The sequence below is a fragment of the Kaistella faecalis genome (assembly GCF_019195395.1).
Lineage (GTDB): Bacteria > Bacteroidota > Bacteroidia > Flavobacteriales > Weeksellaceae > Kaistella > Kaistella faecalis.
Genome location: NZ_CP078067.1, coordinates 576,058 through 633,365, shown reverse-complemented (window position 1 = coordinate 633,365; position 57,308 = coordinate 576,058). Strand labels below are relative to the sequence as shown.

Below are 57,308 nucleotides of genomic sequence, written 5' to 3'. Positions count from 1 at the left end.
AGTATTTCGGTTTTTGTAAGCTGCAGTCCAGTTCAGAAGTTTGATTGTATCCTGACGGATCGCTGAGTTATTGGTGTAAATTATTTCCTGGGTTACAGAAATCTGTCTGTTGTTGGACCTAATTTCGGCGTCAATGTAAATGCTGTCCTGCTGCGCAGAAACCGCAACATAATTTAAGATCAGTAAAAAGCCCCATAAAATTCTATTCATCGTAATGTAACGCTCAAATATAATGATGTTTTTTCTAAACTCTTTTAATTATCAGTTATTTGAGAATAATAATTAATTTTGAGTAAATATCAGCCTTTGCTAAAATTATACCATATTGTATTTTTTGTTTCGATACTCTGTTTTCAGTCTGTTTTTTCACAGGTTACCGAAAGCACTGCGGAGTTGATAATTGATGCCAGGAAATCTAAAATCCTTACCCGTTTTACACCTCCGGAAGGATTTTTCTGGGTGAAGGAGACGCCCGGCAGCTTCGGTGAATATTTGGTAAATTTTCCATTGCATCCGCCAAATTTTCCCATACGTGATTACCGGAAAGTTCCTGTGGACAGCCAAAATAAGCACATTGCACTGCTTAAAATTGATGTTGGTGATAAGGATCTGCAGCAATGTGCAGATGCATGGATGCGCCTGTATTCAGAATATCTCTGGACTCAAAAACGCTTTGATGAAATCGGGTTCGAATTCACCAGCGGACAGTTTTTTGCCTGGAATGATTACAGAAAAGGAATCAGAACAAGAGAAGTAAACAAAAAAGTAAGTTTCTATGATTCGGGAATTACCGACGATTCGTATTCAGCATTTCGGGAGTATCTGAACATAATTTTCCGCTATGCCGGAACCATATCACTGGACCGTGAATCGGTTGCTGTTACGGAAAATTCTGACATCAGAACGGGTGATTTCATCATAAAACCCGGAAGTCCGGGACATTCAGTAATTATCGTTGGAGTGGCGACAAATGCGGTGGGAAAAAGGCTGTATCTGTTGGCAGAGAGCTTCATGCCTGCGCAGGATATTCATGTCCTCAAAAACACGGCGAATCCCGAAATTTCACCTTGGTATCAGCTTGATGTGGATGCGCCCAAAACGGTAACAGCCAAGTATGTTTTCAGACCCACATCCATTAAAAGGTTTCATGCCATCAAATAGAAAAAAGAAACGGAAATCTGGTTGCCCAAACTTCCGCTTCTACTACTAAAAAAACACAAACTAATATTATTATTCTGCAGTAAGTTCGAAATCGCCTTTAATTCTTACAAGGTCATTAATCATCGGTGCAGGGAAATTAGAACCTACATTGAAATCTGATCTTTTAAGTGTTCCCATTACCTGATAACCGTAAGTGGTTTTTTTGTTCATAGCATTTACAGTAGAACCTCTGTAAACCAAAGTTAAAGTCACTGGTTTTGTAACGCCGTGCATGGTAAGAGTACCTTTTAATGTGTAGTAATTCTTTTTGCCTTTAGTCAAGGAAGTACTGGTGAAATCCAAAGTTGGATATTTAGCGGCATCAAAGAAATCTGCACTTTTCAGGTGATTGTCTCTCGCTTCAATGTGCGTGTTGATGGAATTTACATCAGCAGAGAAGGTGATTTTTGAATTCACAAAATTTTTCTCGTCAGCATTGATGGTTAAATTTGCTTTGTCGAAGTTTCCGGTAATATCATTGATGCCAAGGTGCATCACGGTAAACTGGATTCTTGAGTGTGCTGGATCACTTTTCAGGTTCAACTGAGCGAAAGTGGAAACCGTAAACATCATTACGGTGAGGATTGATAATAATTTTTTCATAATACTTTTCTTTCTGTTTAATAATTATAGTGCAAAGATATAGAAGCAGGGAAACGCTGACATTGATCTAAGATAAGAAATCACTAATCGCAGTTTCCGTCGGTGTCACAACTTTCACCCTGACTGATGATCTGAAGGCCTTTGTCGCCGGCAGAGAATTCTTTCCATGAAGCATTCAACACCTCCAGAAAATGTTCCGGCTGCTGAGCGCCCGACACCCCGTATTTATCATTGAACACAAAAAACGGAACCGCGTTAATACCCAACTGTCTTGCCATCAAACCATCCTGAGCTACTGCATTTGCCAATTCATCTGAATTAAAGGCATTTGAAATATCTTCTGCAGCCAAGCCAACAGATTTTCCGATTTCTACAAGAGTGGTTTCATCATCAATATTTTTACCTGTAATAAACTGCGCTTCAAATAACGCCTCTTCCATTTCGTTGGCTAAGTTCTTCTTTTTTGCGAGCTGGATGAGAAGATGACCTTTGAAAGAATTAGCAACTTTGGATTCATCGAAGCTGAAATTAATTCCGGCTTCTTTTCCGGCATTTTTTGCATGTTCATGCATGGCTTTTGCCTGCTCCACAGGAATCCCCTTTGCTTTGGAGAAATAATCGTAAGGATTGGTATCGGGTTGTGTAACCAGGTTTGGATCCAACTGGAAACTGTGCCAGGTAATTTCAATTTTTTCGGCGTCAGGGAACTGTTCTAAAGCGTTTTCAAACTTCTTTTTTCCGACATAACAAAACGGACAGCGGATGTCGCTCCAGATATCTACTTTCATTTTTTTTGCTTTTTTTGAATTTAGAATACAAATATAGCTGCTATAAGATGGTGCGTGATTGATCTAAGGTAAGAAATGCATCGTAAACCGTAGAGTCTACAAATAGAGCCTCATAACTGCGTACCAGAATGCCAGCGTAACAAAGGATAACGGTATACCTATGCCCAGCATGAGGTTGCATAATTTAGGCTCCAGTTTATGGGTTGATGCAATGATGGCGGCGGTAATCATTGGCCCCATAGCTGCTTCCATGAAAGCAATTTCGATGGTTTCACCCCGCTGATTCAGAATAATGAAATAAAGAACGAAAATAAATGCCGGAAAAAGCATCAGTTTAAATAAGAGCCCCCAGAATAAAGGTTTTGAATGGATGCCCGGATTCTGCCAGCTCAACTGGCTTCCTACGGAAACTAAGGCCAAAGGAACGGTTGTTGCGCCCAGTTTTGCGAAAACTTCATCTAATGCTTCCGGCATGTTGATGCTGAAAATATTGAGAATTACTGCTAAAGAAAATGCAATAAAAGGCGGAAATCGGATGATTTTATTAATGATTTCGGAGATGGAACTTTTACCGCCTGAATAAAAATTAGCCACCGCAATTCCCACCGTGGAAAGAGCCACAAAAGAACCGGGCTGGTCGACAAGCATGACTGTTTTCAGGCCGTTTTCGCCAAAAAGCGACTGAATAACAGGAATTCCGACAAACGACGTGTTTCCGAAACCCGCGCACATAATCAGTGCACCGGTAATGGCAGCTGACCACCTGAAGTATTTCGCCAGCAATCCAAAGAATGCGATCGCAAGAAAGATATTAAGCCAAGCGATAGCCAGCGGAAAAATCACCTCAAAACTTAAAATGATTTTGGGGATATAATAGAGCGAAAGCGCCGAAAGCGAAATGTTTATCACAAATGAATTCAGCGCGAGATGCCCATTTTCAGGGAAAAGTTTAGTCTTCCTCAGAAAAAATCCAAGGAAGAGACAAAGAAAGAGAAGAATTAAATTGGACAATTTTTTTAGTTAAGAGTTAAGAACTCGAAGATAAGAGAACTATTTGACAACCAATTCTTAGCTCATTTCTGGTATGGGTTCAAGATTATTTATTTTTTAAAGTATTAACTGTAGCGATCAGCATCGAAATAATTTCATTACATAATCCAGCAGTTTCTTTAAAAGTTTCCCCGGATATGTATTCGGTGTCATAAAGAAGATTCAGCCAGTAGTCGGTCTCGTTTGCTTCTTTTAATGCGATACTAAATTTATGAATATAATCCGCATTACTTTGCGCAAATTTGGCTTCCCGAACCATCGCACCCACAGAAGTTCCGCTCCGTAAAATCTGTTTAGATAGAACATATTCTTTCTTAGTATTAAGTTTTTGGGAAAGAAAGACAATTTTGATGGCAAAATCATAACTCTTCTGAGCAAGCACTCCTTTACTGTGGTTTTCCATAAAGGTTGATAATGATTGTTAATTATTAAATATTTTATCCCTCTAAACAATACCATCAACTCCAAAATTAAACCTCTTATTTCTTATCTCATAGCTCTAAATCTTACTTTAGAGGCTTTCGAGATATGCATTCCAGCCGGTGATCTTATAATTAAGCGCTGCTTTTTCAGCATCTTCAGCTTTATAAATTCCGCGCCCCACAATCATAAAATCGGTCTGGAGATTTCTAAAAACATGTTCAGGAGTATGATATTGCTGACCTTTTCCGTCACCAGATTCACCCATATTTACGCCCGGCGTGAAAAGGAGTAGTTCTTCCGGAATTTGTTTCTGGGAGACACCACCAATCACATTCGGGTGACTCTGGGCAATTTTCAGGGCTTCATCCTGATAGTTTTTGTCGGTTAATGTTCCTTTAGAAGACATGCCGAGAATTGCGACTACGCCTACATTAAGAAAACAGTCGAGCGAATCGTATCCCCCGATGACGTGCGAAGTAACAAAATCTGCCCAGTTCGAAATCTTGTAAGTTCCGTAAGAAAACTGCAGCTCCTGAGTATTACCGATATCGGCAAACTTTCGGTCTTCCATCAGCAGGAAATTATATTTTGCCGCAAGATCTTTAAGTGGGAGAATGGTGGTATCTGGATCAAAATCGGTGATAATATCGATATGGGTTTTCAGGGCCACGATGTGAGGTCCTACTTTTTCAGCCAGTTCGAGAAGTTCCTGAGTGGAAATAACATCTGCGGAAACAATGAGATTTGATTTTTTTTCAAGAGAAATCTCCAGCAGTTTTTTTGCTACAGAATGGTCAGCATGCTTCAGTTTATGCTCATACGACGGGCGCTTTTTCTCTTCGAATTTCACCATATTTCCTTTCAGGAAATCATCGATTCTCAACACCTCGTCATCGCATAAATGACCTTCTTCTTTAAGCATCTTGCAAACTTCAGAAATGGTGAACAGGGTATGAACACGGTAACCTTTGCTTTCAAGCATTTCTTTTCCGCCTTGTTGTCTGTCAAGAACGACTACGATATCAGACACCGAAATCCCCTCATTTTCTATCTCTGGAATCGTTTCGAGCAGTGATTTTCCGCTGGTGATTACATCTTCTACCAAAAGGCAGTTCTGACCTTTGGTATAAATACCTTCGATCATTTTTTTGGTGCCGTAATCTTTCGCCTCTTTTCGTTTGATAATAAGCGGAAGATAGCTTTCCAAAGACATTGCAGTTGCCATCGGAAGCGCAGCGTAAGGAACACCGCAGATAAGATCGAAATTGTCCAGCGGAAGCATATCCAACAGGTAGTTCGCGAGACGTTTTAAAATTTTAGGATCGGAAGCAAGAGGCCGCAAATCCACATAAAACGGGCTTTCGATACCGCTTTTCAGCGTAAAACGACCGAATTTGATAATTCCTAACTGGTAACACTCGAGAAAAAACTGTTTTTTACTATCCATTTACTTTTTACTTTCTTACAAAGTTAGGGTTTTCGCAGAAACTGCAGGGAAAGTAAAAAGGTTAAAAAATCTTAAAAGACAGCTTCCTGGATCTGCATTTTCAAACGGAAGCCGAATGTATCTGGCTGATGATTTCAGAAATATGCTCTTCATCAGTTCCGCAGCAGCCGCCAAAAACATTGATATGGGTAAAAGATTCTTTCAGATTTTTGTATTCTTTGCCTAACTCACGGGGGATCCCGCGGTCCAGCGAGGTAGCTTCATCCAGTTCGGCATGGCTTTTACAGGAGGCGTTTGCTCTGATGGCTTTGATGCGTCCCGTGCAGGGGTCATTTTTATTTTTAAGTAATTCTTGGTGGAAATGCGTGGGATGCGCACAGTTGATCATATAATAAAGAGGAGGGACATTCGTGTTTTCGTCAACTGTTTTAATGACTTCTGCTAAACTCATTCCGTTCGGGAGTTTGCTGTCGGTTTCTACGGTAAACGAAATAACAGCAGGAAGTACAAAGTAATTTGCCGCAAGTGTAACGCCGATCGCTTCTTCTGCATCCTGCAGTGTAAGTGCCGTGACCAGATCAACTGAGGAATGTTTTAATGCTTCTATTTGGTGGGAATGATACTGTTGCGCTTCTTCGCTGCTCATGGTATTTTCCGGGAAATACCCATCTCCTCGCGGACCGACGCAACCACTGATGAGAATGGTTGGAAGGTCATTTTCAAATTCTGTTTTTAATTCTTTCATAAGTGCGACCGCTTTTTTATTTATTGCGGAGGTGGAAGATCTTGGATAGCCGGTTTTCTCCAGCCAATCCGGATTGGCACGCCAGGTGGGAGTTTCTAAAATGAAACTGGTATGGTGCTTTTTCGCAATTTCTAAATACTTCCGGTAGTAATTTCTGAGGGCATCACATCCTTTTTCAGTTTTCATCAGGTCAAATGCGGCAAAACAGGGAAGATCGAAACCTTCCAGAAAAATAAGTGTTGTTTCCAGTCCGCCGTCTGTTAAAAAAAGTTCATCGGATTCGCTGGGGAAATTTTTGGTGTTTTTTTTTCATGGTGTTTGTTTTTTGGTGATGGATGATATGAAGAGCTTTCGGCTCAGAAAACGGTACTGAAGCAACGGATCTGAAAACAATTAGTTTTTGTAACGGTCTGTTTATGAGTGTTTTGATTTGCTAATTTAAGAAAAAATAAACTGTTAGCGCCAAAATAAATAGGTGTTTGGTCGACTGTATTTATACACATTTCTATTATTCAGGTCAAGAATTATTACTTTGTAAATAGTTTTTTGGGTATAATAACTGATATAAATAAATCAGCGTAGTTTTTGGCCATGAATTTTTGCCGTCAAATTTTCTCAGGAAAATTCTATTTTCTGCTAAATAAATTAAATCTCCAAAATATAAACCTTCTAATTTTTGGTTAATAATATCAGAGTCACTTTTCAAACTGTAAATTTTTACAATGCTGTCAAATTCTGTTTCATTTTTGATTTATCAACCAAAACCCTGTTATGGATGCGCCTGCTAAAAAATTTATATCTTCGTGACAATTAAAAATTCCGATAATGAAACGTAACTTTTCCCTGTTTTTCATCCTTGTTTCTTTGATGGCATTCTCGCAGATTGAAGAAAAGAAACTCGATGAACTGATTCAAAATACCCTTAAAACATTTGATGTTCCCGGAATGTCGGTTGGCATTATAAAAGACGGCAAAATGGTTTATGTCAAAGGGTTTGGTGTAAGTTCCCTGACCACCAACCAGAAAATGGATGAAAATACCCTCGTGGGGATTGCCTCCAATTCCAAAGGATTTACCGGTACCGCGCTGGCAATGCTTGCGGATGAGGGAAAACTGAATTTTGATGATAAAGTCACCAAGTTTATTCCTGAGTTCCGGATGTACGATCCTTACGTGACTCAGGAGATCACCATCAAAGACCTTCTTACTCACCGTGCCGGACTCGGTCTGGGGCAGGGTGACCTGATGTTCTTTCCTGAGGGGGGAAATCTTACGGTGAACGATATCATTCACAACGTGCGCTACCTGAAACCCGAAAATTCCTTCCGCAACACTATGGATTATAACAACATCATGTTTATTGTAGCGGGTGAAGTCATCAAGAGAGTTTCCGGATTATCCTGGGCAGAATTCATCGAACAGCGGATTATGAAACCAGTCGGTATGAAATCAAGTTTCGGAAATTATAACCGTGCAAAGGCAGCAGGCGTTAAAAATATCATTGATGCACATGCTCCTGTGGACGGAAAAGCGATTCAGGTTCCCCATGACTGGAATGAGACCGCCGATGCAGCGGGCGGTATTATCAGCAATATCACCGATATGGCGACTTGGGCAGATTTCCTCATGAACGGATTCACTACTAAAGACGGTAAAAAACTCGTTTCCGATAAACAGATCCAGCAGCTATGGAACGTGCAGATCGCAACACCCGTGGCTTTGAAAAATACCTACGATTCCAATTTCGGCGGTTACGGTCTTGGCTGGTTCCTGACCGATGTTAAAGGCCACAAGCAGGTTTACCACACCGGCGGACTTATCGGAACTGTAACCCAGTTCACCCTGATCCCGGACATGAAACTCGGCATCATCGTATTGACCAACCAGCAGAGTGGTGCTGCTTTCAGCGCGGTAACCAACACCGTGAAAGATGCTTATCTGGGCATTGAAGACCGCAACTGGCTGAAAACCTATGGCGACCGCATGACCAAGGTGAACGCTGATTTCGAGAAAGGAAAAAAGGAGGTTTTTGCGAAATCGGCAGCCTTTAGTAAAGAAAAAAGCCTGCAGCCAAAAGCTGAACAGCTTGTGGGAACATACACGGATGCGTGGTTTGGCGATATTGTAATCACCACCCAAGGCAAAACTTACAGAATTCAGGCTAAAAATTCCCCTAGGTTAAAAGGTGAATTATTGCCGTACACCAACAATACCTTTATTGCGAAATGGGACGACAGAAGCTACGATGCCGATGCATTTGTAATCTTTACCTTCGATGAAAACGGAAAAGCCATCGCGGCCAAGATGAAACCTATCTCCGATATTACAGATTTCAGTTTTGATTTCGAAGACCTGGATTTGCAGCGCACCAAATAATCTGAAACATCAATAATTAATAAAAAGTCACAGGGAACCGCAGTTCTTTGTGACTTTTTTTTAGGAATCTACCACAAAATGCACAAAAGCTATCATCTGTTAATAGGTGCAAAGATTAAAAAGCTTTGTGATAAAATAGTTGCTGCTGATTTAGTAAAAACCTTGTCCTTGCTAAGTGAAACGTCTTTGCGCTCTTATTTATCGCTGAAGAAAAATACTCCTTGCGGCCTTGGCGTTTGAATATTCATCAGCAGGAATTGAAAGTGCAAAAGTCTTTTGCCGCTTTTGCGGTAAACGAAATTCTTTAAAACCAATTGTTCTAAAATACGAACATCAGATCTTCTTCGGATCATAAAAGAAGATCAGCTTCTTCTTCGCACTGTCAAAATCCGACCACGACTCACAATCTACCTGAAATCCGGCAACACCGCATGTCGGAAACGCAAAAATATCGCCGCTGATCATGTTCGCGAAGTTGGAAATCCCGTTGTTATGCGAAAACATTGCTACAGAATTCACGTTATCGTTCAGATCATAAATAACAGACTCGAAATTATTTTCATTTGCATTATACAGCTTTCTGTTCGTCTCTACCTCAATTTGATAAGACTTATTAAAAATATTGCAGGTGCTGAGTGCGCGCAGCGCGGGACTGGACACGAACTTTTCAATCTCCACATTATTTTGTTTCAAATAAGAAGACATTTTTTCGGCATCGTGCAGGCCACGGTCAGCAAGTGGTCTGTCGAAGTCATCCGTGTCTTCGGGCCAGTCGCTTTTAGCATGTCGAACGAGAATAAGGGTTTTCATACTTGGCTGTTTTTTTTTGGGAAATAAAATTAGTTAAAAAAAAGAGAAGTTGTTAACCTCTCTTTTACAATCACTTCTTTTCATTCTGTCATTCTGAAAATTCAGTTTACATGACGAATAAAATCAATGATTAAAGTTAGGCAGATTCCGCACTTCTTACCGGGAATTAAACTTGATAAATGTCACCTTTTTTTAAATTTTGTAAGCAAGCACAAATATTTGTAAATTTGCAGACTATGGGAAAAATTATGGCGGTGGATTACGGTAAAAAACGCTGTGGCATTGCTGTGACCGATGAGATGCAGATTATTGCCAGCGGTCTGGATACTGTAGAAACCCAGAATATTTTTCAGTTCTGTAACCGTTACTTTGCTGAAAACAGGGTTGAGGCTATCGTAGTAGGACTTCCCACAGACTTGAAGGGCAACCTTTCGGAAATCGAAACAGAGATTTCAGGCTTTATTGAGAAATTTAAAAATCAGTTTCCTGAAATTGAAGTGCATCGTTTTGATGAGCGGTTTACCTCGAAAATGGCCTCGTTTTATATTTCCCAAAGCGGGAAAACCAAGAAGAAAAGAGAAGAAAAAGGGTTAATTGATAAAGTAAGTGCAACCCTTATTTTGCAGAATTTTTTAGAACAGAAACAAAGATGATATTACCAATACGTGCATTTGGCGACGCAGTTTTACGCAAGCACTGTCACGAGATCGACAGAGATTATCCGCAACTTGATGAACTGATAAAAAACATGTTCGATACCATGGAATCTGCGAACGGGATTGGGCTTGCAGCACCGCAGATTGGTCTCGATATCCGCCTTTTCGTAGTAGATCTGTCACCACTGGCTGAGGACGAAGACTACGCAGATATTGCTCATGAACTCAAGGATTTCAGAAAAGTGCTTATTAATGCAACGATTCTTGAAGAGTCCGGTGAAGAATGGAAATTCAACGAAGGATGTCTTTCAATTCCTGATGTACGTGAAGATGTAAAACGTAAAGAAACCATCGTGATCGAATATTATGACGAAAATTTCGTTAAACATACCGACACCTTCTCAGACATGAGAGCGCGCGTTATTCAGCACGAATACGACCATATTGAAGGGATACTGTTTACGGATCATTTAAGTTCACTCAAGAAAAAACTGGTGAAGGGCAAACTGAACAAGATTTCTCAGGGCGATGTAGCGGTAAATTACAAAATGAGGTTCCCGAAATAAAAAACGAATTAAAAAACTATAAAAAATAAGAAAAATGCAGTTAGAAAAAATAATCTCCATCTCCGGTAAACCGGGACTTTTTAAGTTAATCTCCCAGTTGAAAAACGGATTTATCATTGAAGATGTACTATCCAAGAAAAAAGTGAGCATTGGCAACACTTCTCAGGTTAGTTTGCTCGATAATATCGCGATGTTTACTTTCGATAAAGAAGTTCCTTTATTTGAAGTATTCGAAAATGTTGCTAAAAACAACGATTATAAAGAAGCGATTTCTCACAAATCTACAGACGCAGAATTAAGAGCATTCATGACGGAATCTCTACCGGATTATGATACCGAAAGAGTTTATGTTTCAGATATCAAGAAATTGGCGCAGTGGTACAATATCCTGAACAAAGCTGGATATATCACTCCTGAAAGTTTCGTAAAAGCAGAAGTTCCTGCTGACGAAAAAACAGAGGAGCAACCTGCTGCTGAGGTTACAGAGAAAAAAACGGCTAAAAAAGCGGCACCGAAAACTGACAAGCCAGCTGCACCTAAAGTAAAAGCTTCAACTTCTTCTGCAAAAGGTGCCCCGAAAAGCACCCACAGAAAAATGGGCTAAGCAATAGCGATACGAATTAAAAACCTTGTCTTAACCGGCAAGGTTTTTTGTATTAATAATGGTAAATTTGTGATGCGGCACCAACACCCATCATCCATCATCCAACATCCAACATTCCTCACATGAACACCAAAGAACAGAAACTCGAAGCCTTTTCCCGACTTTTAGACATTATGGATGATCTCCGCGAAAAATGTCCGTGGGACAGAAAACAGGATTTGCAGAGTCTTCGCCATTTGACACTGGAAGAAGTCTACGAACTATCCGATGCTTTGCTGCAGGAAGATTTGCCTGAGATTAAGAAAGAGCTCGGCGATGTATTGCTGCATCTGGTTTTTTATGCAAAGATTGGCTCAGAAAAGGGGAGTTTTGATATCGCTGACGTTATTAATTCGCTGAATGAAAAACTGATTTTCCGCCATCCGCATATTTATGGCGATGTTGAGGTTCAGGATGAAGAAGAAGTAAAGCAGAACTGGGAAAAACTCAAACTGAAGGAAGGCAACAGATCAGTGCTTTCCGGCGTGACCAAGGGAACACCGAGCATGGTGAAAGCCTACCGCATTCAGGACAAAGTAAAAGGAATCGGTTTCGAATTTGCCAGTGCCGAAGATGCCTGGAAAAAAGTGGAGGAAGAACTCGCAGAATTTCATGCTGAGACTGATAGAGATAAAAAAGAACAGGAACTGGGCGATGTGTTTTTCTCGCTCATCAATTATGCCAGACTTTCAGGTATTAATCCCGACTCAGCCTTGGAAAGAACCAATATCAAGTTTATTTCCCGTTTTCAGAAAATGGAGAAGTTAGCTTTGGCTAAAGATTTAAAGTTGGAAGAATTGTCTCTCGAACAGATGGATGAACTTTGGGAAGAAGCGAAAATACTTCTGAAATAATTGGTCACAACACGTATTTTGAAAAAAAGACACTCCCTGAGAAGTGTCTTTTTTAATAAGCAATCAAAGATTCGGTCTGTAGCTGCTTCCTTTAATTAACCTTATTGTTTAATAATTCTTACAGATTTGGTATTCCCATCCTTATCAGTCAGTTTCAGTACATAAGAACCTATCTGAAGATGTGAAAGATCAACCGCCTTTCCAAAGATTTTATCTGAACCAACCATTTGTCCGGCCATATTGTAAACCGAATAAGAATTAAACTGATTTTCTGATTTAATAAAAAGCGTATCTTTCACCGGATTAGGATAAACATTTGTACCTGCACCGACTTTAACGGAATTCGCACCTAAAGGACCATCGGCGGTAATTTCAACCTGTGTAAAGTTTCCCTGTAAAACGTCACCTGTGGATTGCCAGAGCGCCGAATATAAAGTTCCGTAACCCGCTGCGCTTGTAGAAGCTGCCTGAACACTTCTTGAAGAGATCCCGGTTCCGCTGTGGCGAACTTCAATCAGAAGATTACCACCATTATATTGCCACGCACTTGTAAAAGTAATTTTAAAACTGAAGTCGTTTGGATTTGAACCAACTGTTAACGCGCCTGCAGGAATCTGTAAGCCTCCCGAGCGTACCTGAGTTTGGGTGCCCACCACATTGGCTGCAAAATTAAGCTGCCGCTCCGCAGGTTCTACACCCTCACTAAGATAAATATCAAAGGCAGACATCGTGAGACTGTTTGGCGGCCAACTCGCAGAGGTGCTTGCTGGAAGCCTGAATGAAATGGAAGTAAGGTTTTTTCCAACGAGCGAGCTTAGCAGGGTATCGTCGATAATCATCTGTAACTGTCTTGCAGCATTGCCATAGGGCCCAATGAATGCACTTCCCTCATTACTGTCGGGTACCACTAGCGCCGTTTGTGCTTTGGTGCCCGTGTAAGCGGCCATCATCATTAACCCTATGATCGCAGAAAAAATCCGTTTGCTCAAAAGTCGGTACGAAGGCACTTTTCGCACGTAATTTGGTTTTTTGTAAAAAGTAAATTTTGTTGCCATAATAAAATATTTAGAGGATTATAAAATAGTTAAAGATTGAAATTATTACAGTTATGCGATGAACAGACTTTCCAATGGAATAAGGCTCAAGAAATTGCCAAGTCAACTCTTTTCAGGTTAAATGCCTTGCCCCTTTTCCTTTTCCTGAATCATATACTCATGGTAGAGCAGCGTTTCTTCCAAATTATCGAGTTCCTGCTGACTGAAAAGTCGGTAATTGATTTTGAAGGTTTTGCTTTTCGCTGTTTCCAGGGAAAAACCGCCTGCACCGAATCCGTCCAGCACATCAAGTTCGAAATGGCTGTATTTCCAGTATTCAAAAAGATCATGATCGACCCAAAAATGAAAGCCTGACACTTTTCCAATGCTCACATCTTTCGTGCGCGGATAAAAATGACCTTTTCGGAAACACTGTGGCTGTGTACCTTCGCAGCATCCACCGGCCTGGTAAAACATCAACTCGCCAAATTCTTCGGAAAGTTGACTTACAAGCTCCAGTGCTTTGGGAGTAGCGGAAAATCTTGATATTTTTTTCATTTTGGAATCTGTTAATGATGGATATTAAATGAAAAGAAAGGCGGATTTATTATGCAAATCCGCCTTTTTCAATTAGAAGAATCCTAATTTTTCTTTGCTGTATGAAATAAGCATATTTTTGGTCTGACGGTAATGATCGAGCATCATTTTATGGTTTTCCCTTCCAATACCGGACTGCTTGTACCCTCCAAACGGAGCACCTGCAGGATAAGAATGATATTGGTTTACCCAAACTCGACCTGCCTGAATGGCTCTCGGAACCTGATACAGCTGATGTGCGTCGCGCGTCCATACACCTGCACCCAAACCATACATGGTATCGTTCGCAATTGCAATAGCTTCGGCTTCGTCTTTAAACGTAGTTACCGCCAGAACAGGTCCGAAAATCTCTTCCTGAAAGACCCTCATCTTGTTATGACCTTTCAGCAGGGTAGGCTGAACGTAATAACCGTTCTCCAAATTTCCCTCAAGTTTGTTGGCATCGCCTCCGGAAAGTACCTCGCAACCTTCTTCCTTACCGAGATTAATATAATTGAGGATTTTATCATACTGTATTTTTGAGGCCTGTGCACCAATCATCGTGGAAGTATCCAGCGGGTTGCCGGCTTTAATGGCTTTAACTCTTTCAACAACTCTTTCTATAAACTTATCGTAAATACTTTCCTGAATCAGTAACCTGGACGGACAGGTGCAGATTTCCCCCTGATTCAACGCAAACAGAACCGCTCCTTCGAGTGCCTTGTCGAAAAATGAATCATCTTCATCCATCACGGATTCGAAGAACACGTTTGGTGATTTCCCGCCCAGTTCCAGGGTTACCGGAATAATGTTTTCGGTTGCATACTGCATGACCATTCTTCCCGTTGCTGTAGAACCAGTAAACGCCGCCTTTGCCACTTTTTTATTGGTAACGAGTGCATGCCCCAGTTCGCCGCCAAAACCGTTTACGATGTTCAATACACCAGGCGGCAGCAGGTCGCCGATGATCTCCATAAGCACGAGGATTGAAATTGGTGTATTTTCTGCAGGTTTCAGAACGACACAGTTTCCGGCGGCTAAGGCCGGAGCGATTTTCCATACTGCCATCAGGATTGGGAAGTTCCACGGGATAATCTGTGCGATGACGCCCAAAGGCTCATTAACGATCAATGAAACGGTGTTATTGTCAAGCTCCATCAGCGAACCTTCCTCTGCACGGATTACACCTGCAAAATATCTGAAATGGTCGATAGCCAGGGGAATATCGGCGTTTAAGGTTTCCCGAACTGGTTTTCCATTGTCCATGGTTTCCACCACTGCAATCTTTTCCAGGTTTGCTTCCATGCGGTCGGCTATTTTATTCAGGATGATGCTTCTTTCAGTTACGGATGTTTTACCCCAGCTTGCAAAAGCTTTTTCAGCCGCGTTAACTGCCAGTTCCAAATCTTCTTCATTTGAATGGGCGGCCTGGCTCATTACGGTTCCGTCTAAAGGCGTAATCACGTCAAAATATTTCCCGCTCGCAGGGGGTGTCCATGTACCGTTAATGTAGTTGTCGTACTTTTCTTTCAGCTGTACTCTGTCATAAACTTTTGAACTCATTGTAAATATATTTAATAATTGTTTTTAAAATTACCAAATACTTTGAGTATTAAAAAGCCAAATTCTGTTAATTGTTACGATAATCACAATTCGACACTATCGATATTTTCAATTGGAAAACTTATGAAATGCAAAAACCTCCAGAAATTTCCGAAGGTTTGGTATTAGGTAGAGGTTTAGTTCTAGTTAAAATACTGGTGATAAGTCTCCATTGAATCTTCCAGGGCATCGCTAATATGGTCAGCTTCTTCCTTGTTGACAGCTTTACCAAGAAGATCAATATTTTTCATATGATCAGTAAGCCAAACGTGAAGTACGTCATGCGGTTTACCCGTCATTGTGCAGCTTTTAATGAGCTTTTCATTGGCTGAATTAAGGTCGGCCGCCAGTTTTTTGTAATCACCGGTATCGGAATCATATGCTTTAATCAGTTTTTCCTGCTCCTGAATGAAAGGAAGCATCTCGGGATTGGTTTTCCATTTTTTGCCGTTGTCAAGTTCCAGATTTGCAGAAACGTCGGCATGTTCATCGGCATTTGTAGAATTGGCTGCCTCGGCATGCTCAGCATGGTCATTTTGTGCAGTTGTTTCGGTGGTTTCTACGGTATTATGCTGTTTTTTTTCACAAGCGGTTAAAATTGCCAGACCGAAGATGGCTGATAAAAGAATTCTTTTCATTTTTTTATAAATTTTATGGTTGCTAAAAGAAGTAAAGTGGTAACGGCGATTCTGAAAGCCATTGCTCCCATCGTTTTGTTTTCATATAAGCCGCCCTGATTGATATGGATGAAGAGCCCGATGTAAGCGATAATCAAAATGACAAGTGCGCTGATCAATGGGATTTTTGACGAGGTTTTGCTTTTTAAAATGGCGTAGGCAGCAGTTAAATAAAGAAAACCACACAGCCAGTTGGCCCAGACAATAAAAGGCACAAAATTGCCCTCTTTGGCTCTGATTCCGAACCAGTCGAAAAGGACGGAACTGCTCATGAACAGCGTTAAAAGTCCGAAGAGGACTAAAAAAACAAGGATTAGCTTTCGTATCATGGTTGTTTTTTAAAGTTAATGATTTTATTTGGATTTGTTCCTACAGCGGAATACTAAAGTACTGGTTTGGATAATGTTGATATTTTTTTAATTCGTTTTCCGGTATCGCAAAATGGCCCACGTGATTACTACAGTTCCCAAAACCGTTACAAAGGTAAAGTGCGGCAATAGATCAGTGAAGCCGCTGTTCTTCAGGATAATCAACCGGATGCCGTCAACGCCGTAAGTTACCGGATTCAGGTAGGCGATATATTTTGCCCAGTCGGTCATGCTTTCTGTTGGCGTGAAAAGTCCGCTCATTAGCACAAAAATCATCATAAAGAAGAAGACCACAAACATCGCCTGCTGCTGCGTCTCACTGTATACCGAAACTAAAAGTCCCATTCCAAGAATCGTGATGAGGTAAACCGAGATGAAGGCATACAGCAGCAGCAGACTTCCCTGCATCTGAATGCCGTACACAAAAACCGTAACCAGAAGTCCAATGCTGAAGGCGGTCATCGCCAGAATCCAGAACGGAATGAGTTTCCCGAGAATAAAATCTGTTTTTCTGATCGGCGAAACGTTGATCTGTTCGATCGTACCGGTTTCTTTCTCAGATACAATGTTTAAGGCGGTTAAATATCCACCGATCAAAGTCACCAGAAATGCCAGAATTCCCGGCACCAGGGAAAGCCGGTAATTGTAGCCTTCGTTGAACCAAAACTTCGGAATAATTTCCAGACCGGAGCTGTTCTTCGTGCTTTCGAGTTCCGGACTCATTTTCAGCTGAACCTGTTCATTATAATCCTGCAGAATCTGGGCAAGATAACTGGCGGAAAGTCCGGCTTTGGTTCCGTTGATGGCGTTAATGGCGATCAGCACTTTCTGGCTGTTTTCTCTCACCAGATCTTTTTCAAAATTATTGGGGATTTCAAGGATAAGGTCTGCGCGGTCTTTCTCCACTTCTTCATAAGCTTTCCGATAATTTTCACTGTAGGACGTTATTTTAAAATATCCTGAAGCGGTAATTTTGCGAAGGAGTTCGCGCGAAAAAGTTGAGTTGTCATGATCCACTACTGCCATTTTAATGTCTTTAATTTCGTAATTGGCCGCGAGTGGAAGTACAACCAGCTGTACGACAGGCATCACAAAGATAATTGCCAGAATGGATCTGTTCCTGAAAATCTGCAGGAATTCTTTCTTGATTAATATGGATAAGGTTCTGAACATTTTGTTTTTAACGGTGGATTTTCATTTTTAGCAGAGTCTTTTATTAGAGGCCGAAACCTGCAGCCCGACTTGAGCGGAGCTCTTTTTAATTGGGGACTGAGCGGAGCCGAAGCCACCAATTAAAAAAGCGGGAGCGGAAGGCGGAAAAAGCTGCCCTGATCATTCTAAACGTATTTTAAATTTCTTCACGGCGATGATGAAAAGCACGCACATCATTCCCAGAAGTACCAATATGTGTTTCCAGATCACTTCCAGTCCGGTTCCTTTGATCATGATATTTTTTACAATTTCGTAATACCATTTCGCAGGAATCACGTTGCCGACCATTTGTAAGGGAACCGGCATATTTTCCACCGGGAACATGAAACCGCTTAGCATGAGTGTGGGCAGCATGGTTCCGATCAGCGAAATCAGCATGGCGGTTTGTTGGGTATCCGTCAGAATTGAAATTACGATTCCTATTAAAAGATTCGTGATGATGAAAATAATGCTGATCGCAAAAAGTAAAAACACATTTCCTCTGATCGGTAAATCGAGTACAGAAACACTTAATATCAGGATAGAAATTAGGATGATTACCGATAGAATGAAGTACGGAATTGCCTTGGCAAGGATAATGACGTAAGGTTTCATGGGCGAAACCAAAAGTACTTCCATGGTGCCGGTTTCTTTTTCCCGCACTATTGCGATCGCGGTCATCAGAACACAGATGATGAGCAGAATAAACGCCATCACCCCCGGAACAAAATTGGGAGCGCCTTTCAGTTGTGGATTGTAGAGCATGCGGATTTCCGGCTGAATGCCCAGACGTGGCTTTAGGGTTTGCTGTCCATAATAATCCGCAATAATGTTCGACATGAAATTATAGATCTGATTGGCTAAGTTGAGGTCGGCTCCGTCGGTAATAAGCTGGAGTTGTGCTTTTTTACCGGTGACGATGTTGTGGGAAAAATCCGCAGGAATAACGAGGATCATTTTTATTTTTCCGCTTTTGAAAGCCTCCTCCGCTTCGTGAATGGATTTCAGATTCCGCTCAAAATCAAAGTATTGGTTGGCGTCAATTTTAGAAATGAGGTCAGCCGAGGCTTGCGTCTTGTCCTGATTCAAAACCGCGATTTTGGTGTTTTTAACTTCAGTGCTTAAAGCAAAGCCAAAAAGCAGGATCTGCACCACAGGCATTCCGAAAAGAATGAGCAAAGTCCTTTTATCACGCAGCACGTGTAAGAATTCTTTTCGGACAAAAGTGATGAGCTGTTTCATTTTTCGTTGTTATTCAGAGCGTTTTGCGCCTCGGGCAAGTTCATAAAAAACTTCATCCATATTTTTTGAGCTGAAGTGTTTTTTCAGATTAGCGGGCGTATCCAAAGCCGCAATTTTTCCGTCCACCATAATAGAAACGCGGTCGCAGTATTCGGCTTCATCCATATAATGCGTCGTCACAAAAACCGTAATTCCGCGGTCCGAAGCTTCGTAAATCATGTTCCAGAACTGCCGCCGCGTTACAGGATCTACGCCGCCCGTAGGTTCATCTAAAAACACAATCTGCGGATCATGAAAGATGGCGACGGAGAAGGCGAGTTTCTGTTTCCACCCCAAAGGGAGTTCCGAAACCAGTTTGTTTTTTTCTAATTCCAAATCCAGTTTTCGCAGGAGTTCTGTGCTTTTTTCCTTGAGTGTTTTTCGTGGAATTCCGTAGATGCCGCCGAAGAATTCCAAATTTTCTTTCACGGTTAAGTTGCCGTACAGAGAAAATTTCTGGCTCATATAACCAATGCTTTTCTTGATTTTTTCCGTTTCCTTATACACATCAAAACCTGCGACCGTTGCTGTTCCTGAACTGGGAACCGAAAGTCCGCAGAACATCCGCATCGCTGTCGTTTTACCGGCACCGTTTGCGCCCAGGAAACCGAATATTTCGCCTTTCTTCACCTCAAAACTGACGTGGTCCACGGCAGTGAAATCTCCGAAAACCTTCGTGATGTTTTCAGCTTTAATTGCGGTATTTGGATTTTCAGAATTCATTTTAATGGGATAATAAGCGGATGAAACTGTCCTCAATGCTGGCTTTTACAGGATTGATTTCAATATTGCTGAAGCCAGCACTTTTTAAATATTCCTGAACTGCTGAGCTGCTGAAATTTTCATTTGGGTCAATGGTCAGATGCACAAATTCCCCATAGGCGTACACATTTTTTTTCTGACTGTAATTTTCCAGCGCACGCAGAACTGCAGAAGTTCTGCCGGCTTTCACCTCGAACAGCAGATCCGGAAAAGTACTGCTGATATTTTCAGGGCTGTCGATGGAAAGTATTTTGCCGTGCTGAATGAGCGCGATCTGGTCGCAAAGCGCCGCTTCATCCATATACGGCGTGGCAACGACCATTGTGATGCCCTTTTTTTTGAGCCGGCGGAGCATTTCCCAGAATTCTTTCCTTGAAACGGGATCGACTCCAGTGGTGGGTTCGTCCAGAAATAAAATCTTCGGCTGGTGAATTAAGGCGCAGCACAGTGCAAGCTTTTGCTTCATTCCGCCCGATAAGGCGCCGGCTTTACGGTCTTTGAAAGGTTCGATCTGAATATAAATATCTTTGATTAAATCATAATTTTCTTCAATAGTTGTGTTAAAAACACTCGCGAAAAAATTTAAGTTTTCTTCAACGGTCAAATCCTGATAGAGCGAGAATTTTCCGGGCATATAACCAAGGATCTGTCTGATTTTTTTATACTCTTTCACCATATCAAAATTTTCAACCGAAGCCGAACCGGAATCGGGCAGAAGTAGTGTAGTCAGCATTCTGAAAATAGAAGTTTTCCCCGCGCCGTCCGGACCAATCAGTCCGAAAATTTCACCATGACTGACCTCAAAGCTCACATCATCCACCGCCAGGATTTTTGCTTTTCCTTTTCCGTAGGTTTTACTGAGATTATTGACCTGGATGGATTTCATTTTTGTTAGTTGAGAGTTGACGGTTGACAGTTGAGGATTGACATTTGAATTGTTGGGATCAGAAATCTTATTTCGAACTTCACGTTCAACTTTCAACTGTCCATTTTCAACTTATTTAAACTTCACATCGCCATACATTCCGATTTTCAGGAAACCGTCATTTTTTACGTGAATTTTCGTCGCATAAACCAGATTCGCTCTTTCGTTTTTCGTCTGTATGGTTTTTGGAGTGAACTCGGCTTTGGAGCTGATCCAGTAAATGGTTCCCGGAAACTCTTTGGTTTTACTGTCTCCCTGATCGATATAAACTTTTACCGTTTGCCCAGTTTTCACCTGCGGTAACTGATCTCCGGTGATAAACGTTTTTAAAATCATCAGATCTAAGCCCGCCATTTTAAAGACAGGTTTTCCGGTTATGGCAAATTCGCCTTCATTCATGTATTTTGTCAAAACCATTCCGGCAATTGGGCTTTCAATGGTATTGTTTTTTAGCAGCTCGTCAATCTGTTCCACTTTTTTCAGCGTAGGTTTTCTTTCACTTAAAACAGCCCGGTTCTGTATCGATACATTGTCTTTTGCGGTTGAGATTTGCTGCTGAAGGATATTGAGCTGACTTTGAGCTGCTGAGATTTGTTTTTGAAGGACTTTAACCTGTCCGTTGGCATCATCGAGCTGTTTTCTGGTGGCGGCATCTTTGGCAACTAAATTTGCTGTTCTGTTTCGTTCTCTTACTGCATTATCAAGCTGTTCCTGTAACACGGAAATAGTCGCAGACTGTGCGGAAACCTGAGTCTGAAGGACCTGAATCTGCGGAACTGGCGAATTGGTCTTTTGGTCAAGGGCTTCAATGCTAGCGATAACCTGCTCTTTCTGAAGTTCTAAGTTTTTGGGATCAATTTCACCCACTTTTTCATGGATCGCCAGTTCTTGGCCTTCTTCGACATCGAGTCGAAGAATAGTTCCATTGGCTTTGGCGGTAACCATGATTTCATCAGCTTCGAAAGTTCCTGAAGCATCGTAATCCTGATCTGAATTTTTGCAGGAAAAAAGGGCAAGAACGGCTGCAAATAGAAAATATTTTTTCATCGGAGGAGATTTCGGTTTAAATAATTTTTATTGACTCAGTTGTGCTTTCAGATTGTACTGTGTTAAGAGATACTGCGTTTCGTGAAGGATCTTTTCTATCCTTGCCTGTTCCTCTGCATTTACTTCGCGCAGGTAATCGCTGGTGGTAATCACGCCGTTTTCAAGTTGGGCAAGACTGGCTTTTTTAATGCTTTGACGCAGCGCGATCAGTTCGTTGTCTTTATCTATCAGTTTCTGAAGTTTCTCTAAATCCCCGTTGTTCTGAATGTTGGAAAAATTCTGATTAAACAGGAAGTTTTCTCTTTGTATTTCAAGATCCTGTTGTTGGTTATCAAGCAACGAGAGTTCGTTTTTCTTTGTATAAAATCCGGTGATGGGAATCTGAAGCCGGATTCCGCCAATATAGAAGAGATCAAATTCATTTCTGAGCATATTGAAACCGGGTTTGCCATAGCCTCCCTGAAAAAACGCTCCCAGTTTGGGTAGGTTTTTAGACTCAATGATTTCTTTTTGTGTTTCCAGAATCTTTTGCTGCAGATCAAAAACACGGAGTTCAGCACGATTGTTTGCTTCAGTAAGTAAAAGCTTTTCCGGTTTTTGGAATACAGTCTGTTCATCAATATTTTTTTTGATGAAAACCGCAAGCATGTTGATGAAGTTTTTCCGCAACGACTGAAGTTCAATCTTTCGCTGTTCGAGGCTGATGATTTGTGCTTTCAAAACATCAACCTGACTTCTCAGAATGGTGCCGTACTGAAACTGGGCTTCCGCTTTTTTCAAACCATTTTCAAGGTCGTTTTTCGTTAAATCAGTTTGCTGCAGCTGTTCCTGACTTTGCAGAATTCCGAAGTAAATTTGATTTATTCTTTCTTCCAGTTTGTTGAGTTCCACTTCATTTTTCTGGACTTCTGTTTCTGACTGAATCTGAGCTATTTTCTTTTGGTTGGAAATCATACCGCCGTCGTAAACCGTCTGTTGAATATCTGCGTAGATTTTGTACTGGTCTTTGCTCAGCGGTTCCACCGACATATTTGGAATGTTGATCGGCAGTTGCGTAACTTCATTCTGATAGGTCGCCTGACCGGTCACATTGATGTGCGGGAGCCAGCCTTTGGATGCATTCTCCACCGTATAATCTCTGGTTTTTTCGATGAGGGGGCTTCTTTTGATGAGCGGATAGTTCGCTTTGGCGAGTTGCTGACATTCGTCCAAAGTAATTGTTTGCTGGGCATTCAGAGAAAGATTCAGCAGGAACGTTAGTGTTATCAGGGATTTTAAAATTTTCATTCTGTTGATTTTAAATGAAAAGTCAGGGATCATTAACTGTTCAGAATCATTTTGATCCAAACCGGTACTAAAGTTTTTCTTTCTTCCACGAACTGCTGAAATTCCTCATCATTCAGGATGTTGAAATTCTTCAAAATTGGTTTTGCGATAAAGGGAAATGCCGTCATACTAAGAAAATTAACAATGAAATGAAAAGCATTTAGTCCCGGTTTTTTCTCTTCGATCTGTCTTAGCAATACTGAAGTTTTAAGAACTTTGTCCACGGGAATAAGCGCGGTAATATTGGACGGTTTTTTCTGAATTTCGCTGAGAATAAAAAGAGGGAGATTGGGATTTTTAGACAGAATTTCGAAATATTTTTCGCTCGCCAGGTCAATTTTTTCTTCGAGGGTGGATTTTTCATTGGTGATAATGGGAATTATTTTTCCGAAGAGGAGAACTATTTTTACTTTCATCACCTGTTCGAAAAGTTTTTCCTTGCTTCGGAAATAGTAATTCAGCAGCGCCAGATTAATTCCTGCTTCTTCTGCGATATCCCGCGTCCGCGTTCCTGAAAAGCCTTTTTCGGTAAAAACTTTAGAGGCTGAAATAAGTATTTTTTCTTCGGTCGAAATATCTTTTTTCGGATACATTATAAAATTATTTGTACAAAGATAGAATTAAATTTTTGATTTAATCAAATGATTAAACTCATTTTTTAATCAAAAAAAAACGCAACCCCTTAGAATTGCGTTTGAATATTATTTTTTATAAATTGCTATAAACCAAATTGTCTCGCAAACAGATCGGGGAAGATTCCAAGCGCTAAAAGTGCAATAATAATAAATACTGCAACAATATTATAGGTCAGCGGAACCCGCTCAGAAGTATTAAAACTGCTTTCTTTCGGGAAGAACATGACCATAATTAATCTTAAATAATAAGCGATCGATATTGCTGAACCCAATACTGCAACCAAAACCAGGAACGGTGTTGTTTCAATCGCCTGCGCGAAGATGGAGAATTTCCCCATGAAACCTGCTGTCAACGGAATTCCCGCCATAGAAAGCATACCTACCGCTGCCGCTACTGCGATAATGGGTTCAGATTGTGCTAATCCTTTAAAAGCGTTGTACGATGTTTCGCGCTTCAGCTTTTCAACCCAGATCAGACACATCATCACTCCAACAGTTGCCAGTGAATACGCGAACAGGTAAAAAGCAAGATTGTATGCAGAAAGATTATTTAATCCGAAGAAAATTAGAGCAAGATAGCCTACGTGTGATACAGAAGAGTAGGCAAGCATTCTTTTCGCATTGCTTTGTGCAAGGCCCATTACGTTGGCTAAGAAAAGTGTGATGATGATCAGAACGCCAAGAATATTGATCCATTCTCCTGTGATTCCCTGGAATCCGATTGTCATGACTTTAAAGAAAGCGAAGAAAGCGGATATTTTCACTACCGACATCATAAATGCGGTGATGAGTGAAGGCGAACCTTGGTAAACATCCGGGCTCCACATGTGGAAAGGTGCCATAGATACTTTAAAAGCAAGCGCAACCAACATTAAAACCGCTCCTGCTGCAAACATGAAATCCTTAGAGTTTTCCATGGAGAACTCATGGATTTTGTAAAGATCGAAAGTTCCCGCGCTACCGTAAACCAATGCGATTCCGAAAAGTAAGAATCCTGTTGCAAAAGCACCCATCAGGAAATATTTGATGGAAGCCTCGTTAGATCGTAAATCGGTTTTATTACTTCCAGCCAATACATACAGCGGAATAGAAAGAATTTCAACTCCTAAAAATAAGGTTACCAAATTCTGGAATCCGAAGAGTACAACCCCGCCACAAAGCGAGAAAAGCATCAGCGCATATAACTCTGATTGGTGGCTGCGGTGATTGCTGAACGAAAAACCTCCCAGAAAGAAAAGCAGAATCGTGATGACAATCGCAATCTTGGTGAATAATGCCGCGTTCACGGTATATTCGAACATGTGTTTGTATTGGTTAAAGAATTCTGCTTCTGGTAAAAAACTCACATAAAATGCAACCAGAAGCCCAATAATACTGATGTATCTTGAAAATTTTCCTTTTTCAAAAACCCCTGCAAATAATGCTGCGATTGCGGTTAGGAATATGATGATTAAAACGCTCATTTAGTTTAGATTTGAGATTTGAAATTCGAGATCTGAGGTTCCTTTCTCTCTATTTAATTTTTTAAAATTCTTTTTTTAGTTCATCATCGATGAGAAGATAAACTTCAGCGAGCTGTTGACCATTTCAATAATCGGCTGCGGAAATACTCCCAAAACAATTACAAAAACTGCCAAACTTGTCAGCACAGAAAATTCAACTCCTGAAAGATCTTCAGCTGAAGCTAAAACGCGGTCATCACCTTCGCCGAACATTGCTTTTCCGTAGAATCTTAAAAGATAAACCGCAGAGAAAATCAACGTGAGCCCTGCGAATATTGCCGCGAGTTTGCTGTAATCGAAAATAGATTTTATCAGAATGAATTCACCGATAAATCCGTTGGTCAACGGAAGTCCTACCGATCCAAGAATAATGATAATGAATAGGACGGCAAACTTCGGAGCAGCTTTTGCTAATCCACCCATTTGCCGGATATCTCTTGTTTTGAATCTTTTATAAAGAATGTCTGCACAGTAAAACAGCCCCACAACATTAATTCCGTGAGCGAAAGCCTGTACCAGCGCTCCTTCGCCGCCTTCAATCATTAAAGTGCCATTTACGGTAAGAATTGCTGAAGCCATAATTCCCGCCACCATTAAACCTACGTGGGATAATGATGAATAAGCGATCAGGCGTTTTGAATCGTTCTGAATGATAGCAATTAAGGCTCCGTGCACAATTCCGATGATTGCGAGAACCAAAACAATCTGTCCCGAAATTCCAAGGATAGGATCTGGTGTGATTGGTAACAGATATCTTAAAAGTCCGTACACAGCCATTTTCAGCATGATTCCCGAAAGAAGCATAGATCCTTGTGTCGGAGAATAGGTATAAGTATCCGGCTGCCAGGAATGGAAAGGAAATATCGGTAACTTCACCGCAAAAGCAAAGAAGATGAACCAGAAAATGACGGTCTGCTCAGATGCGTTCAGGTTGGCATTGTAAAGGTCGGTAAGCGCAAAAGATGCGGAATGGGTGTAGACATAAATCAAACCGATCAGCATGAACAGTGATCCAACGAAAGTATAAACGAAGAACTTGGTCGTAAATGCGATTTTTTTGTTTTCCTGACCCCAGATTCCCGCGATCAACCAAATTGGGATTAAAGTTACTTCCCAGAAAATATAGAACAAAAGTCCGTCAAGCGAAGTGAAAACACCAATCAGACCGAACTGCATCAAAAGAATAAGTCCGTAGAAGGTGTTTCTGTAACCAGGTTTTTCATTGAAGGAAGACAGAATGATGATTGGCGTTAAAATATTGGTCAGCAGCAACAGCAGCATGCTCATCCCATCAATCCCAAAGTGCAGGTTACTCTTGATAAACTGTGACCATGGGTAATTGATCTCATACTGCAGCACTCCGTCCACCGTAACGGTGTGATCGAAATTTGCAAGCATATAAAATGAGAGAAACATCTGTGCAAATGCAAATCCCAATGCCAAAAACTTACTTGCGGGGTTTTTCCACGCGAACACCACTGCAGAACCTACGAGAGGTAATAGTAACAATGTTAATAATAGATACGACATTTACTATTGTAATATAAAGTTAACAATTAAAATAATTCCGATAGCCAGAGACATAATGAGCACGTAATTCTCCACGTTTCCGTTCTGGAGTTTTTTTGCTGCTCTTCCTGAATCTTCAGCGCCGCTTCCGATGAAATCTACAAAACGGTTCAGCACGCCTTTATCGAACATATTTCCACCAACACCTAAACCTTCAATAAACCTCACGAAGGTTGCATTATTCAGTTCATCCAGGAAGAGTTTTCTGTTAGAAAGTCTTTCCCAGCCGGTATATTTTTCATCTGGCAATGCCATTTTTTTCTTGTTGACGTAAATGTTTTTCACAACAAACCAAACGGTAAAGAACATCAGAACAGTTAATGCAAGAAGGATCATTTCTGTTGCGAAATTCACTTCCGGAAGCTCGAGATCGTAAACATAAATGGACTGAAGCCATTGGCCAAGTTTTGCATATTCGCCATGCCCGATGAAGTGCGGAAGATTGATGAAACCGCCAACTACCGTTAATACAGCCAGAACGATCAAAGGAATCGTCATGTTAGACGGACTTTCATGCACGTGATGTTTCTGTTCTTCAGTTCCTCTGAACTCGCCGTGGAAAGTCAGATAATACGCTCTGAACATATAAATCGCCGTCAATGTCGCAACTAAGAACAGAATTACCCAAAGTGCCGGACTTTTGCCATATACACTTACAAGGATTTCATCTTTTGAAATCATCCCTGAAAGGAACGGGAATCCTGAAATAGCCAGTGTCCCGATAAGGAAAGTAATGTGCGTAATTGGAATTTTTTTCTTTAAACCGCCCATGAATCTCATGTCCTGTTCGCCGCTCATCGCATGGATTACGGAACCTGAACCTAAGAACAGCAAAGCTTTAAAGAAAGCATGCGTCATTAAGTGGAACATTGCGGTAGTATAAGCGCCAACTCCAAGTGCAACGAACATAAATCCTAATTGCGAAACAGTGGAGTAGGCTAAAACTTTTTTAATATCATTTTGTCTGAGACCGATAAATGCTGCAACCAAAGCGGTAAGAAGCCCGATGAAAAGGATTCCGTCCATGGTTGTAGGTGCAAGCGAAAAAAGGAAATTGGATCTTACTACCAAATAAATACCTGCAGTTACCATGGTTGCGGCGTGGATTAACGCTGAAACCGGTGTAGGGCCCGCCATCGCATCCGGAAGCCAGGTAAATAAAGGAACCTGCGCTGATTTTCCCATAGCTCCGATGAATAAACTTGCCGTAATAAAGATGATTACAGGTGAATCTAATTCAAATTTTGAAGAATTCTGTGCTACAGAAAGGAAATCAACAGCGTTGGTCTGATAGGCGATCATTAAGATCCCGATAATCATTCCAAGGTCACCAATTCTGTTCATGATGAAAGCCTTTCTTGCCGCTGCACCATATTCCTTGTTAGTATACCAGAAACCAATGAGTAAATAAGAACATAAACCAACACCTTCCCAGCCGATGAAGAGGATAAGATAATTACTTCCCATAACCAAAAGCAACATCGAGAAGATGAATAAATTCAGGTAAGCGAAAAATTTATAGAAACCTTTGTCGTGGCTCATGTAACCAATCGAGTAGAGGTGAATCAGCGATCCGATTCCGGTAACGATCATAATCATCATTAATGATAACTGATCGATCTGGAAACTGAAATTCACCTGAATTCCGTTAACCCTAAACCATTCGAAAGCCCGGACAATAACCGGCTGCGACTCAGCATCAAAATTTAAAAATAAACTGACAGCAATACAGAAAGAGGCAAAAACCACCAGCGTTGCGATACTCCCTACCACCATTTTCGGCAGACTTTTCCCGAAAAGACCGTTGATCAGAAATCCGAATAAGGGTAAAAGTATAATTGCGTAAACTAAATTTTCCATCCTATATTATCCTCTTAATTTATTAAAAATACTGATGTCTACCGATTTCGTGTTACGATACATCATTGCGATAATCGCTAATCCGATGGCAACTTCTGCCGCGGCAACCACCATGATAAAAAATACCAGGATCTGTCCGTTACCGTCGCCTTTATAGCTTGAAAATGCAGCCAGCAGAAGATTTACAGAATTCAGCATCAATTCAACACATCCCAAAATAATGATGGCGTTCTTGCGGATTAAAACTCCCAAAACTCCCAGACAGAACAGCACCGAACTCAGAATAATAAAATACTCGAGGGGTACGGTCTGTATAAATGAATTTATTTCTCCCATAATACTATAAATCTTTTTTACCGATCAGTACAGCACCCACGATTCCCGCAAGAATAAGGATGGAAGCCAGTTCGAAAGGCAATACATATTCGTTAAACAATAATCTTCCGAGGTTTTTGGTCAACCCGATAGATGAGTCTGCGTCGCCACCGAAAGTGGTTGCGTTCAGTCCTTTGAAAGCGCCGAGAATACCTATCAAAAGTATTCCTGCTGCAAAAACACCGATAAACTTGGTGATATTCTGCTTTTTACTTTCGTCGCCTTTATTCAGGTTAAGCATCATTAAGATGTAAAGGAAAAGAACCATAATTGCTCCTGCGTATACGATGACCTGAACGATTCCAAGGAATTGTGCATTAAGCAGAACATACATCGCAGCGATTGAAAAGAAAGTAACAATCAGCGAAAGAATGGAGTAGAGCGGGTTTCGGGCAAACACAAAATAGGCTGCACTTATAATGGCAAGAAATGCCACAAAGAAAAAGATGATCTGTTCCATTTATTTTACCGATTTTTTTTGTAATTCGCTCTGTCTGGCAGTGATATCAATTCTCTCATTGATTTTTTCAACCAGTTTATCTTTTCCGTACACAAAACTTCCGCGGTTGGTTTCTACATCTACCAAACGGTCTGTAAGGTAAACTGCAGATTTCGGGCAGGCTTCTTCGCACATTCCGCAGAAAATACAACGCAGCATATTGATTTCGTACACCGCTGCATATTTTTCTTCACGGTAAAGATCCTTTTCTTCTTTGGTTCTTTCAGCGGCGGTCATGGTTATGGCTTCTGCAGGACAGGCAACGGCACAAAGTCCGCATGCAGTACATCTTTCGCGTCCTTCTTCGTCACGTTTCAGTACATGTAAACCACGCCAGACTTTTGCTCTTGGTTTTTCTACTTCGGGGTAAGAATAAACTTTGCCCTTCGGTCCAGCCAAAGCGTGCTTCAGAGTAATCGCCATTCCCTTCATAATTTCCGGGAGGTATATTCTTTCCATAAAGGTCATCTCTTTATTCGAGACTACTTTAGATCTGTTTGTCAGTTTCATATTGATTTTGTTTTCGCTTCGGCCTTAAGCTTCAGCATGACAACTTTTACGATTTATAGGCTAAAAAAAGTAATTACAGCAGCGGTGATCACAAGGTTAACCAAGGCTAACGGAATTAAAGTTTTCCAGCCCAAATGCATCAGCTGGTCGTATCTGAATCTTGGGATCGTCCAGCGGATCCACATAAAGATTAAAATTCCGATAATCACTTTAAACAGCATGGCTGCAATACTTAAAATTCCTGCGATATTCTCGCCCCAGTTTTCAGAAACCCAGTTAATTCCCGGGTAGTTGAAACCTCCGAAGAACAGGGTAGCGATCAATGCATTCGAAATAAACATATTCACATATTCCCCGAACATATACTGCCCGAAGTTCATCGATGAGTATTCAGTCATATACCCGTTTACGAGCTCAGATTCACATTCAGGCAAATCGAAAGGGTGACGGTTGGTCTCTGCCAGAGCAGCGACAAAGAAGATAATAAATGCAAATGGCTGATAGAAGATGTTCCAGTTCATTCCGTCAGCAGGGATAAAGCCCCAGATCTTTCCGGTTCCCTGTGAAGAGGTGATGTAATGAAGATCCAGACTTCCGGCCATTAAAATAATCGCAAGAAGAGAAAGACCCATCGCCAATTCATAAGAAATCATCTGAGATGAAGCACGGATGGCACCAATAAGTGAATATTTGTTGTTGGATGCCCAACCTCCGATCATCATTCCGTAAACTCCGATGGAAACCATACCGATAAGATAAAGAACACCAACATCGATATTGGCTACCTGAACATCAAAAGAAGTTCCGCCAATGTTCAGCGATTTTCCCCACGGGATTACCGCTCCCGTAATCAGGGATACGAACATGGTGATCCCAGGTCCTAAATAGAAAAGGAATTTATCGGCATTCTGGGGTACAAATCCTTCTTTGAAGAAGAGTTTACCACCATCAGCCAGCGGCTGCAATATTCCGAAAGGTCCAGCTCTGTTTGGCCCGATTCTGTCCTGTAATGCTGCCGCCACTTTTCGTTCGCCCCAGGTGGAGTAGGCTGCAACAGCCATGGAAACTGCAAAAAGCACCAGAACTAAAATGATTTTAAAGGTAATTAATTCCATAAGTTATATCATTTGAGATTTAAAGATCGATTCTGAATCAAAATTTAAATTCACTCATTATCAAATTAAATTATTTCGTCTTTTTCACTGATTTCTTTTGCATCCGGATTGTTCAAAAGATTAATCATGTTTTTAGGTTTTTCGTAGTGGTTCAGCGAGATCACCGAATGTCTGTCGATATGTCTCGGTCCTTCGATCGTCCAGTCGCTTAGATTTTTCTTTTCGAAACGGCACTCGTTGCAGATCCATTCCTGAACTTCGTCGTACTGGTCTTTTCTGGCTGTAACTCTGATGATTTCTTCGCCTTTCATCCACAGAACTGCTTTCCCGGAACATTTTGCGCATTTACAACTAGCATTCACCGGTTTTGTAAACCAAACTCTGCTGGCAAAACGTGCGGTTCTGTCGGTTAAAGCTCCTACCGGACAAACGTCAATTACGTTTCCGATAAAATCATTGTCCAGAGCTTTATTCAGATTCGTTGAAATTTCAGCATGTTCTCCTCTGAATAGTATTCCGTGTTCGCGTTTTTCGGTCAGCTGATTGGCTACCAAAACGCATCGTGCACACAAAATACATCTGTTCATATGAAGTTTGATGTAGGGACCGATATCTTCTGGTTCGAAAGTTCTTCTTTCAAATTCTGTTCTGGTCGCTTCCACACCGTGTTCATAGCCTAAATCCTGAAGGTGGCATTCGCCGGCCTGGTCACAAACCGGGCAATCCAACGGGTGATTTACCAAAAGAAATTCAGTAACAGCTTTGCGGGCTTCCTGGGTTTTTTCTGAGGTAAGGTTTTTCACTTCCATACCGTCCATCACGCCGGTTCTGCAGCTTGCTACCAATTTTGGCATCGGTCGGGAATCTGCATCAGAACCTTTCGATACTTCAACCAAACACGTTCTGCATCTTCCGCCGCTTGATTCCAGGGGTTTATAATAACACATTGCCGGGGGTACAGATTTACCGCCGATTTGTCTGGCTGCTTCAAGAATAGAAGTTCCGGGCAAGACCTCAGTGGTCTGTCCGTCGATCGTGATCTTAAATTTTTTAATTTCTTCGCTCATTATAGATGAATTCAAAAATGAATTAATTAAATTTTGTGGGTATCGAAGGTATATCCGATCCCGAAATTTACCTGTCCGAAAAAGAAATCCTGCGACGCCTTATCGGGTTTATTGTTTAAAGTAGTTTTTATATCGGGCATATTGATATATCCTACTTTTCCTTCTATTCTTGCCATCCAGTGTTTCCACAGGATTACGTTAATATTTGCTCTTGCATCGAGACCGAAACCTGCAACATGAAAACGGTCGCTTCTTTCGTTACCAAAAAGTTTTATATTACTTTTCGGGAAAAGAACTCCTGCTCCGGCGCCGTAGCTCCACATGATATCTATTTTCTCTCTGCTCAGTAACGGTTTGTATTTTTCTAAACCTGCATTTACATAGTTCAGCCCGTCGGTATGTTCAAAGGTCAGGAAATTTGAATCCCTAAGATCAACTTCACCGTTCTGAACCATCGCTGCATACACCGGATCGGAAATATTTCCTATGAATCGCACCGTCTGTTCCTGATCCATCACATATTTCATGTGATCTGTTCCCACTACGAGCGCCAAATTATCCTTGATGAAATATCCTAACCGGAAATTAAACTGCGGCGTCGACATCTGTCCTGGATCTACATAAGCCCAACTTACATCACTCGGTCTGTCGTGTGCCACTACATTCTCGAGCGTGAAATTGTAACCGTTTCCTTCAAAATGAATATCAGAATTGGTAAATCCTGCTCTGTTCCAGCCCCAGAAAATAAACACCTGCCCTTTCTTTGACATCGGTTTAATACTGAAGTCGAAGTCATCGGATATCGCCTGCGTTGAATCTGTCTGCTGTGCAACACTGAAATTCAGTCCTAAAAACAGGAATGCAAAAATTTTAAAGATCTTCTTCATCTTACTCTGCTTTCGCAGCTACAGGGATTGGGTCTGCATAATTTGCCAATCCGTAATTTCTTGTTAAAGCTTCCGGGTTATCAATATGCCACTCGAACTCGTCGCGGAAATGACGGATTGCTGCTGCAACCGGCCACGCAGCGGCATCGCCAAGCGGACAAATCGTATTTCCTTCGATTTTTCTCTGAACATCCCAAAGCAAATCGATATCAGCTAAAGTTCCGTTTCCGGAATCTATTTTTTTCAGAATTTTATACATCCACGGTGTACCTTCGCGGCAAGGAGTACACTGGCCGCAGCTTTCGTGAGCATAGAAATGTGCTAAACTCATGGTATGTTTCACTACGCACTGGTCTTCATCCAGAACGATAAATCCTCCTGAACCCATCATGGTTCCGGTTGCAAAACCACCATCAGCCAATGATTCGTAGTTCATGTATCTTGGCTCTCCGTTAATCGTTTTCAGCAATAAATTAGCAGGAACGATTGGTACGGAACTTCCGCCAGGAATACAGGCTTTCAGTTTTTTACCGTTCGGAATTCCGCCACAATATTCATCAGAATAAATGAATTCCTCAACGGTAATCGTCATGTCGATTTCGTAAACACCAGGTTTGTTAATGTTTCCGCAGGCAGAAATCAGTTTTGTTCCCGTAGAACGGCCTACGCCGATTTTAGCATATTCCGCTCCGGTAATATTGATGATCGGAACAACTGCTGCGATCGTTTCAACATTATTAACTACGGTTGGTGATTCCCAAAGTCCTTTTACAGCCGGGAAAGGCGGTTTCAGACGTGGATTTCCTCTTTTGCCTTCCAGAGATTCCAGAAGTGCAGTTTCTTCACCACAGATATAAGCTCCGGCGCCACGGTGAACGTAGATTTCGAGATCGTAACCGCTGCCCAAAATATTTTTACCTAAAAAGCCTGCTTTTTTTGCTTCTTCAATGGCTTCTTCCAAAATATCAGGAATCCATGAATATTCGCCACGGATGTAGATATAAGAAGTATTTGCGCCCAATGCGTAAGAAGAAATAATCATTCCTTCAATCAGAAGATGGGGAATGAATTCCATTAAATAACGGTCTTTGAACGTTCCCGGTTCGGATTCATCAGCATTCACGACCAAATATCTTGGGACTCCTTCTGGTTTTGCCAGAAAGCTCCATTTCATTCCTGTTGGGAAACCGGCACCGCCACGACCACGAAGACCTGAAGTTTTCACTTCTTCAATAATCTCGTCCGTCGACATTTTCAGGGCTTTTTCTACCGCTTCGTAACCGCCTTGTTTACGGTAAACATCGTAAAAACGGATTCCTTCAACATGCGCGTCTTTAAGTAAAAGTTTTTTACTCATTTTCTATTAAAATTAATCCAAAGCAATGGCTCCCTGTCTGCAAAGTTCCAGGATTTCATCTACTTTTTCTTTTGTTAAATGTTCATGATAAAATTTGCCAAGCTGCATCATCGGTGCGTAGCCGCAAGCGCCAAGACATTCCGCCGGTTTCAGCGTGAAAAGTCCGTCGGCAGTAGTTTCTCCGTTTTTAATGTTCAGCGTTTCGCGGATGTGACTTAAAATCCCGTCGCTTCCGTTCAGCATACACGGTCCGGTTTGGCAAACTTCCAGTACATATTTACCGACAGGTTTCATGTTGAACATGGTGTAGAAGGTGGCAACCTCATACACTTCAATCGGTTTAATGTTTAAGATCTGCGCAACGTAATCCATTACAGGAACATCAAGCCAGCCTCCAAATTCTTTCTGTGCAATATGCAGCACGGGAATAAGGGCAGATTTTTGCTTCCCTTCAGGATATCTTGCGATAATTTTATGAACCTGTTCTAAGGATTCTGGTTTAAAAGCAATAGTTTCGCTCATTTTATTTTGTTGTAAAATGTACATTGTACCACGTACAGTGTATTTATTATCTATTTATTTATCAAGTACGCTGCGTTAAACATCGTACCTTTTTACAGTTTTAAGCGTCGAGTTCCCCTGCGATTACGTTCATACTACACATGGTAACAATCGCGTCGGAAATCATTCCGCCTTTGATCATTTCCGGATAAGCCTGATAGTAAATAAAGCAAGGTCTTCTGAAGTGCAGTCGGTAAGGAGACCTGCCGCCATCGCTTACCAAATAGAAACCTAATTCACCGTTACCGCCTTCTACCGCGTGGTAAACTTCGCCTTTCGGAACTTCGGTTTCGCCCATCACAATTTTGAAGTGGTAGATGAGGGCTTCCATTTTATTGTAAACATCAGCTTTTTCAGGAAGGTAAAATTCCGGAACATCCGCATGGAATGGTCCTTCCGGAAGATTTTTATAGGCTTGTTCAATGATTTTCAAACTTTCCCAAACTTCCTGCTGGCGAACCATGAAACGGTCATACGTATCACCGGCGGTTCCTACAGGAATGATGAAATCGAAATCTTCATAAGACGAATATGGACTGGCAACACGAACGTCGTAATCAACACCCGCTGCACGAAGGTTAGGACCTGTAAATCCATAGCTCAGCGCACGTTCTGCAGAGATAGGGCCGGCCTTGATCGTTCTGTCCATAAAAATTCTGTTTCTCTCGTTCAAAGCACAGAATTCACCCCAGATTTTAGGGAATTTCTTTAACCATGTCTGAAGCATTTCATGGAATTTCGGACTGAAATCTCTTTCGAAACCTCCGATCCGTCCCATATTTGTGGTCATTCGGGCGCCACAAATCTGCTCATACATTTCATATATTTTTTCTCTTTCCTGGAAGAGATAAGTTAAGCCTGTAATAGCACCGGCATCCATCGCAATTACTCCGTTACATACCATGTGGTCAGCAATTCTCGCCATTTCCATCATGATAATCCTCATGTAATCTACACGTTTGGGAACTTCGCAGCCGATGAGTTTTTCAACGGTCATGTGCCAACCGATGTTATTAATCGGGGCAGAGCAGTAGTTCATCCTGTCGGTAAGGGTCGTGATCTGTGCAAAGTTTCTTCTTTCAGAAATCTTTTCGAAAGCACGGTGAATGTAACCAATCGTTTGTTCTGAATGCAGAATTCTTTCCCCATCCATGGTAAGCACATTCTGGAAAATACCGTGAGTCGCGGGGTGAGTAGGCCCAAGGTTAAGCGTATACAGCTGCCCGTCGATATTTTCTTTTGAATCGTTTTGGCTGAGTATATTTGATAGCGCGTTGTCTTTCATAATTTTTCCGTTGATATAAGATTATCTTCCGAACATTTTATCATCTTTATCTGTTCTGGTACCGTCTTCGAGTCGGTATTCCTTCAGCATCGGATGATAATCGATATCTTCCATATTCAGGATTACACGAAGATCCGGATGACCTTTAAATTTAACCCCGTAGAATTCGAAAGTTTCTCTTTCCATCCAGTTTGCACCGGCGTAGAGGTCTGTCATAGAATCTACTTCAGCATTTTCCTTCGGCATAAATACTTTTAGGCGGATTCTGAAGTTCGTCATCAAATTATGAAGATGGTAGATGACGCCGATTTCTTTTTCAGGATTTTCGGGATAGTGGATACCGCAGATATCGGTAAGGAATTGTATTTCAAGAGAAGAATCACGCAGGTAATGAATTACCTTTTTGATGTCTTCTTTTTTGATTTCTAGAGTAAGAAAATCGTACGGCTCGGAATGTGAGATTACTGAATCCGGAAATTCTCTTGTAATTGCTTCTAAAACAAATTCGTTTGTCATTTCCAATTAATTTATACCGTAGGATTCTAGTAAATTTTTATATTCAGGCAGATCTCTTCTTCTGATACTTTCGCCTTCGCAAAGAGCCTGAACCTGCATAACGCCTTCAATAATCTGTTCCGGTCTTGGCGGACAGCCGGGAACATATACATCTACAGGAATGATTTTATCAATTCCCTGAAGTACAGAGTAGGTATCGAAAATACCGCCGCTTGATGCACAGGCGCCTACGGCAATAACCCATTTTGGCTCTGCCATTTGGGTATAAACCTGCTTAAGGACAGGACCTAATTTTTTAGAGATGGTTCCGCAAACCATGAGCATATCTGCCTGTCTTGGAGAGAAAGAGTTTCTTTCCATTCCGAAACGTGATGCGTCGTAGGTTGGGTTCAGTACGGCCATAAACTCAATACCACAACATGAAGTTGCAAAAGGTAGCGGCCACAGCGAAAATTTACGTGCCATGCCGATCACACTGCTGAGTTTGGTAGCGAAAAATCCTTCGCCCTCAAAACCTTCAGGTGGTTCAGCATCCATTCTTATTATTGGTTTGTTATCTGACATTTTTGTTTTCTTTAAGTGTTAATTAAATACGAAAAGGCTTACTTATCCCAATCGAGTGCGCCGCGCTTCCAGACATAGATAAATGCCACGAAAAACACGGAAATAAAGGTAAGTACCGCAAAAAATCCTTCAACCCCAAATTCGCGGATGTTTACCGCATACGGATAGAAGAATACTATTTCGATATCGAAAAGTACAAACAGAACAGCGGTAAGAAAATATTTTACGGAAAAAGGTGTACGGGCATTGCCTTCAACGTCAATACCGCACTCAAAACTTTCATTTTTTTTGGTAGAAGTTGCTTTCTGTTTAGGTCCTAAAAAATGGGTTCCTAAAATACACAGTAATACGAAACCAAAACCAACAGCGAACTGAATGATAATGGGTAGATAGTTTTCTGGAATATTCATGCCTACATTGTTTTCTGAATCAGCAAATTTAAGGAATTATGTATTATGGAAAAAATAAAAACCTTTAAATCTGAAATATATCATTATAATCTTTTGCCTATGTAAACTACTTTTTACTGCTTTTTTTAAGACGTTTTAACACGACATAAGCAATGTACCCAATGTATAAAAAAAGAAAGCTTGCGAAAAGGATGTTAATCAGGCTGTTCGTGCGTTCGTCCTGCACCTGAAAAAACTGATTGTAGACAATAAATGCCAGAATCAGAACCAGGTAGACGTAAAGTTGTTTTTTCATAAAAATAGTTGAAATATGAATCTTTGATGTGATTTACTCAATTTCCAAAGAATATGTTCTTCTTCTTTTGTGATTCACGGGGTTGTAATCCTGCCAGAGCACCTGCACGCTTTTGTTTTCCTCGAGTTCCGGGTTGGTTTCCGCAAACTTGATTCCCATTTTGTTGAAGCGCAAAAAGATTTCCTTAAAAATAATGGCGGTAACACCGCGGCGCTGGTACTCCGGATGGATGCCGATGAGATAGAAATTGGCACGGTCGTTTTTCTTGCCCGCCTGCAGAAAATGCCACCATCCGAATGGCAATAGTTTTCCCCTGGATTTTTGTAAAGCCTTAGAATAGGAGGGCATGGTAATGGCAAAAGCCACGAGATCATGATTTTCGTCTTCCACACAGATCACATAATTCTTATCGATGAAAGGGAAATATTTTTCGCGGTAGGTTTTTATCTGCTCTTCGGAAATCGGAGTGTAGGTAGAGAGTGAGTTGTAAGTCTGGTCCAGGAGTTTGAACATCGGTTCTACCAGAGGCAGTATTTGCTTTTTGTTCTTAAAGTCTATGACATTAAGTTTATATTTCTGCGCAATCAGCGTGCTGAATTTGTCTACTTTTTCCGGCAATACAGTCGGAAAATTCATTTCAAATTCCACCCATTCTTTTTCCTTTACCAAACCCAGTTTCTCCATGTGCTTTGGATAATACTCAAAATTGTAAAGACCAATCATGGTGGCAATTTTATCGAAACCCATCGTCAGCATTCCGGATTTGTCCAGATTTGTGAAACCCATCGGGCCTTCGATTTTTTTTATGCCTTTTTCTTTGGCGAAATTGATGGCAGTATCAATGAGAAGTTTGGAGACTTCAGCATCATCGATAAAATCCAGCCAACCGAAACGCACCTTGCTGATACCGAGTTCTTTTTCTTCTTTCCGGTTAATCATCACCGCAATTCTGCCTACCACTTTTCCGTTTTTTTCGGCAAGAAACTGCCTGGCTTCAGAATAGTCTAACGCTGGATTTTCGGCAGGATTCCAGATGTTTTTTTCATCGTTGAGTAAGGGGGGGACGTAATTTTTGTTATTTTTGTAAAGTTCCATCGGGAAACTGATGAACTTTTTTAATTCCTGAGCTGTTCTTACTTCATTTATTACGGTTGCAGGCATCTTTATTTGTTTGAAAAAACAAAGATAAATGATTAAAACAAATATAAAAACTTTGGCACGTTTTTTACTTTTCAAATACGGTTTAAACAGAGATAAATAAAATTAAAAATGACAGGTTATTATGTAATTATTGGGCTTTCGATGCTTGTAAGTTGGCTGGTTTCAGCAAGACTGAAATCTAAATTCGAACACTATTCGCAGGTTCATTTAAGAAACGGAATGTCCGGAAAGGAAGTGGCCGAAAAGATGCTGAGAGACAACGGAATTCATGATGTACAGGTAATATCAGTACCGGGACAGCTTACAGATCATTATAATCCGGCGAATAAAACGGTAAATCTTTCGGAAGGGGTATACATGCAGAGAAATGCGGCAGCAGCGGCAGTAGCGGCTCACGAATGTGGCCACGCTGTGCAGCACGCTGTAGGTTATTCTATGCTTCAGCTTCGTTCTAAACTGGTTCCGCTGGTAAGTATAAGTTCAAATCTTATGCAGTTTGTATTGATTGCCGGCATTGTGTTGATGAGTGCGACTCAGACCATTGATAATCCGAACGGAAATACCACCGTATTGGCAATTGGTGTAGCTATGTTTGCGCTTACCACGCTTTTTGCTTTTGTAACTTTACCGGTAGAGTACGATGCAAGTAACAGAGCAATGAAATGGCTTAAAGATACCGGAACGGTAACGTCTGAAGAATTTGTAGGAGTAAAAGATTCCTTAACCTGGGCGGCAAGAACTTATCTGGTTGCGGCACTCGGATCATTGGCACAGCTTCTTTACTGGGCTTCGATGCTGATGGGAAGAAGAGATTAATCTAAGTAAATTTAAACGATATATTTTGCATCTCGGACAGTTGTTCCGAGATGTTTTCTTTTTGGGAGGTTTTAATCTTTGCTTTGATGACACATTGTTCATCGGACAAAAAGTCCTGAATTCTGCCGTCGAATTTATTGAGTAAAGTAAAGATTTGGTTCTGCTGACTGAAACTGAAAGCAATTTCAATATCAGATTCCAGTTCTTTGGTGATCATTTCAGCTTCTTCAAGCGTGATTTTTGCTGATTCTTTGTAGGCTTTTACTAACCCAGAAACACCCAGTTTGGTGCCGCCGTAATATCTCACCACAATCACCAGAACATTTGTGATGTCATGAGCCAACAACTGATTGTATATCGGCAGACCGGCGCTGCCGGAAGGTTCTCCGTCGTCATTGGCTCTGTAATTTTCGCCTTTCATTCCGAGCCGGAATGCGTAGCAGTGATGCGTGGCTTTCGGATGTTCTTCCCGTATCTTTTCTAAACTTTTTTTCAGTTCGGTTTCATCGTTTACCGGAAAAGTAAATCCAATAAATTTGCTTCCTTTTTCCTTTAGAAGAATGTTTTCTACAGGCGATTTTATGGTATTGAAAGAAAATTCCAAGTTTACAGATTTTTGTGAAATTCAATAATATTATCTCTGAAAATTTTTGTTTCAAAATTTCCGTTCTGGAATTTCGGCGCTTTTGTTCCGTTTGATAACTTCATGTTTTCATTTTTAATAATAATTGCCTCATCCCACAATTCAGCATCAATAAACTGCTGAAGGGTAAAACTTCCGCCTTCAACAATCAGAGACTGTATTTGATTTTCGTAAAGTTTCTCCATCAGATTTTCGAGAAAGTGTTCCTTTTTAATCCTGATCAACCTGATATTTTTTTCTTCCTTATCTTTCAGAGAATTAAAGACAAGAGTTTCAGCTTCGTCATTGTAAATATTAAAATTTCCCGGAACTCGCAGATCAAAATCTATGAGAATTCTAACAGGATTTCTGCCTGCGATCTCACGTGTTGTAAGGCTTGGATTGTCTGTCACAGCCGTGTTGGTTCCTACTAAAATTGCATGTTCCCCGCTTCTGAGCTGGTGGACAAACTGCTTGGTTAAAGCGTTGCCGATTTGGGTTGGTTTAAAATCTTTATCCAGAAAACCGTCCCCGGATGCTGCCCATTTCAGAATAATGAACGGTCTTCTCTTCTGATGAAAAATGAAGAAACGCCTGTTGAGTTCCTGACATTCTTTTTCTAAAACCCCTGACACGACTTCAATTCCGGCATCTTCAATCATCTTTTTGCCTTTGCCGTTCACTTTTTCATGAGAATCCAGCGTTCCGATCACTACTTTTTTGAATCCGGTCTCAATGATTTTATTGGCACATGGCGGCGTTTTACCAAAATGGGAACAGGGTTCCAGAGACACATAAATGGTGGATTCCTGTAATAATTCTTTGTTTGTCACAGAATTAATTGCATTAATTTCCGCGTGGTTTTCTCCTGCTTTCTCGTGAAATCCTTCACCTATGATTTCACCGTTGTGCACAATTACGCTTCCCACCAGCGGATTCGGGTAAGTGTTTCCCCGGGCTTTCAACGCGAGTTCGATACAGCGTTTGATATAGGTTTCGTGATTCATTTTCTGCTGAAGTATTGTAATTAAAAAACACCCAACTCTTGCCGGGTGTTTTGTATTTAAACGTCTTTATTCTATTTTCCGGGAGCACTTGCGGCAACTTTTATTTCCGGGACTTTATATTCGATCATCGTCGCCATTAAATGGTCGCGTTGTTTTGCCAGAGCTTTTGCTGCCGATTTCAGATCACCATACATTCTTTTCGCGTAAGACATGATAAGAAAACTTTTCTGCCCGCCATTCTCCATATTTTTGAAACGGTAAATATTATATTCCATATACGGCTCGCCGGTTTCGGGAGATTCCGAGATAAAATAATCAACAACGAATTCTTTACCGTCCGGACTTTCGGTCACATTTACTTTGGCAAACTTGTCTTTCTTTTCTCTTTGCTGTACAGATTCTACTTTTTGTCTTACCGCCAGTTCCATTTCGATTTCTTTATTGAAAAAGGAAAAATCCAAAAGTTGTGTGAAATCCTGCAGATTCTCATCTTTCGGGATATACTGTTCCTGAAAAAGTGTTTTGGAACGTTGCTTCGATTGGATAAGATAAAATTCGGTCCCGTCATATTCGAGCGGATTCGAAAATGAAAGAATGCTGGTTTCGGCTTCCTGTGCATTCGCAAGCGTTACGGAGCTGATGAACAGTGCTAAAATTATCTTTTTAAACATGTTTGATTATTGGTTTTCGCCGGAGAGTATTTTGTGGAGACTCTGCTTCATTGCTTCCAGCTGAGATTTTTTCTCATCAATCCTGTCGAAAGTATCCTTAAGTAAAGGATTTTCGCGGGTAGAATTGCTGAAAAAACTCAGGTTATTTTCCATTTTGACGATTTCCGCCTCCAGATCAGCAATCTGGTTTTTGATTTTTCTGGCTTTATCGGTGAGTTGGTTTTCAGAAAGACCTTCTTCTTTCAGGTCATATTCATGAATTTTGTTGAGCTTCAGCTTTTCTCTCAGGGTTTTGTTGAACTCCGTGTTGATGGATAATTTTTCGCGCGGAACTTTTCCGATATTATTCCAGCTCGTTTTTATGCTTTCAATTTTTTCCACACTTCCTTCTTCATCAGAAATTTCTTTCAGTTCTTCCAGGAGCTGTTTTTTATTCTTGTAGTTTTCTTTCCAGTTATCGTTTACTGCATTGTTTTTCTCTCTGTAATTATTGAAAAACGCGTTGCAGGCTTCACGGAATTCATCCCAAACTTTATTGGTCATACTGCGCGGAACGTGACCGATTTTCTTCCAGTCATCCTGAAGTTTTTTGAACAGAGGAACCGTGGTTTCCCAGTCTTCCGAAAGGCTGTTGTCTTTTGCAGTTTGGATGAGTTTAAGCTTTTCCTCCAGATTGGTATGCTGAGAACTTTTGAGACCTTTATAGAATTCGTTCTTTACTGTGTTGAAATTTCTAAGATGATGTTTGAAATCGTTCCAGTTTTGGTTCGATACTTTTCGTGGTACGCTGCCTAATTTGAGAAACTCACTTCTCAATTCCTCAATCTTTTTGATTGAATTCTGCCAGTAACTATGGTTAGGATCTTTTTCCGGAGTTGCGAGTTTCTTAATTTCCTCGATGATTTTATTTTTTTTCTCCAGATTCAGCGTCTGTTCTTCGTCAATCTGAGCCGAAAGTTCAGATTTTCTGTCATGAATTTTATTTGAAATTTCTTTGAATTCTTCCCAGGTTTTTTCACGGAATTCTTCAGCAACCGGTTCAGCTTCTTCTTTCCAGAGTTTGTGCAGATACTGCAGTTCGTTCAGTGCTTTCTGCACCGCCGGTTCAGTTTCCAACTGTTTGGCGCGTTCAATAATATGCTGTCGTTTCTCGAGGTTATGGGCAAATTCCTGCTCCATATACTCTTTATTCATATCCAGCATCTGATAAAACTGATTCAGATGATGAAAGTAATTGTTGTTGAGCAGTTTGAATTCAGATTTGGCCACCTGACCAGCATTTTTCCACGCTTCTTTAATCTCACGGATGGCTTTAAAGAGATTGGTGCCTGCCTCTGTATTGGAATATAGATTTTTAAGTTTTTCTATAATCTGCTGTCTTTCTTCCAGATTCTTAGAATGGTTTTCTTCCTGTTTTCTGGTGTACTCATTGTTTTTTTCGCGGAAGATATTGAGCAAACCTGAAAGTTTTGCCTGTGCAGGATGGTGAAAACTGAAACTTTCTTCCGGATTTCCTGCTGAAACAAATTCGTTTTTCTGGTCTTCTGTTTCGTCGTGAATGAAATGATTAGCCTGTTCTTTCAAATGATTGAAAGCCCTGTAATGAGCACCTGCATCTTCTTTATTGATGATGGCTTCCATTTCTTTGAGGATTTCAGGTAAGGTTAAATGCGCCACAGATTCCAACGCTGCTTCCTCATGATCTTCGTGAGGTTCGCCATCATCAGCTTTTTGGGGATCAATTTCAGAAAGTACTTTCTCCTCAGGAGCGTTTTCAACAGATTGTAAGGTATCTACATCCGCCTGATGTTCAGGTTTTTCCTGTAAAGTATCCTCTGCAGGCTCTACAGTGTTTTCGGTTGCAGTTTCTTCCGTAGCAGGTTCTGCAGGAGTTACTGCGCTGGTTGGGTTAGCGTTATCGGAATTGTGTTCCTGGGAAACCTCTTCATGAAGCGGTTTTTTCTCATTGTTGTCAGAGACTGAATCTTCTGTGATCATAGCAAACTTGTTATTAGAATTGGGCTGCAAAACGGGTAGTACCTGAACTTTGTCGTTAAACAGAGCACTAAATTAACTTATTTTTTTTAAAAGTTCCAAATTTCCCAGTTTTTTTCTGCCTGCTGCTCAAGCATATAGAAACCGTTAACCGTTTTAGCTCCTTTTTCTGCAGCTTTTTTAATGAAAGAGGTGTAATTGGGATTGTAAATCAGGTCAATAACAAGATGGTGATCAGTGATTCCTTCAAACGGAAAATCCAGGCAGTCATCAACATTTGGAAAAGTCCCGACAGACGTGCACTGGATGATGAGCGTGTTTTGTGAAACAGTTTTGGCAGTTAAATTTCCGAAATTCAATTCGCCCTTTCTGGAAACAGTCTGGAACGGAATGTCATTTTTTTTAAGCACATATTGTACGGCTTTTGCAGCACCGCCGTTTCCCAGAACCAAAGCAGAATCATGAAAACTTTTCCTGTGAAGCAGCAGGGTTTTTTCGAAACCGAAAACATCAGTATTGAAGCCTTTTTTAATATCATCTTTAATGAGAATACAGTTCACCGCACCTGTTTTTTCCGCCTCCTCACTGAGTTCGTCCAGATAGGGAAGTATTTTTTCTTTGAAGGGAACGGTGACGTTCAATCCCAGGAGATTTTCCTTTTTCAAAATGTTTTCGACTTCCGAAAGATTCGGTAAATCGTAAACGTCGTAAAAATGATTCTTTAGCATCAGCCGCTGAAATTTATCTTCGAAATATTTCTTGGAAAAAGAGTAGGAAATGTTCCGCCCAATGATTCCAAACTTTTTTTGCTCTTCCATGCTTCAAAAATAATGAAAGCGCATTGAAGAATTGCTATTTCAGTAATGATTTTATGTATGAGTTATATCTTTTTTTGTAAACTCAGGTTTATCTCTTCTTCAATTATTTAAGTATTTTTCAGAATAAAATCTACCCTTTCTTCTGGTGGCAAAACAGGAACGTGAATGAGCGGAATGCCTAGACTTTTATAAACTTCAATGATAAGATTGTGAATCCGGAGCTGTTCAGATTCATCTTCCAGCCGTGCATAATCGTTGGTTAAGGGCAGGCGGTCCAGAATAAAAACCCTGTGATAACGGTATTTATGGCATTGCTGAATGAGAAATTCATCAAGTTCCAATCCCAGAAACTGATGGTAAGCCATGGCGTCGGGCAACGCACGGTCCAGATAAGCTGTTTCATTCGGGTCAAGGGAATTTTCTTCCGCAATCTGCATGTTGAGTACACTGAGCTGAAACTCTTTCTTATTCTTCCGGATTTCTTCAACAGTGCGCCCCTGAATTTTTTGCAGATCAATATAATGCCTTGCATACTCAATGGTAGTTTTGTAGCCTCGTTGAGCCAGAATGTTGACAACGGTCGTTTTGCCTGTGCAGGGACCACCGGTAATGACGTTCCATCGAGTAGAAATTTTTTCAGGCTTCATGATCAGCGAATAATTTTACGCATTTACAGGGATTTCCACCTGGTCGTTAAGTCTCGGGATTTCAGAATCCCAATGATAAACTTCTTTAATTTTTTGCTGAAGTCCTTCCGCAGCTTCTTTTTCAGCATGAACGATGAAAATTTTTTCCGGCTGCTGTGTAAGTTTTCGCATCCAGTCAATTAATCCGTTTTGGTCGGCATGGCCAGATAAACCTTCAATGTTTTCAATATTTGCACGTACAGTAAAGTATTTTCCGTAAAGTTTTATTTCCTTTGCGCCTTCCAGTAAAGCTCTTCCACGGGTGCCTTCTGCCTGAAATCCGGCCATCATAATCGTTGCATTTGGATCGCCTAAATATTTTGCCAGATAGGTAAGTACCCGTCCGCCAGCTGCCATTCCGCTTCCGGCGATGATGATTTTAGGACGTGAATCTTTTGCCAAAGCTAGTGTCTCATTTACGGTGTTGATAAATTTTATTTCATCACACATTTCATCATAATCGTCATAAGAAAGCCTGTGCCACTCTCTGTTCTGATGGAAAACTTCCAGAACGTTTCTGCTCATGGGGCTGTCCATATAAATAGGGATTTTAGCCATTTTCCCCCTTTTTTTAAGCTGCCAAAAGAGGTACATGAGCAACTGCGTACGTTCCACGGAAAAACTTGGAATGATGATGGTACCGTTTCTGTCGGTACAGCTGTTGATGAGTTTTTCCAGGTCATCACTCACAGGATCTTCAGGGTGTGTTCGGTTTCCGTATGTGGCTTCAATGAAAAGGAGGTCTGCTTTCTCAGGCTTTTCAGGCGGAAAGAGCAAAGGATCGATTTCTCTGCCGACATCACCAGAGAAAACCAGCGTTTTATCGCCAATTTCAAGTTCAATAAATGTGGCACCAATAATGTGACCGTTATATCTGAAGCGGTAGCGGATATTTTCGTGGATGCTTTGCCATTCGTTCAGCGGTTTCGATTTGAATAAAGGCAAAGTTTCCTTCACGTCATCAAGATTATATAAAGGCAGTGCAGGATGGTGTTTTGAATACCTGAACCTATTCGCTCTGTTGGTATCTTCTTCCTGAATTTTTGCGCTGTCTTTTAATATGATTTCGGTGATTTGAAGGGTAGGAGATGTCCCGATAATCTGACCTGAAAATCCAGCTTTTACTAACCGTGGTAAATAACCGGTGTGGTCCAGATGTCCGTGGGTAAGGAGTACCATATCGATTTCACTGGCAGGAAACTCCAGCGGTTCCCAGTTCATAAGCCGCAGTTCTTTTAGTCCTTGAAAAAGTCCGCAGTCTACTAGGATGTTTTTTCCGTAAGCCGAAATAAGATGTTTTGATCCGGTCACTGTTCCCGCTGCTCCCAGAAATTTGATGTTGATGGTATTCATGATTCGTGTTTTTCAGTTATTGCTTTTCAGGATAAGGCTCACAGAGCGCCTTGCATTCAGCCTCCACTTTTTGGAGACGTGGAGACTTTACTCCAATTTGCTCCAGAGCTTTATGGTTATTAATGAGGTTTTTACAGAGCACCACTTTTTCCGCAAGCAGGTCCTGTTTTTCTTTTTGCGTAAGCGTGGTGAGGGAAGTAACAGGGTGAAGTCCGGAGTAGTCTATCCAGTCTTTAAGGGCATTGTTACTCGGATAATCCCAGCTTACCAACTGCATATTCATGCACTTTGCGTAAATTGTGGCATCTTCGGAAAACCGCGTATTTGTAATGATCCATCCCTGATCAAATTTTTCAGTAATTCCTGTTGCGATGTTTTTGGATGTCGCTACATCAACAAATCTGGAGCGGATATACAGTGGGATTTTGATGTCGCAAACATATCCGGGCCGGTTATGGAATTTGCATTCAATCATTATCTTTTTATCTTTTTCTGCAATCACATCAATTTCATGAGTAACGCAATGTCCCTTTAGAAAAATTCCGTTCTCGGTTGTATAGCCCTGAAATTTCAGAAGTTCCGCAATATACTGTTCAAAGGGAAATCCTGAAGGACCCAGTTCCAGGAGCGCCTGTTTCAGTTTGTATCTTGCTGCCATAGGCCGCGAATATCCTTTCAGCAAACGCAAAGCTACTTTATGGATTTTAGAAGTCGACATGCCTTCAACCAGCATCGCAATCACCTCACCGATGATTTCCTCAGCCTGAAAATTACTTGCACCTGCCCGCTGCAGAGAATTTTTAAGTTTTCCGACATTGAAGGGGACTTTCTGGCCGGAAGATTTGGTGATCAGAAGATGGCGTTGTTTCTTCTTCATGGCTGCAGTTTTATCAGTACTGAAATAAGTGTTTTAATGCAATTTATGAATGTTGCATATTCATTATCAGTGGAGTATGATTTTACTGACACTAATTTACGAAAATAAACAGTACCGGATTATAGCAAAATTCAAATACGAAAAATGGCAGGATGATTTCCGGCCATTGATTTTATTTTAAAAATCTGAGGGTTTATTTAAGGTAATTTTCAACCAAAGCTACCCAATATCTCGCTCCAACAGGTAATAATTCTTGGTTGAAGACATATTGAGGGTGATGAACCATAAAGGTGTCGCCGTTTCCTACCATGCAGTAATTACCTTTCTTTTTTTCAAGCATGAAAGCGAAATCCTCACTTCCCATATATGGATGTGCATCGGTAAAAACATTTTCTTCACCGAAAGTTTCCTTTGCAACGTTGGCTGCCCAATGGGTTTCTTCATCAGCATTTACCAGGACGGTTCCCGGAATTCCTTCCCGGATTTCCACCTGACAGTTAAAAGTTTCAGCCTGTGCCTTTGTAATTTTGCGCACTTTGTCCAAAACCATCGTTCTGTCATCCGGATCCATGTTTCGGATGCTTAATCTCAGTATGGCTTTTTGGGGAACAGCATTTCCGGCGATTCCGGATTGGAATGCGCCCACATTCACCACTGAACTGTGCCACGGAGAAAGATTTCTGGAAACAATAGTCTGAAGTGCCATCACAAGCGCCGATCCGCAGACTATCGGGTCGATTCCCAGTTCCGGCATGGAGCCGTGGCTTCCTTTTCCGGTAATTTCAATTTCCCAGTTGTCCACCGCGGCCATGAATTTACCGCTGTTGAAGTAGAATTTGCCCAGTTCAAGCCCGGGCATATTGTGCATTCCAAAAACTGAATCAACGGGAAATCTCTCGAAAAGGCCGTCTGCAATCATCGCGGGAGCCCCTTCCATGGTTTCTTCACCGGGCTGAAAGAATAGGCGTACTGTCCCATTGAAATTTTTAGTTTCCGCTAAATATTTTGCTGCACCAAGAAGCATTGTTGTATGTCCGTCATGTCCGCAAAGGTGCGCGTTCCCGGGGACCGTACTTTTGTAAGGCAAATTATTATCTTCTTCAATAGGCAATGCATCAAAATCTGCCCGTAAACCGATGGATTTTTCGCTGTCACCCACTTTCATGGAGGCTACGATTCCGGTTTTGCCTACTCCTTCCACGATTTCCCAGCCGCCAATTTCACGCAGTCTTTCTGCAATAAATTTGGCGGTGCCGGTTTCTTTCATGGCTAATTCAGGCGTTTTATGCATATGATTCATCCACGATGTTAAAGTGTCTTTTCCTGATTTTATTTTTTCTAAAACTGCTGTACTCATTTTGTAAGATTTTAAAAGTTTAACGATTAAACGTAAATAACTGTCAATGCTGCGGCGCCGGTTTTTTATAATCCGGAACGGTAAGCACGATCGAAATGATTGCCAGCACAACCATTAATAAATTCACACCCAGCGCGATCATTGCACCCTGCCGCAATGCAAGATTATCCTGTCTTCCGACAAAACTGATCAAACCGTCCATCCACTCAAAAGAACCTGTCGTGCCGCTCAGCGCGGTGAAAATTGCTGCGGAAACTGCGACACCCAATGCCGCTCCCAGAGAAGAAGCCATTTTGTAGATTCCAGCTCCGGCTCCCGCCTGATCCTCCGGAAGGTTAGAGAGTGCTGCATCAGTTGACGGCGTGGCATAAAATGCCAGTCCCAAACCAAATAACGTATAGGATACCATCGCGAGAATTTTATAAGTGTCTGTCATCACCTGGGTTTGCATCAGAAGAATTATGGAGAGCCCGACAATTAACGAACCCCAAATCATTGGTTTTCTGGCCCCGAATTTCTGAAGCAGTTTTTCACCTACACGAATAAAGGAAACGATGGCGATCGCGTAGCCCAATGTCAATAATCCGGATTCCTGTGAAGTTAAACCTGCGCCCAACTGAACTAATGAAAGAGAAACGATGAGGATACCGGCGGTCGCATTCAAAAGGAAATTTGAAATTGTTGCTCCGGTGTAAGTAGAGTTTTTGAAGAGTTTAAAATCGACAAATGCACTGCTGTTTTTCGATTCCAGTTTATAGAAAATGAATCCAAAAATCATAAATGCGGCAAATAGTCCTAATGATATTCCGCTGGTCCAGCCAAAAGAACTTCCTTTACTCAGTAGAATCTGCAGTCCGATAATGGAAAGCATAAATGTAATCACCCCGGCAAGGTCAAATTTATAATCACCCTTGGTTTCGCCTTTGCTTTCAGGAGTTCCCTTTACCATCAGAAAACCGATGATGGATATCACCACAGTTGTCCAGAAAATATATCTCCATCCCAAATTAGAGGCTACCAAACCACCGAAAAGCGCACAGAATCCTGAACCTCCCCATGAACCGATGGACCAGAGACTCACCGCCCGCTGCCTCGCGGCGCCGTCCCAATAAGCTTTTACCAGAGCTAAGCTTGCAGGCATGAGTGCAGCTCCCGAAAGTCCCTGAAAGATTCTACCTGTCATTAAAACCGGAGTTGCCAATGCACCGCTGGGCGTTACAGCCACTAAAGCAGAACCGATGATACTGAAAATAAAACCGATCTGTATCATTTTTACCCGGCCGATTCTGTCAGCCAAACCTCCTAAAACCACAATGAAGATCCCGGAGAACAACGAAGTAATTGATACTGCGATATTCATCATGTTTTGCTCCATCCCGAGATCCTTTGCCATTCCTACATTAATGTTAAGGGTAGTTTGTGCGAATAGCCAGAAAGCTAAAACCCCCAGGATAATCCCGTAAAGCAAACGGTCGTTACCCCGGTAAGATTGCTGTGCTGTTGAATTTTGCATACCATTCATTTTTATTTATTGTTAGTTAATTTTCCGCCGTCTTTTGGAATTTTAAATCCTGCCGTGATGGCCGAAAGTAAGGCAAACAGCAGAACCGAAGCCAATGCCGGCATGGCGGCGAGGCGGAAATTGATATTGTCCTGTCTTCCCGAAAAAAGAGAAGAGAGCCAATCCTGAACCTCAATGGTTTTGGAAGCAGCGGTGAAGATTCCCGCCGCAATGGCAATCCCAAATCCGGCACCAAGTGAAGAAGCCATTTTAAAAATTCCTGCTCCCGCACCTGACTGTTCGGCCGGTAAATTCGATAGTGCTGCCGTAGTGGCTGGCGTCGCGAAGAGTGCTAATCCGGTTCCGAATAAAGTAAAGGCTATCAATGCCAAAACTCTGTAGGTTGCGGCCATTACGTAGGTCTGCATTAAAAGAACGGTAGCAATGGCAACAATCAGTGAGCCCCAGACCATCGGTTTTCTGGCGCCGATTTTTCTCATCAGCCGTTCGCCGGTTCTCATCAACATTATGACGGAAACCGCATATCCTAAGGTGAGCATACCAGCCTGCTGGGCACTGTAATTTGCCGCGGTCTGCATTAATGTTAGGGCGACAATGATGATTCCGGCAGCAGCATTCATTAGAAAATTACAGATAATAGCTCCTGAAAAGACTCTGTTTTTAAATAAGCTGAAATCAAAAAAATGTTTGTCTGCACGGGTTTCATAGATGTAAAATGTTGCAAAGGAAATGATGGCGCCCGCAAAAAGCAGTACAGAATTTAAGCTGAGCCACCCCAGAATACCACCTTTGGTGATAAAAAGTTCAAGACAAACCATTGAAATCAGAAAAATTGCAATGCCGATCCAATCGGGTATGTATTTACCGGAAGATTGTTTTTTGCTTTCCGGCAAGTTCTTTAAAAGATAAAGTGATAAAGCAGCAACCAGAACTGAAAAAACAAAAATCCAGCGCCAACCTAAGTTTGTGGCGATAATTCCCGCAAAGAGTGCTGAAAGGCCGGAGCCGCCAAAAGTTCCCATGCTCCAAAAACTGATAGCGCGTTGCTGCGCAGAGCCTGCCCACAGAATTTTAACTAAACCTAAACTCGTAGGCATAATGCAAGCAGCTGAAAGCCCCTGCAAAGCTCGACCAGCCAGTAAAAGAGGTTCTGCTGCTTTTCCGGATGGGGTTACAGCAATCAGAAGAGATCCGGCGATGCTTAAGTAAAGTCCGGTGCGAAGAATTTTTGCCCTGCCGATATGGTCAGCCAAGCCTCCTAAAACAACCACGAAAATCCCTGAAAATAAGGCTGCAAGGGATACCGCAATATTTATGGTATTCGATGGTAAACTCAATTCTTTACCCATGACAGGGCCAATATTCATCATTGAATTGGCAAACAGCCAAAACGTGAGGACTGCAAGGATAAATCCTGTTAGAATTCTGTCGTTGCCCTGGTTATTAAGTTTTTTTTCCATATCCCGAACTGTAGCTGTCATAAATGCTTTCATGAAGTTAGACAATTTTTGGGTTGATGAAATTTTTTTATGTATTAAATATTTCTTAAAAAGCAGATCAACAGGATATTAGGTATTTTAAATGTCCACTGTAAAACAACTGAAATGTTCCCTTCAGCAGCCAGAAGATTGCCTCATTGGCTGCAAATTAGAAGGGTTTAAAAATTCACAGTAATTCTTAAGTAAGACATTTTGATGATATTGATTAACAAAAAAGCAGCGTTGAGGGTTCAACACTGCCTTGAAGTATTTCTTATGGTTTCTATAAACCGTCGCCGTCAAGAAGATTTCCCAAGCCGCCGAGGATGCTGCCCTGTTCTCCTTTTTTGGTGGTGCCAAACTGCAGAATACGGCTGGCAAGTCTGGCAATGGGAAGGGTTTGAATCCACACTTTACCAGGACCTCGGAGCTGCGCAAAAAACAGACCTTCTCCACCGAAAATGGAATTCTTAATTCCGCCTACGAACTGAATATCATATTGCACATCTTTGGTGAACGCGACAATACAGCCTGTATCGATTTTTAAGATCTCGCCGGGTTGAAGATCTTTCTCGATCACGTGTCCTCCACTGTGAACGAAAGTCATTCCGTCGCCTTCCAACTTCTGCATGATGAAGCCTTCGCCACCAAAAAGTCCGGTTCCGAGTTTTTTCTGAAGTTCAATCCCTACAGCAACGCCCTTCGCAGCACAAAGAAAACTGTCTTTCTGGCAGATGACTTTTCCGCCCAGTTCAGAAAGATCAAGGGGAATGATTTTACCTGAATAAGGTGCCGCAAAATTCACCTGTCTTTTCTGGTTAGAAACGTTAGTGAAAACCGTCATGAAAAGGTTTTCGCCGGTAAGCATTCTTTTTCCGGCAGAAAAAAGTTTTCCCATCAATCCTTTTTCGGTCCCGTCGCCAAAGAGGGTTTCCATATTGATTCCTTCGGTCATCATCATAAAACTTCCCGGTTCCGAGATTACGCTTTCCTGAGGATCGAGTTCTATCTCTACACACTGCATTTCTTCGCCGTGAATTTTGTAGTCGATTTCGTGGTTGTTCATTTTTTAAATTTTTATGGATTAGTATTTTTTTGTTCCGAATTGTTACTGTGAAAGGGGGCAGGTAATAAAAAAGCCGGAGAAATCCTCCGGCTATCTTATAATGGAGTGTGAAATTATTCCACAATAAATTTAGCAGTGCTGTTATCTGCTTTCAGGATATAAACGCCTTTCGGTAAATTCTTTAAAGTGATTTTACCGGAGTTTTTAAAAGGCTGAGCAATACTCTGAACAAGTTTGCCTGTGAAATCGAAAATCTGAACGGTCTTAACAGCAGACAGGTTTTTACCGCTCACATTTAATTCTCCATTTTTCACTGGATTTGGATATATGCTGATCGAATTTTTATTTACAGCACTTTCGTTAACAGCAGCAAGCGTGTAGCATGTCCAGCTTAAATCATCAATTGCCACTCTGTTGCTGGTGCTTGAATTTTGAAGGGTAATCTCTACGGTATCGGAGATATTAATGCCGGTTACGGTTGTAGTAGTTACAGTAGCACTGTAAGGCACCGTTTTTCCTGTATCTACCCCATTAACAAAGATTTTTAAAGTTCCCGCAGAGCCTGAATATTTGAGATGCGTTGTAACTTTTAGATCACCGATTCCGTTTGGAACGGATAAAGCGGTAAGAAATCCGTCACGGATTGTAATCGCTCTTCCGTTGATTGTCTGGTCGGTTCTGGAGTCTTCAGAGGTCCACGAAATTCCGTTGCTTGTCCAGTTATAGGTGGAATAGTTCGAAGAACTTGCCGGGATTGTTTCGAAGTTTTCATTACCGCAGTTCGCACCTACTGCAGAAGTAGTAGCGGTTACCGTGTTGCTTTGTGGAGAAATGTTTCCTGCAGCATCTTTTGCCACAACATAAATCGAATATGTGGTTACGGGGCTTAAGTTGGCAATATTTGTTGAAGTAGAATTGGTGGAACCCTGTAATTCGCCATTAACATAAATGTCGTAAGATGCTACCCCTACATTATCAGTCGCGGCAGTCCACTGTACGGCAATATTATTGGTTCCTACAGAGGTTACCGACAAATTTAACGGAGCAGTAGGTGCCTGGGTGTCAATCTGTGTTGTTCCTGTGGCGGTATTACTTTGCACTGATGCATTATTTGCACCATCCACTGCTATTACATAGAACGCATACGTAGTACCCTGGGCAAGTCCGGAAACGGTTGCGGTGGTGGCGTTTGAGTTACTGTGGAAAACACCGTTCACAAAGATTTTATAATAAGCAACACCAATATTATCGGTCGAAGCGGTCCAGCTGAGGTTGGCAGACGCTGTGGTAGTAGAAACTACCGCTAAATTAGTAGGAGCGGAAGGTGCCTGGTTATCTACTGTTTGTGTTCCCCAGATCAGCTGAACCCAATCGGGACGGTCGATAAACGGGTTTCTGTTTTTCTGGAAAATATATGATGCGTTATTACGCTCAATTTCTGTGGGTGAAACAGGATCCTGAACAGACCATGTCAGCAGTACATCTCTTTCCCAAGCCTGTAAGCCCGGATATGCAGATCCGCCAAGCATATTTCCGGTAGAGAAAGAAGAGAGTCTGCTCTCATATCGGGTTACGAAATAAAATACCATACGTGCGATATCCCCTTTGAATTCATCAATAGGTTCAGCAACGGTTCCGCCATATCCCGGTGAACTGCTCGGTCCCACTTTGGTTCCATTTTTTGACGTAAATGAGGGACTGTTGACAGCCCCGAAAGGGTAGTTACTTCGCATTCCGTTCACCTTTCCGTCAGTTGGTCTTACGAAATGAATATCGCCGCGCATGGGCGACTGTTCGTTGAAGAAACTTTGCGGAATAACATGTTCGCGGTTGTAGCAGTCGCCTTCTACACTGTAATTGCCGCATTTTTTGATTCCGTGTCTGTAGGTATAAGGATCTGTTCCGGTTGGGTTTTCAGAGTATATATCGAGAACGGTACCGTCGTTTTCATAATAGTGATCCGAATCTGTAGTAGGATATCCGTTATAAAGTCCGTCGTAGCCGTTATCTTTATGCCCTGCAGTAATAATCTGGCTGAGCTTTGTTTTGAGGGCAGCCCCGGTTAGCCCTTCGGTCCCGTTGTAATAATTTGCGGGAGCTTGCGCCAATGCTATAGAGAACATGAAGCCCAGTAATAAAGTGGTAAATTTTTTCATGAGATTAAAAATAAAAATTGGAGGGTAAAGTTACTAAATAATCGCCTCCCAAGACACGATTGTTATCCACAGTATCTCATCCCGTCAATACACGTTTTCTTTCCATTTTTAATACGGGAGATTACAAAATAAAAAACCGGCAACAGCTGCCGGTTTTTAAAATATAGGATTTTATGGAATTATTTATTCCAAAATAAACTTTAAAGTCTGCTCAGCAGTTTTAAGGAAATACACTCCTTTGGCTGTATTTTTCAACACGATTCTATCCGAATTTTTAAAAGGTTCAGAAACGGTCTGCACCACTTGTCCGGTTACTGAAATGATTTGCGCAGATCCAATTTTACCGATGTTTTCGCCGCTGACTACAAGTTCACCGTTTCGAACCGGGTTCTGGGAGATTTTTAAATCGTTTTTTGCCACTGTATTTTCACCTGTACTCAAAGTTGATGTCCAGATCATCGCTACATACTCAGGATGATCAATATAAGGATTTCTGTTCTTCTGATAAACGTACGCGTAATTGTTTCTTGCGGTTTCCTTTGGTGAAACGGGATCATTTTTATGCCACAACATCAGCAGATTGATGTACCATTGGTCAAAGCCGCGGTTTTTACTGCCATCCTGCGGATTGTTTACATCATTATAATCAAAATTTTGCAGTTGGTCTTCATATCTTGTGATAAAATAGAGCAAACTTCTGGCTACATCACCTTTAAACTCATCAATCGGCTCAAAAACAATTCCAAGAAATCCGGGAAAATTACTTACCCCAAGCTTAGAACCGTTGGTTGAAGTCCAGGTAGCGCTACCTACTGTACCGAAAGGATAATTATTCCGCTTGCCGTTCACTACATTATCAGTCGGCATCACGTGGAGATAATCGTTTTTCATCGGAAATCCCTGGTTAACTTCGTCAAAAAAACCCTGCGGGAATAAATGTTCTCTGTTATAACAACCTCCTTCTGATGCAGGAGTAGTGCCTCCGCATTGGTTAACTGCCGGGGTGTAGTTGTACGCATCGGGACCTGCTGGTTTTTCTGAATAAATATCGAGAATGGTGTTATCGTTTTCGTAGAATTTGTCTAAATCACCAATTTTGTATGCATCCCAAAGTCCTGCGTATCCCTTGTCCTGATGCCCGTTACTTACAATCTCCTTAAGTTTGGTTTTCAGTGAATATCCGGATAAGCCTGCGGCTGCATTGTAATATCCGGATGGGATCTGTGCCTTGCCGAAACTAAACATTAGCAGCGTAATGAATAAAGTGATAGAGTTTTTCATGAATTGATTTAAAAATTAAGGCAGCAAAGATAGATAAAATTGTGACTGTAAAATCTTATTTAACAGTAAAATACGATTTGTTAATCTTTGAAAAAAACCAGGAAACCAGAAAGCCGAAAACCGCGGCGGTAGCGGCAACAATAAGATAGTTGACGAGACGGATCCGTACCGGAAAAGCAAGCTCTGTACCTGCACCGGCCTTGAAGAATCCTGTTGAAATCTGGAAATAGCTGATGGCAGTTCCCAGAAGAAGTCCGCTCACAATACCGAAGATTACGATAAGCAACCCCGTATAGAAATAAATGTTTCTAAGTGAATTGAGGTTCATGCCCAGAGAAATAAGTGACTTGGCCTGCTCTTTTTTGTCGAGCTGCAGAATAATGATCGCTCCAGCAAGATTAAAGGTGGTAATGAAAATCACGAGACTGAAGATGAGGTAAATGAAAAGTTTCTCTGTATTGATCATTTTCCAGAAGGCTGCATTT

At 41.3% G+C, this 57,308-nt stretch carries 58 protein-coding genes and 1 pseudogene (2 of these 59 only partly in view); 7 read left to right on the top strand and 52 right to left on the bottom strand.

All coding sequences use genetic code 11. From position 1 onward, the window contains the following. Window positions 1-210, bottom strand: the beginning of a protein-coding gene (locus tag KTV93_RS03025; protein ID WP_218249858.1) for a gluzincin family metallopeptidase. The gene continues 2,607 nt to the left of window position 1, outside the view; the window shows 210 of its 2,817 coding nt (coding positions 1-210); the start codon lies at window positions 208-210; its stop codon lies beyond the left edge, outside the window. A 96-nt stretch (window positions 211-306) separates the two neighbouring features. On the opposite strand from KTV93_RS03025, the gene KTV93_RS03020 reads away from it, so the two are divergent. After that, window positions 307-1,161: a DUF4846 domain-containing protein gene (locus KTV93_RS03020; protein ID WP_230259186.1), complete on the top strand. Its 855-nt coding sequence runs from the start codon at window positions 307-309 to the stop codon at window positions 1,159-1,161. Between the two features lie 69 nt (window positions 1,162-1,230). On the opposite strand, the gene KTV93_RS03015 is transcribed toward KTV93_RS03020, so the two are convergent. From KTV93_RS03015 to KTV93_RS02990, 6 genes and pseudogenes are all read right to left on the bottom strand, one after another. Next, the gene (locus KTV93_RS03015) at window positions 1,231-1,803 is read right to left on the bottom strand and encodes a YceI family protein (protein ID WP_218249856.1); all 573 of its coding nucleotides are present in this window, start codon (window positions 1,801-1,803) and stop codon (window positions 1,231-1,233) included. An 83-nt stretch (window positions 1,804-1,886) separates the two neighbouring features. Further along, window positions 1,887-2,591, bottom strand: coding sequence for a DsbA family oxidoreductase (locus KTV93_RS03010; RefSeq protein ID WP_218249855.1), 705 nt, complete (start codon window positions 2,589-2,591; stop codon window positions 1,887-1,889). 96 nt (window positions 2,592-2,687) lie between these two features. Beyond that, window positions 2,688-3,602, bottom strand: a complete 915-nt coding sequence (locus tag KTV93_RS03005; RefSeq protein ID WP_218249854.1) for an AEC family transporter — start codon at window positions 3,600-3,602, stop codon at window positions 2,688-2,690. A gap of 85 nt (window positions 3,603-3,687) precedes the next feature. Next, entirely contained in the window at window positions 3,688-4,044 is a 357-nt protein-coding gene (locus KTV93_RS03000) for a four helix bundle protein (RefSeq protein ID WP_218249853.1), read from the bottom strand. A 108-nt stretch (window positions 4,045-4,152) separates the two neighbouring features. Then, entirely contained in the window at window positions 4,153-5,511 is a 1,359-nt protein-coding gene (gene pyrF, locus KTV93_RS02995; protein ID WP_218249852.1) for an orotidine-5'-phosphate decarboxylase, read from the bottom strand. Window positions 5,512-5,611: 100 nt separating this feature from the next. Further along, a pseudogene (locus KTV93_RS02990) lies at window positions 5,612-6,508 on the bottom strand (homocysteine S-methyltransferase family protein); the annotation flags it as partial. Between the two features lie 573 nt (window positions 6,509-7,081). Here KTV93_RS02990 and KTV93_RS02985 point away from each other — a divergent pair. Beyond that, the gene (locus tag KTV93_RS02985) at window positions 7,082-8,632 is read left to right on the top strand and encodes a serine hydrolase (RefSeq protein ID WP_218249851.1); all 1,551 of its coding nucleotides are present in this window, start codon (window positions 7,082-7,084) and stop codon (window positions 8,630-8,632) included. Between the two features lie 333 nt (window positions 8,633-8,965). On the opposite strand, the gene KTV93_RS02980 is transcribed toward KTV93_RS02985, so the two are convergent. Continuing rightward, entirely contained in the window at window positions 8,966-9,442 is a 477-nt protein-coding gene (locus tag KTV93_RS02980; RefSeq protein ID WP_218249850.1) for a SixA phosphatase family protein, read from the bottom strand. A gap of 236 nt (window positions 9,443-9,678) precedes the next feature. On the opposite strand from KTV93_RS02980, the gene ruvX reads away from it, so the two are divergent. From ruvX to mazG, 4 genes are all read left to right on the top strand, one after another. Continuing rightward, window positions 9,679-10,095, top strand: coding sequence for a Holliday junction resolvase RuvX (gene ruvX, locus KTV93_RS02975; protein WP_218249849.1), 417 nt, complete (start codon window positions 9,679-9,681; stop codon window positions 10,093-10,095). Next, window positions 10,092-10,664, top strand: a complete 573-nt coding sequence (gene def / locus KTV93_RS02970; protein ID WP_218249848.1) for a peptide deformylase — start codon at window positions 10,092-10,094, stop codon at window positions 10,662-10,664. The genes ruvX and def overlap by 4 nt, the downstream gene beginning before the upstream one ends. Window positions 10,665-10,698: 34 nt before the next feature. Further along, complete coding sequence (locus KTV93_RS02965) at window positions 10,699-11,268, top strand: DUF5606 family protein (protein ID WP_218249847.1); 570 nt, start codon at window positions 10,699-10,701, stop codon at window positions 11,266-11,268. A 122-nt stretch (window positions 11,269-11,390) separates the two neighbouring features. Then, on the top strand, window positions 11,391-12,161 hold the full coding sequence (mazG, locus tag KTV93_RS02960; RefSeq protein WP_218249846.1) for a nucleoside triphosphate pyrophosphohydrolase: 771 nt from the start codon (window positions 11,391-11,393) through the stop codon (window positions 12,159-12,161). A gap of 101 nt (window positions 12,162-12,262) precedes the next feature. Here mazG and KTV93_RS02955 read toward each other — a convergent pair whose 3' ends face one another. The 29 genes from KTV93_RS02955 to KTV93_RS02815 form a co-directional block, all read right to left on the bottom strand. Next, window positions 12,263-13,216, bottom strand: coding sequence for a T9SS type A sorting domain-containing protein (locus tag KTV93_RS02955; RefSeq protein ID WP_218249845.1), 954 nt, complete (start codon window positions 13,214-13,216; stop codon window positions 12,263-12,265). 117 nt (window positions 13,217-13,333) lie between these two features. Further along, window positions 13,334-13,753, bottom strand: a complete 420-nt coding sequence (locus KTV93_RS02950) for a DUF779 domain-containing protein (protein WP_218249844.1) — start codon at window positions 13,751-13,753, stop codon at window positions 13,334-13,336. 72 nt (window positions 13,754-13,825) lie between these two features. Then, window positions 13,826-15,334: an aldehyde dehydrogenase family protein gene (locus KTV93_RS02945; RefSeq protein ID WP_218249843.1), complete on the bottom strand. Its 1,509-nt coding sequence runs from the start codon at window positions 15,332-15,334 to the stop codon at window positions 13,826-13,828. Between the two features lie 182 nt (window positions 15,335-15,516). Beyond that, on the bottom strand, window positions 15,517-16,011 hold the full coding sequence (locus KTV93_RS02940) for an HMG-box domain-containing protein (protein ID WP_218249842.1): 495 nt from the start codon (window positions 16,009-16,011) through the stop codon (window positions 15,517-15,519). Continuing rightward, a complete protein-coding gene (locus KTV93_RS02935; protein ID WP_218249841.1) occupies window positions 16,008-16,379 on the bottom strand; it encodes a hypothetical protein in 372 nt (123 codons plus the stop codon). Before KTV93_RS02935 ends, KTV93_RS02940 begins: the two co-directional genes overlap by 4 nt. 87 nt (window positions 16,380-16,466) lie before the next feature. After that, window positions 16,467-17,591, bottom strand: coding sequence for an ABC transporter permease (locus tag KTV93_RS02930; RefSeq protein ID WP_218249840.1), 1,125 nt, complete (start codon window positions 17,589-17,591; stop codon window positions 16,467-16,469). Between the two features lie 159 nt (window positions 17,592-17,750). Further along, a complete protein-coding gene (locus tag KTV93_RS02925; RefSeq protein WP_218249839.1) occupies window positions 17,751-18,851 on the bottom strand; it encodes an ABC transporter permease in 1,101 nt (366 codons plus the stop codon). Between the two features lie 9 nt (window positions 18,852-18,860). Continuing rightward, a complete protein-coding gene (locus tag KTV93_RS02920) occupies window positions 18,861-19,613 on the bottom strand; it encodes an ABC transporter ATP-binding protein (RefSeq protein ID WP_218249838.1) in 753 nt (250 codons plus the stop codon). A gap of 1 nt (window position 19,614) precedes the next feature. Further along, the gene (locus tag KTV93_RS02915) at window positions 19,615-20,538 is read right to left on the bottom strand and encodes an ABC transporter ATP-binding protein (protein WP_218249837.1); all 924 of its coding nucleotides are present in this window, start codon (window positions 20,536-20,538) and stop codon (window positions 19,615-19,617) included. Between the two features lie 111 nt (window positions 20,539-20,649). Continuing rightward, complete coding sequence (locus tag KTV93_RS02910; protein WP_218249836.1) at window positions 20,650-21,624, bottom strand: HlyD family secretion protein; 975 nt, start codon at window positions 21,622-21,624, stop codon at window positions 20,650-20,652. Window positions 21,625-21,651: 27 nt separating this feature from the next. Further along, on the bottom strand, window positions 21,652-22,911 hold the full coding sequence (locus KTV93_RS02905) for a TolC family protein (protein WP_218249835.1): 1,260 nt from the start codon (window positions 22,909-22,911) through the stop codon (window positions 21,652-21,654). Window positions 22,912-22,943: 32 nt separating this feature from the next. Further along, the gene (locus tag KTV93_RS02900) at window positions 22,944-23,543 is read right to left on the bottom strand and encodes a TetR/AcrR family transcriptional regulator (RefSeq protein ID WP_218249834.1); all 600 of its coding nucleotides are present in this window, start codon (window positions 23,541-23,543) and stop codon (window positions 22,944-22,946) included. A gap of 125 nt (window positions 23,544-23,668) precedes the next feature. Continuing rightward, on the bottom strand, window positions 23,669-25,048 hold the full coding sequence (locus tag KTV93_RS02895; protein ID WP_218249833.1) for an NADH-quinone oxidoreductase subunit N: 1,380 nt from the start codon (window positions 25,046-25,048) through the stop codon (window positions 23,669-23,671). Between the two features lie 75 nt (window positions 25,049-25,123). Further along, window positions 25,124-26,617, bottom strand: a complete 1,494-nt coding sequence (locus KTV93_RS02890) for a complex I subunit 4 family protein (RefSeq protein WP_218249832.1) — start codon at window positions 26,615-26,617, stop codon at window positions 25,124-25,126. A 3-nt stretch (window positions 26,618-26,620) separates the two neighbouring features. After that, window positions 26,621-28,516, bottom strand: a complete 1,896-nt coding sequence (gene nuoL / locus KTV93_RS02885; RefSeq protein ID WP_218249831.1) for an NADH-quinone oxidoreductase subunit L — start codon at window positions 28,514-28,516, stop codon at window positions 26,621-26,623. Window positions 28,517-28,522: 6 nt separating this feature from the next. Then, the gene (gene nuoK / locus KTV93_RS02880) at window positions 28,523-28,852 is read right to left on the bottom strand and encodes an NADH-quinone oxidoreductase subunit NuoK (RefSeq protein WP_218249830.1); all 330 of its coding nucleotides are present in this window, start codon (window positions 28,850-28,852) and stop codon (window positions 28,523-28,525) included. Window positions 28,853-28,856: 4 nt separating this feature from the next. Beyond that, complete coding sequence (locus tag KTV93_RS02875; RefSeq protein WP_218249829.1) at window positions 28,857-29,351, bottom strand: NADH-quinone oxidoreductase subunit J family protein; 495 nt, start codon at window positions 29,349-29,351, stop codon at window positions 28,857-28,859. Continuing rightward, window positions 29,352-29,900 (bottom strand): NuoI/complex I 23 kDa subunit family protein, encoded by a 549-nt coding sequence (locus tag KTV93_RS02870; protein ID WP_218249828.1) that lies wholly within the window; start codon window positions 29,898-29,900, stop codon window positions 29,352-29,354. 53 nt (window positions 29,901-29,953) lie between these two features. Beyond that, entirely contained in the window at window positions 29,954-31,015 is a 1,062-nt protein-coding gene (gene nuoH / locus KTV93_RS02865) for an NADH-quinone oxidoreductase subunit NuoH (RefSeq protein ID WP_218249827.1), read from the bottom strand. 65 nt (window positions 31,016-31,080) lie between these two features. Then, window positions 31,081-32,082 carry an NADH-quinone oxidoreductase subunit G gene (locus tag KTV93_RS02860; protein WP_218249826.1) on the bottom strand — a complete coding sequence of 334 codons (1,002 nt, stop codon included), beginning with the start codon at window positions 32,080-32,082 and terminating at the stop codon, window positions 31,081-31,083. Between the two features lie 26 nt (window positions 32,083-32,108). Next, entirely contained in the window at window positions 32,109-32,969 is an 861-nt protein-coding gene (locus tag KTV93_RS02855; RefSeq protein ID WP_218249825.1) for a hypothetical protein, read from the bottom strand. 1 nt (window position 32,970) lies between these two features. After that, the gene (gene nuoF / locus KTV93_RS02850) at window positions 32,971-34,326 is read right to left on the bottom strand and encodes an NADH-quinone oxidoreductase subunit NuoF (protein ID WP_218249824.1); all 1,356 of its coding nucleotides are present in this window, start codon (window positions 34,324-34,326) and stop codon (window positions 32,971-32,973) included. Between the two features lie 12 nt (window positions 34,327-34,338). After that, window positions 34,339-34,848: an NADH-quinone oxidoreductase subunit NuoE family protein gene (locus KTV93_RS02845; protein ID WP_218249823.1), complete on the bottom strand. Its 510-nt coding sequence runs from the start codon at window positions 34,846-34,848 to the stop codon at window positions 34,339-34,341. A 100-nt stretch (window positions 34,849-34,948) separates the two neighbouring features. Beyond that, window positions 34,949-36,172, bottom strand: a complete 1,224-nt coding sequence (locus KTV93_RS02840; RefSeq protein WP_218249822.1) for an NADH-quinone oxidoreductase subunit D — start codon at window positions 36,170-36,172, stop codon at window positions 34,949-34,951. Window positions 36,173-36,193: 21 nt separating this feature from the next. Continuing rightward, window positions 36,194-36,688 (bottom strand): NADH-quinone oxidoreductase subunit C, encoded by a 495-nt coding sequence (locus KTV93_RS02835; protein WP_218249821.1) that lies wholly within the window; start codon window positions 36,686-36,688, stop codon window positions 36,194-36,196. Between the two features lie 6 nt (window positions 36,689-36,694). Next, entirely contained in the window at window positions 36,695-37,252 is a 558-nt protein-coding gene (locus tag KTV93_RS02830; RefSeq protein WP_218249820.1) for an NADH-quinone oxidoreductase subunit B, read from the bottom strand. A 38-nt stretch (window positions 37,253-37,290) separates the two neighbouring features. Next, complete coding sequence (locus KTV93_RS02825; protein ID WP_218249819.1) at window positions 37,291-37,662, bottom strand: NADH-quinone oxidoreductase subunit A; 372 nt, start codon at window positions 37,660-37,662, stop codon at window positions 37,291-37,293. A 106-nt stretch (window positions 37,663-37,768) separates the two neighbouring features. Further along, window positions 37,769-37,957 (bottom strand): hypothetical protein, encoded by a 189-nt coding sequence (locus tag KTV93_RS02820; RefSeq protein ID WP_218249818.1) that lies wholly within the window; start codon window positions 37,955-37,957, stop codon window positions 37,769-37,771. Window positions 37,958-37,990: 33 nt separating this feature from the next. Beyond that, window positions 37,991-39,118, bottom strand: a complete 1,128-nt coding sequence (locus KTV93_RS02815; protein WP_218249817.1) for a GNAT family N-acetyltransferase — start codon at window positions 39,116-39,118, stop codon at window positions 37,991-37,993. A 108-nt stretch (window positions 39,119-39,226) separates the two neighbouring features. On the opposite strand from KTV93_RS02815, the gene KTV93_RS02810 reads away from it, so the two are divergent. Further along, window positions 39,227-39,934, top strand: a complete 708-nt coding sequence (locus KTV93_RS02810) for a zinc metallopeptidase (RefSeq protein ID WP_218249816.1) — start codon at window positions 39,227-39,229, stop codon at window positions 39,932-39,934. 1 nt (window position 39,935) lies between these two features. On the opposite strand, the gene KTV93_RS02805 is transcribed toward KTV93_RS02810, so the two are convergent. The 15 genes from KTV93_RS02805 to KTV93_RS02735 all read right to left on the bottom strand — a co-directional run. Further along, window positions 39,936-40,538 (bottom strand): IMPACT family protein, encoded by a 603-nt coding sequence (locus tag KTV93_RS02805; protein WP_218249815.1) that lies wholly within the window; start codon window positions 40,536-40,538, stop codon window positions 39,936-39,938. A gap of 2 nt (window positions 40,539-40,540) precedes the next feature. Further along, entirely contained in the window at window positions 40,541-41,563 is a 1,023-nt protein-coding gene (gene ribD / locus KTV93_RS02800) for a bifunctional diaminohydroxyphosphoribosylaminopyrimidine deaminase/5-amino-6-(5-phosphoribosylamino)uracil reductase RibD (RefSeq protein WP_218249814.1), read from the bottom strand. 71 nt (window positions 41,564-41,634) lie between these two features. Beyond that, entirely contained in the window at window positions 41,635-42,234 is a 600-nt protein-coding gene (locus tag KTV93_RS02795) for a hypothetical protein (RefSeq protein ID WP_218249813.1), read from the bottom strand. Between the two features lie 6 nt (window positions 42,235-42,240). Next, a complete protein-coding gene (locus KTV93_RS02790; protein WP_218249812.1) occupies window positions 42,241-44,232 on the bottom strand; it encodes a DUF349 domain-containing protein in 1,992 nt (663 codons plus the stop codon). Window positions 44,233-44,318: 86 nt separating this feature from the next. Then, window positions 44,319-45,047, bottom strand: coding sequence for a shikimate dehydrogenase family protein (locus KTV93_RS02785; RefSeq protein WP_218249811.1), 729 nt, complete (start codon window positions 45,045-45,047; stop codon window positions 44,319-44,321). Window positions 45,048-45,154: 107 nt separating this feature from the next. Then, window positions 45,155-45,694 (bottom strand): AAA family ATPase, encoded by a 540-nt coding sequence (locus tag KTV93_RS02780; RefSeq protein WP_218249810.1) that lies wholly within the window; start codon window positions 45,692-45,694, stop codon window positions 45,155-45,157. Between the two features lie 15 nt (window positions 45,695-45,709). Further along, complete coding sequence (locus KTV93_RS02775) at window positions 45,710-47,086, bottom strand: MBL fold metallo-hydrolase RNA specificity domain-containing protein (protein ID WP_218249809.1); 1,377 nt, start codon at window positions 47,084-47,086, stop codon at window positions 45,710-45,712. Between the two features lie 16 nt (window positions 47,087-47,102). Further along, a complete protein-coding gene (locus KTV93_RS02770) occupies window positions 47,103-47,963 on the bottom strand; it encodes a restriction endonuclease (protein ID WP_218249808.1) in 861 nt (286 codons plus the stop codon). A 193-nt stretch (window positions 47,964-48,156) separates the two neighbouring features. Then, window positions 48,157-49,320 (bottom strand): M20 aminoacylase family protein, encoded by a 1,164-nt coding sequence (locus KTV93_RS02765; protein ID WP_218249807.1) that lies wholly within the window; start codon window positions 49,318-49,320, stop codon window positions 48,157-48,159. A gap of 43 nt (window positions 49,321-49,363) precedes the next feature. Continuing rightward, entirely contained in the window at window positions 49,364-50,833 is a 1,470-nt protein-coding gene (locus KTV93_RS02760) for an MFS transporter (RefSeq protein ID WP_218249806.1), read from the bottom strand. 11 nt (window positions 50,834-50,844) lie between these two features. Continuing rightward, window positions 50,845-52,335 (bottom strand): MFS transporter, encoded by a 1,491-nt coding sequence (locus tag KTV93_RS02755; RefSeq protein ID WP_230259185.1) that lies wholly within the window; start codon window positions 52,333-52,335, stop codon window positions 50,845-50,847. 268 nt (window positions 52,336-52,603) lie between these two features. Further along, window positions 52,604-53,386: a TIGR00266 family protein gene (locus tag KTV93_RS02750; protein WP_218249805.1), complete on the bottom strand. Its 783-nt coding sequence runs from the start codon at window positions 53,384-53,386 to the stop codon at window positions 52,604-52,606. Window positions 53,387-53,499: 113 nt separating this feature from the next. Beyond that, a complete protein-coding gene (locus KTV93_RS02745) occupies window positions 53,500-55,542 on the bottom strand; it encodes an endonuclease (protein ID WP_218249804.1) in 2,043 nt (680 codons plus the stop codon). A gap of 183 nt (window positions 55,543-55,725) precedes the next feature. Next, a complete protein-coding gene (locus tag KTV93_RS02740) occupies window positions 55,726-56,823 on the bottom strand; it encodes an endonuclease (protein WP_218249803.1) in 1,098 nt (365 codons plus the stop codon). 55 nt (window positions 56,824-56,878) lie between these two features. Then, window positions 56,879-57,308: the 3' end of an ABC transporter permease gene (locus KTV93_RS02735; RefSeq protein ID WP_218249802.1), read on the bottom strand. The gene runs 782 nt beyond the window's last position; 430 of the gene's 1,212 nt are visible here — the last part of the coding sequence; its start codon lies off the right edge, out of view; the stop codon is at window positions 56,879-56,881.

What these genes read in the sequence shown, in the direction of transcription:
- KTV93_RS02790 (WP_218249812.1), bottom strand. Translation starts at nt 44,232, where the DNA reads ATGATCACAGAAGATTCAGTCTCTGACAACAATGAGAAAAAACCGCTT.
- ruvX (WP_218249849.1), top strand. Translation starts at nt 9,679, where the DNA reads ATGGGAAAAATTATGGCGGTGGATTACGGTAAAAAACGCTGTGGCATT.
- KTV93_RS02860 (WP_218249826.1), bottom strand. Translation starts at nt 32,082, where the DNA reads ATGAGCGAAGAAATTAAAAAATTTAAGATCACGATCGACGGACAGACC.
- KTV93_RS02845 (WP_218249823.1), bottom strand. Translation starts at nt 34,848, where the DNA reads ATGAGCGAAACTATTGCTTTTAAACCAGAATCCTTAGAACAGGTTCAT.
- KTV93_RS02855 (WP_218249825.1), bottom strand. Translation starts at nt 32,969, where the DNA reads ATGAAGAAGATCTTTAAAATTTTTGCATTCCTGTTTTTAGGACTGAAT.
- nuoH (WP_218249827.1), bottom strand. Translation starts at nt 31,015, where the DNA reads ATGGAATTAATTACCTTTAAAATCATTTTAGTTCTGGTGCTTTTTGCA.
- KTV93_RS02980 (WP_218249850.1), bottom strand. Translation starts at nt 9,442, where the DNA reads ATGAAAACCCTTATTCTCGTTCGACATGCTAAAAGCGACTGGCCCGAA.
- KTV93_RS02755 (WP_230259185.1), bottom strand. Translation starts at nt 52,335, where the DNA reads ATGAAAGCATTTATGACAGCTACAGTTCGGGATATGGAAAAAAAACTT.
- KTV93_RS02900 (WP_218249834.1), bottom strand. Translation starts at nt 23,543, where the DNA reads ATGTATCCGAAAAAAGATATTTCGACCGAAGAAAAAATACTTATTTCA.
- KTV93_RS02745 (WP_218249804.1), bottom strand. Translation starts at nt 55,542, where the DNA reads ATGAAAAAATTTACCACTTTATTACTGGGCTTCATGTTCTCTATAGCA.
- KTV93_RS03010 (WP_218249855.1), bottom strand. Translation starts at nt 2,591, where the DNA reads ATGAAAGTAGATATCTGGAGCGACATCCGCTGTCCGTTTTGTTATGTC.
- KTV93_RS02955 (WP_218249845.1), bottom strand. Translation starts at nt 13,216, where the DNA reads ATGGCAACAAAATTTACTTTTTACAAAAAACCAAATTACGTGCGAAAA.
- KTV93_RS02925 (WP_218249839.1), bottom strand. Translation starts at nt 18,851, where the DNA reads ATGAAACAGCTCATCACTTTTGTCCGAAAAGAATTCTTACACGTGCTG.
- KTV93_RS02920 (WP_218249838.1), bottom strand. Translation starts at nt 19,613, where the DNA reads ATGAATTCTGAAAATCCAAATACCGCAATTAAAGCTGAAAACATCACG.
- KTV93_RS02780 (WP_218249810.1), bottom strand. Translation starts at nt 45,694, where the DNA reads ATGAAGCCTGAAAAAATTTCTACTCGATGGAACGTCATTACCGGTGGT.
- KTV93_RS02785 (WP_218249811.1), bottom strand. Translation starts at nt 45,047, where the DNA reads ATGGAAGAGCAAAAAAAGTTTGGAATCATTGGGCGGAACATTTCCTAC.
- KTV93_RS02945 (WP_218249843.1), bottom strand. Translation starts at nt 15,334, where the DNA reads ATGAGTTCAAAAGTTTATGACAGAGTACAGCTGAAAGAAAAGTACGAC.
- KTV93_RS02895 (WP_218249833.1), bottom strand. Translation starts at nt 25,048, where the DNA reads ATGAGCGTTTTAATCATCATATTCCTAACCGCAATCGCAGCATTATTT.
- KTV93_RS02935 (WP_218249841.1), bottom strand. Translation starts at nt 16,379, where the DNA reads ATGATACGAAAGCTAATCCTTGTTTTTTTAGTCCTCTTCGGACTTTTA.
- nuoL (WP_218249831.1), bottom strand. Translation starts at nt 28,516, where the DNA reads ATGGAAAATTTAGTTTACGCAATTATACTTTTACCCTTATTCGGATTT.
- KTV93_RS02910 (WP_218249836.1), bottom strand. Translation starts at nt 21,624, where the DNA reads ATGAAAAAATATTTTCTATTTGCAGCCGTTCTTGCCCTTTTTTCCTGC.
- KTV93_RS02870 (WP_218249828.1), bottom strand. Translation starts at nt 29,900, where the DNA reads ATGAAACTGACAAACAGATCTAAAGTAGTCTCGAATAAAGAGATGACC.
- ribD (WP_218249814.1), bottom strand. Translation starts at nt 41,563, where the DNA reads ATGAATCACGAAACCTATATCAAACGCTGTATCGAACTCGCGTTGAAA.
- KTV93_RS02950 (WP_218249844.1), bottom strand. Translation starts at nt 13,753, where the DNA reads ATGAAAAAAATATCAAGATTTTCCGCTACTCCCAAAGCACTGGAGCTT.
- KTV93_RS02875 (WP_218249829.1), bottom strand. Translation starts at nt 29,351, where the DNA reads ATGGAACAGATCATCTTTTTCTTTGTGGCATTTCTTGCCATTATAAGT.
- KTV93_RS02770 (WP_218249808.1), bottom strand. Translation starts at nt 47,963, where the DNA reads ATGAAGAAGAAACAACGCCATCTTCTGATCACCAAATCTTCCGGCCAG.
- KTV93_RS02835 (WP_218249821.1), bottom strand. Translation starts at nt 36,688, where the DNA reads ATGACAAACGAATTTGTTTTAGAAGCAATTACAAGAGAATTTCCGGAT.
- KTV93_RS02830 (WP_218249820.1), bottom strand. Translation starts at nt 37,252, where the DNA reads ATGTCAGATAACAAACCAATAATAAGAATGGATGCTGAACCACCTGAA.
- KTV93_RS02915 (WP_218249837.1), bottom strand. Translation starts at nt 20,538, where the DNA reads ATGAAATCCATCCAGGTCAATAATCTCAGTAAAACCTACGGAAAAGGA.
- KTV93_RS02750 (WP_218249805.1), bottom strand. Translation starts at nt 53,386, where the DNA reads ATGAACAACCACGAAATCGACTACAAAATTCACGGCGAAGAAATGCAG.
- KTV93_RS02930 (WP_218249840.1), bottom strand. Translation starts at nt 17,591, where the DNA reads ATGTTCAGAACCTTATCCATATTAATCAAGAAAGAATTCCTGCAGATT.
- KTV93_RS02740 (WP_218249803.1), bottom strand. Translation starts at nt 56,823, where the DNA reads ATGAAAAACTCTATCACTTTATTCATTACGCTGCTAATGTTTAGTTTC.
- mazG (WP_218249846.1), top strand. Translation starts at nt 11,391, where the DNA reads ATGAACACCAAAGAACAGAAACTCGAAGCCTTTTCCCGACTTTTAGAC.
- pyrF (WP_218249852.1), bottom strand. Translation starts at nt 5,511, where the DNA reads ATGGATAGTAAAAAACAGTTTTTTCTCGAGTGTTACCAGTTAGGAATT.
- def (WP_218249848.1), top strand. Translation starts at nt 10,092, where the DNA reads ATGATATTACCAATACGTGCATTTGGCGACGCAGTTTTACGCAAGCAC.
- KTV93_RS02890 (WP_218249832.1), bottom strand. Translation starts at nt 26,617, where the DNA reads ATGTCGTATCTATTATTAACATTGTTACTATTACCTCTCGTAGGTTCT.
- nuoK (WP_218249830.1), bottom strand. Translation starts at nt 28,852, where the DNA reads ATGGGAGAAATAAATTCATTTATACAGACCGTACCCCTCGAGTATTTT.
- KTV93_RS02905 (WP_218249835.1), bottom strand. Translation starts at nt 22,911, where the DNA reads ATGAAAATTTTAAAATCCCTGATAACACTAACGTTCCTGCTGAATCTT.
- nuoF (WP_218249824.1), bottom strand. Translation starts at nt 34,326, where the DNA reads ATGAGTAAAAAACTTTTACTTAAAGACGCGCATGTTGAAGGAATCCGT.
- KTV93_RS02940 (WP_218249842.1), bottom strand. Translation starts at nt 16,011, where the DNA reads ATGAAAAGAATTCTTTTATCAGCCATCTTCGGTCTGGCAATTTTAACC.
- KTV93_RS02840 (WP_218249822.1), bottom strand. Translation starts at nt 36,172, where the DNA reads ATGAAAGACAACGCGCTATCAAATATACTCAGCCAAAACGATTCAAAA.
- KTV93_RS02765 (WP_218249807.1), bottom strand. Translation starts at nt 49,320, where the DNA reads ATGAGTACAGCAGTTTTAGAAAAAATAAAATCAGGAAAAGACACTTTA.
- KTV93_RS03015 (WP_218249856.1), bottom strand. Translation starts at nt 1,803, where the DNA reads ATGAAAAAATTATTATCAATCCTCACCGTAATGATGTTTACGGTTTCC.
- KTV93_RS02815 (WP_218249817.1), bottom strand. Translation starts at nt 39,118, where the DNA reads ATGCCTGCAACCGTAATAAATGAAGTAAGAACAGCTCAGGAATTAAAA.
- KTV93_RS02810 (WP_218249816.1), top strand. Translation starts at nt 39,227, where the DNA reads ATGACAGGTTATTATGTAATTATTGGGCTTTCGATGCTTGTAAGTTGG.
- KTV93_RS02965 (WP_218249847.1), top strand. Translation starts at nt 10,699, where the DNA reads ATGCAGTTAGAAAAAATAATCTCCATCTCCGGTAAACCGGGACTTTTT.
- KTV93_RS02775 (WP_218249809.1), bottom strand. Translation starts at nt 47,086, where the DNA reads ATGAATACCATCAACATCAAATTTCTGGGAGCAGCGGGAACAGTGACC.
- KTV93_RS02985 (WP_218249851.1), top strand. Translation starts at nt 7,082, where the DNA reads ATGAAACGTAACTTTTCCCTGTTTTTCATCCTTGTTTCTTTGATGGCA.
- KTV93_RS02760 (WP_218249806.1), bottom strand. Translation starts at nt 50,833, where the DNA reads ATGCAAAATTCAACAGCACAGCAATCTTACCGGGGTAACGACCGTTTG.
- KTV93_RS03000 (WP_218249853.1), bottom strand. Translation starts at nt 4,044, where the DNA reads ATGGAAAACCACAGTAAAGGAGTGCTTGCTCAGAAGAGTTATGATTTT.
- KTV93_RS02795 (WP_218249813.1), bottom strand. Translation starts at nt 42,234, where the DNA reads ATGTTTAAAAAGATAATTTTAGCACTGTTCATCAGCTCCGTAACGCTT.
- KTV93_RS02820 (WP_218249818.1), bottom strand. Translation starts at nt 37,957, where the DNA reads ATGAAAAAACAACTTTACGTCTACCTGGTTCTGATTCTGGCATTTATT.
- KTV93_RS02825 (WP_218249819.1), bottom strand. Translation starts at nt 37,662, where the DNA reads ATGAATATTCCAGAAAACTATCTACCCATTATCATTCAGTTCGCTGTT.